Below are 48086 nucleotides of genomic sequence, written 5' to 3' on the forward strand. Positions count from 1 at the left end.
GCGGCCACACCTACCCGCGGCTGGCGCACGTCGGCGACCGCACCGGCCTCGAGATCATCCGCACCATGCAGCAGAAGATCGTCTCGCTGCAGCAGGAGGATTTCCAGGAGACCGGCGACTACGAGTCGCGCATCAAGGTTTTCGCCGAATGCACCATCACCGACCTGCTCAAGGAGGGCGACCGGATCTCCGGCGCGTTCGGCTACTGGCGGGAGTCGGGCCGGTTCGTCCTGTTCGAGACCCCCGCGGTGGTGCTGGCCACCGGCGGCATCGGCAAGTCCTACAAGGTCACCTCGAACTCCTGGGAGTACACCGGCGACGGGCACGCGCTCGCGCTGCGCGCCGGGGCGACGCTGATCAACATGGAGTTCCTGCAGTTCCACCCGACCGGCATGGTCTGGCCGCCGAGCGTGAAGGGCATCCTCGTCACCGAGGGCGTCCGCGGCGACGGCGGGGTGCTGAAGAACACCGAGGGCAAGCGCTTCATGTTCGACTACATCCCCGGGGTCTTCAAGGGCCAGTACGCCGAGACCGAGGAGGAGGCCGATCAGTGGTTGCGTGACAACGACTCCGCGCGCCGCACCCCGGATCTCCTGCCACGTGACGAAGTGGCCCGGGCCATCAACGAAGAGGTGAAGGCCGGGCGCGGCACTCCGCACGGCGGCGTCTACCTCGACATCGCCTCGCGCCTGCCCGCCGCGGAGATCATGAAGCGGCTGCCGTCCATGCACCACCAGTTCAAAGAACTCGCCGACGTGGACATCACGAAGGAGCCGATGGAGGTCGGGCCCACCTGCCACTACGTGATGGGCGGGATCGAGGTCGACCCGGACACCGGGGCCGCCACCGTGCCGGGCCTGTTCGCGGCGGGCGAGTGTTCCGGCGGCATGCACGGTTCCAACCGCCTCGGCGGCAATTCGCTGTCGGACCTGCTGGTCTTCGGACGCCGCGCCGGACTGGGCGCCGCCACCTACGTCGAACAGCTCGGCGGCGAGCGCCCGGCGATCTCCGACGACGACCTCGCCGCTGCCGCGAAAACCGCACTGGCGCCGTTCGATCCGCCGAGCAGCGGGGCGGGCGAGAACCCCTACACTTTGCACACCGACATGCAGCAGGCGATGAACGACCTGGTCGGCATCATCCGCAAGGAGCACGAACTGCGGCAGGCGATCGAGAAGCTGGGCGAACTGCGCGAGCGCTTCGACAGCGTCACCGTGGAGGGCCACCGGCAGTTCAACCCGGGCTGGCACCTGGCCCTGGATCTGCGAAACATGCTGCTGGTCAGCGAGTGCGTCGCGCAGGCGGCGCTGCTGCGGACCGAGAGCCGCGGCGGGCACACCCGCGACGACCACCCGCAGATGGATCCGGCCTGGCGGCACAGGCTGCTGGTGTGCCGGATCGACCCGGACGGGGCCGGCCGGACCGTGCCCCCGGTGACGGTGACGCCGGTGGACCAGCCGCCGATGCGCGACGACCTGCTCGCCCTGTTCGACCTCGGCGAGCTCGAAAAGTACTACACCTCGGAGGAACTCGCCGCCCATCCGGCCGCCGCCTCCGCGAAAGGGGATGCGTAGCAATGGGTTACGACGCCCGATTCCGAGTATGGCGCGGCGACACCGAGGGTGGCGAGCTGCGGGACTTCACCGTCGAGGTAAACGAGGGCGAGGTCGTGCTCGACATCGTGCACCGCTTGCAGGCCACCCAGGCGCCCGACCTGGCGGTGCGCTGGAACTGCAAGGCCGGCAAGTGCGGATCGTGCTCGGCGGAGATCAACGGCCGGCCGCGGCTGCTGTGCATGACGCGGATGTCGACGTTCGAGCCCGACGAGGTGATCACGGTGACGCCGCTGCGCGCCTTCCCCGTGATCCGCGATCTGGTGACCGACGTGTCGATGAATTACCGGAAGGCGCGCGAGATTCCCTCGTTCACGCCGCCCGCGGACCTCAAGCCCGGCGACTACCGCATGCAGCAGGTGGACGTGGAGCGCTCGCAGGAGTTCCGCAAGTGCATCGAATGCTTCCTGTGCCAGAACACCTGTCACGTGGTGCGTGATCACGAGGACAACAAGGAGGCCTTCGCCGGCCCCCGCTATCTGATGCGGATCGCCGAGCTGGAAATGCATCCGCTGGACGTGGCCGACCGCCGCGATATGGCGCAGGACGAATTCGGCCTGGGTTACTGCAATATCACCAAATGTTGCACCGAGGTGTGCCCCGAACACATCAAGATCACCGACAACGCGCTCATCCCGATGAAGGAACGCGTGGCCGACCGGAAATACGATCCGATCGTCTGGCTGGGTAACAAACTGTTCCGCCGCTAGACATTTCGCGGTAACCGACCGCCTCGTCCCGGCCCGAGCGCCGCGGCCGAGGCGGTTTCACGCTGCGCGAAATCCGAGCCCCGAAACTTCAGAGCTGGGTCACCACGCCGATGGCGACCACCGCGACCAGCAAACCGACGAGCAACGCCGACAGCATGGCCCCGGTCAACATGTAGACACCCGTCGCGGATACCACGAACAGCATCACCACGATCAGGCGTTCCACCCAATCACCGGGAAGCGGCTTGCGGTACCGGGGAGAGATGTTCCTTAGCCCACGGTCCACAAAATGTCGGATACCCATTCATTGCGCGGGCAAACATTCTTTCGTTGCACAACGGCCACCGATTCGTGATCTCCGCGGGCAAACCTCCCGGCACCGAAATTCACGAGCCGGACAGCGGTCGGGCGGGCCGCCGGGACGGCCCGCCCGAGAGATGATCAGGCGCGGCCGATTCCGCCCGCGCGTAGGCCGTCCACGAATCCGGCCCACTCGTCCGAAGCGAAGATCAACGCGGGGCCGCCGGGATTCTTGCTGTCCCGGACGCCGACGCGGCCGTCGGTGAGGAAGGCGACCTCGACGCACTCCTTACCGGCGCCGCTCCGGCTGCTCTTGAACCAACGGGCACCGACCAGCTCACTGCTCATGTTGCGTCCTTTCCGCACCCCTCATGCCGTGTACTCCTTCGCGACCTGCCGCAGCAGGTGCCTACTCGCGGGAACGTCCAGCGCGCAACGCAACAGACCCTCGTGCGCTCGCCGATATCGCCGCACGTCACCTTGTCTTTCGAGATACAGATCCCCGGTGAATCCCTCCACGTACACCACGGGCGGCTCCACCGGCTGCCCCTTGCTGTCGGTTCCGAATTCGAGGATCACGAACGGGCCGGTCGAAAGTCCCAGGGGGACACCGGCTGCGAAGGGCAGGACGCGCAGCGTGACATTTTCCATGGTGCTGAGGTCGGCCAGGTGCCGCAGCTGCGCCGACATCACCCTTGCACTTCCGACGATGCGACGCAAGACCGATTCGCCGAGCACCACGTCCACGGTCGCGGGGTGCGCCTTGCGAGTTATCAAGGCCTGCCGCTGAAGTCGCAGCTGGACGCGCCGCTCCAGTTCGGCGTCGGTGTCCTCGGGATAGCCCAGCCCGTTGAGCGCGCGGGCATAGTCGGCGGTCTGCAGCAGGCCCGGCACCAGCTCGGACTGGTAGGAGGTCAGGCGCTGGGCCGAGGCCTCCAAACCCACGTAGACGTCGAAGTTTTCGGGGATGAGGTCGCCGTAGGCGTGCCACCAGCTCTTGACGGCGGCCTGTTGGGCCAGGCCCTTGAGGCCGTCGGCGATGTCGTCCGGAATGCCGTAGATGCGGCAGAGTTCCTGAATGTCTATGGTGCGGATGCGATCTGCCTGGCCCTTCTCCAAGCGCTGCAGTGTGCTGGCGCCCCACTCCATCAGCCGGGCCGCCTCCGCGATGGTCAGGCCGGCGCGAGAACGCCAGTCCCGCAGGTATCTTCCGAGCTGGCGGCGGGGGAGGGTCGACGACGCGTTCGCAGAACTTTCAGACACAGCGCACTCCGTTCTCTCGGATGCCTGTCGGTGCGACTGCGACGGGTCGGGATGCGGTCGGCTCACGAGCCCCCACCCCGACCCGCCGAGCCCTCGGCAGGGAGCCTTTCGTCCACTATGGAGAATCTTGCTCCCCCAGGTGGATTCGCTGCTGGAGATTCGCGCGAATTCTCTGTGGATATCCAAATCGGGCTTGGCAACTGTCCAGTTGCGGGATGCTGGAAGTGTGCCAGAGACGGCACGCGCACCGAGAATCGCACGCAGGAACGAGGAGTCATGGCTGTACACGTCATCGGGTCGTCGTTGATGACCAGCGACCTAACCCCCCACCGCGCCCGCAGCGTCGGCCACGAAAGCTGGGTGGTGTCCTATCTGCCCGGCCGCACCCTGACCGGCACCCAGGCGGTGGCGGCACTGCAGGTTGCCGAAGTGGTGCCACCACTGCTGGACGCAGTCGGCGGTCTCGCCGACGAGGTGGGCCTGACCCTTCTCGAAGCCGTCGGTCTGGCTATTCACCAGCAGCCCTGGGACGATCCGGCACCACCGCCACGCCGCCGATACCGGCGCGCCGCGGCGGAGGTGCGGGCATGCAGCTGACGAATCTGCACCTGCCGGTGGCCGGATTGCTGCGCTGCGGCGTCGATCCGGGCATCCTCACCGCCGAACAGGCCCATGCCGCAATGCAATTGCACATCGACTGCACCGTGGACACCTGCAAGGTGCGCCGCCGCGCGCGGACCGTACTGGTCGAAGCCGGCCGCTGCGTACTCGACGAGCGAGCGCTCCCGTGATCCGCCGCGAGCACGGCCGCACCGTGGTCCGGCTGCCCGCGGCGCGCACCGACACGCCCGCCCGGCACGCCCTGCGACGGCCGCGCCCCGCCCGGCACACCCTGGCACCCGGACGGCAGCCGGCCCGCGTGACCGTGGTGCGCGCGGGACCCGGCCGCCATGCCGCGCCCACGCGGCGGACCGGCGTGCGAAACCGCCCCGCGCACGCCGGACTCGACAACTACGACCGCCTGCTGCTGTGGTTCGCCGGGTGCCTGCTCAGCATCCGGATCGCCCTGGTCGGCGAGCAGCCGATCGACGAAACGTAAAGCGGCGCGGGGCTACCCGGCGACCACACCCATCAGGGCGTCGACGAACGGCTGACCGCCCATGATGGCGCCGCCGGCCAGCGCGCCGACGAGCAGGCCGATCGGCCCGGTGAGCCAGCTCAGGAAGAACATCCCGAGCACGGCGCCGATCAGGCCGCCGATCAGGCCGCCGGCCACCATGCCCACCACGTTGTTGTTGAGTTCGGTGACGAGACGGCTCATCGGGTCCACGGGCTGCAACTCACCGATGTCGGCGGCCTTGGCATCCGGCGTGAGCGCCAGCGTCCGGCCGTCCGCGCTGATCTGCTGGGCCACCGGCAGCCGGTTGCCGCGCACCTCGAAAGTCAGTGGCACCTCGGCGATCACGTCGCCGGCTGCCGAGCGCAGCGCGACTTTGCTGCCGTTGTCGACGGTTTCGAAACGGCCGCCGTCGACGGTCGTGGTGAGCACGCGCTCGTCCTCGGAGAGCGTGGAGTGATAGGCGACGCCCTGATCCACGCCGGACGACGTGAGTTCGCGGGAGGGCGTGGTGGTCGACGGGTTGGCGTTCACGGTTCCCGCTGTGATGCCCACGGCGACGACAGCCATGAGGGTGGTGGCGGCGAGCCTGCCGAGCTTCATCCTCTGTTATCCTTTTTATACTCTTAAATCACACCGAGCCTTCGGGTGTGCCCGGTCGGAGACATACAGCGCCCGACTCTGGTTGCCGGAGGGTGCAATTGGCGAGATGCACCAGAGCTTCGTTGTCGAATTGTGACCTTTGCACGCCTTCGACTCGACGCCGGGCTCGACATGGTGTATGCACTACGTGTCTTCGACTTGCACTCTCACACTTCGGATCTCGCCAGTGATGGTTCGAAGCCGACACACTGGAGGATGGCACGTGTCGCGCCGACGCATCCATGCCGGATTCACTTTGGCGGGTTTCGTCATCGCGGCCGCGCTCTCGACCGCCTGTCTGGCCGCCGCCGTCTTGTCGCTGATGGGCGACGACGAGCCCGCGCCCGCACGCACGCAGGCGGCCACCAGCGCCGCGCCGGCCACCACCTCGGCGGAACAGCCCGGACTGGTACTCCCCGGTCCCCCGCCGTCCTCGACCGAGGCGCCCCCCAGCCCGGCCGGCGTGGTCAACAAGGACGCCGCGCCGCGCAAGGACCCCGCCGCGATCGAGCTGAACGTCGGCGACTGCGTCGCCTTCGGCGGCGGTGAGCCCGCGGTCAGCAAGATCGCCTGCGGCACTCCCGGATCCAGCTACAAGGTCGTCGACAAGGCCGACCCCGCCAAGCGCTGCCCCACGGACGTCGACCGGTCCTACAGCGAACCGGCGCCCGCTCCCGACGCCGCCGCGGCCGGTTCGCTGTGCCTGGACATCAACTGGGTGGTCGGCGGCTGCATGGACATGACCTCCGACACCCCGAAGCCGATCGACTGCGCCGCCCGGCCGCCCAAGGCGGTGCGCGTGGTGGAGATCAAGCAGGGCACCGCCAACGTGAACGACTGCTCGTCCGGCGATCGCGGGTTCGTGTACAACCAGCGCAAGTTCGTGGTGTGCGTGGCGTCGCTCTCCTAGCCGCCTGAGCTGCAGCGGTTGCGGCCGGCGGGCGGACCCCTATCCTTCTCGGTATCGGGGCGGGTCCGCTGTCGGAGGTTCCTGCACGAGTGACGTGAGAGGAACATCTATGGTCCGCAGGCTACCCGCGGAGCCCGAGCGCCGGCCGGTGGCGCCGGACGACGAGCGCTGGCCGGTGGCCGAGCCCGACGAGGGCTGGGATGCGGCACCGAACGGCCGGCGCGCACCGATGGCCGCGCCCGCCGCCGACGACGACTACTGGGAACAGCAGGCCCCGCGGCGCGCACCGGCGGACGACGCGCCCTGGCAGGGCGCGCCCAACGGGCGCTACGCCGCGGAACCCGATGCGGGACAGGACCGCTGGGAGGCCGCCCGCAACCGCCGCCGCCAGGTGAGCGAGCCGGACGACGAGTACTGGGAGAGCCCGCCGAGCCGACGGCGCGCGGACCCGGAGGACGAGGAGCGCTGGGACAACACCCAGAGCAGACGCCGGACCGGGCGATTACGGGTCGAGGTCCCGCCGATCGTCAATCCGTATTCGATCATCGCGCTGATCGCGGCGCTGCTCGGACTGTTCCCGGTGGCGCTCGTGTTCGGGCTCATCTCCTTCGGCCATCCGCGCGGCCGCGCGATGGCGATGTTCGCGCTCCTGATCGGGATACTCGAGGTCGTGGCGCTGGCCGGTGCGCTGGTGCTGACCGGCGTCACGCTGCCGCGCACGAGCCTGGGCAGCGAACCGACTCCCACGGCGGCCACCACGGTCGTCACCGTCACCGCGGCGCCCACCACCGCGCCCGCGCTCACCACACCCGTCGCGACCACCCCCGCGGCCGCCGCGCCGCCGTCCGTCGCCAAGGGCGAGACGTGCACCCAGGCCCAGGCCGGACTCATCGGCGCCGGATCCGACGGGAGCACGCTGCTGTGCCTGCGCGGAGGCGGCGGCTACCGCTGGGCGGGCCCGTACACCGTGACGACGGCCGTGCACGAGGGCGGCACGAAATGCCTGCCGGGCACCGACACCAGCGCCCGCACCACCGACGGCCACGCCCTGGTCTGCGAGGGCCGCGGCTCGGGAACCTGGACGCTGTGGGTGGAGTGATCGGGTCGTTCGTATGCTGCCTGGTATCCGGTAGCGCCCGAATCGACAACGGAGGATGCCCATGGCCGAACGAGTGGCCGTAGTTTCCGGCGCCGCGCGCGGCATCGGCGCGGCGATCGCCGAACGCCTTGCCGCGGACGGCATGCGGGTCGGTGTGTTGGACCTGAACGCCGCGGACTGCGCCGACACCGTGCGGGCGATCGAGGACGCCGGCGGCCGGGCGGTCGCGCTCGGCGCGGACGTCTCCGACGAGGCGGCGGTGGCGGCCGCGGTCGAGGAGTTGGCGGACCGGCTGGGCGCACCGACCGTGGTGGTCAACAACGCCGGGATCCTGCGCGACAACCTGCTGTTCAAGATGAGCGTGGACGACTGGGACGCGGTCCTGGGCGTGCACCTGCGCGGCGCCTTCCTGCTGACCCGGGCGGTGCAGAAGTACATGGTCGACGCCAAGTGGGGCCGCATCGTGAACATGTCGAGCACCTCGGCGCTGGGCAATCGCGGGCAGGCCAACTACGCCGCGGCCAAGGCCGGCATGCAGGGTTTCACCAAGACGCTGGCGTTCGAACTCGGCAAGTTCGGCATCACCGCCAACGCCATCGCGCCCGGCTTCATCGTGACGGACATGACCGCGGCCACCGCGGCGCGCGTCGGCGTCTCGTTCGAGGACTTCCAGCAGGCCAATGCCGCGCAGATCCCGGTGCAGCGGGTGGGCCGGCCGGAGGACATCGCGCACACCGCCTCGTTCCTGGTCAGCGAGGGTGCGGGATTCGTTTCCGGTCAGGTGATCTACGTCGCGGGCGGGCCCAAGGACTGAGCGTCGAGTGCTGTCGCGTCGCGTGAACCGGCGGGCGGCTCGTCGCGTCGTGACGAGTTACGCGCTGCTGCTGCCGAGCCTGGTGGGGGTCGGCTGCTTCCTGCTCCTGCCGATCGTGGTGGTGGCGTGGCTGAGCCTGCACAGCTGGAACCTGCTGGGCCCCATGGAGTTCGCGGGCCTGCGGAACTGGCGGTCGGTGCTGACCGATCCGGAATTCGGGCACGCCCTGCTGGTGACGCTGGCGCTCACCGCGCTCGTGGTGCCCGCGCAGACGGTGCTCGGCTTCGCGGTGGCGGCCCCGCTGGCCCGGCGGCGGGGCGGCGCGGCGCTGCGGGTGGTCTACGCGCTGCCGTGGATGTGCGCGCCGGTGGCGGTCGGGGTGGTGTGGCAGTGGGTGTTCGCGCCGTCCGGCGGCGCGCTGAACGCGGTGCTCGGGCGGCGCGTGGAATGGCTGGCGGAGCCCGCGCTGGCACTGCCGTCGGTCGCGGTGGTGAGCGTGTGGATGAATTTCGGTTACGTGGCGCTGTTCTTCGTCGCCGGCATCCGGGCGATACCGCGGGAACTGCTCGACGCCGGTGCGCTGGACGGCGCGACGGGCTGGCGGCGGATCCGGTGGCTGATCCTGCCGCTGCTGCGGCCCACCATGTTCTTCGTGCTCGTCACCGGCGTGCTCACCGCGTTCCAGACCTTCGACACCGTGTACGCCCTCACCCGGGGCGGCCCGGGCGACCGCACCGAGGTGGTGGCGATGCGGATGTTCACCGAGGCCTTCGACGCGGCGCGGCCGGGGCGGGCGGCGGTGATGGCGCTCGTGGTCTGCGCCGTGATGTTCGTGATCACGCTGGTGCAGCACCGGTACTTCCGGAACAGGACCACGTATGAGTACTGAGCGAACGGTACTCGGTACGGAATCGACAAGGCGGCGAACGGTTTCCGTCCGCGCCGTACCGAGAGCCGTCCGCACGGGCGCGGTCTATCTGGTACTGGTGGCGGGCGCGCTGCTGACCGTCGCGCCACTGGTGCTCAGTGCCCTGACCGCGGTGAAGACACCGCACCAGTTCGCCGCCGAATCGCCGCTCGCCGCACCGGATCCCGTGACGGCGGACAACTTCCGCACCGTCCTCGACCAGGGCGGGGTGGGCCGGGCCGTGGTGGTGACCGCGCTGATGACCGTGTTCGTGACCGGCGGCCAACTGATTACGTCGATCCTGGCCGCATATGCCTTCGCGCGCACCGAGTTTCCCGGTCGCGAGCCGCTGTTCTGGGTCTACCTGGGCACCATGATGGTGCCGCCCGTGGTCACGCTGATCCCGCTGTATCTGATGTTCGCGAAACTCGGCTGGCTCAATACGTTCTGGGCGCTGGTGCTGCCGTTCGTATTCGGCTCGCCGTACGCGATCTTCCTGCTGCGCCAGTACTTTCGCACCATCCCGGAGGAATTGCTCGGCGCGGCGCGGCTGGACGGCGCGCACACCGCCGACCTCCTGGTGCACGTCGTGGTGCCGATGAGCCGGCCGATTCTGGCCACGCTCACCCTAATCACGATCGTCACGCAGTGGAACAACTTCATGTGGCCGCTGGTCGCCGCGAGCGGGCCCACCTGGCAGGTGCTGACCGTGGCGACGGCCGACCTGCGCACCCGATACAACGCGCAGTGGACGCTGGTGCTGGCCGCGACGACGCTGGCCATCGTGCCGCTGGTGGTGCTGTTCCTGGTGTTCCAGCGGCAGGTGCTGCGGTCGATCACGGGGACGGGGCTGAAGTGAAGACCTCGACCCGGGTGCTGCTCGGCCTCGCACTGAGCGCGGTGCTGCTGGTCGCGGCGGCGCTGTGGCTGGGCCGCACCGGCGACGGCACGGGGCGCACGGTGCTGCGGCTGCGCGTGTGGGACGAGCAGTTCGTGCCCGCGTACCGGGACTCGCTGGCCGCCTTCGAGCAGGCCAACCCGGATCTCGAGGTGCGGATCACGGTGGTGCCGTGGGCTTCCTATCAGCAGAAGCTGCGGTTGGACGTGGCCGGCGGCACCGCCGACGACCTGTTCTGGACGAATCTGTACGAGGACTACGCCGATGCTGGTCGCCTGGTCGACATCGGCGAAGCGCTCGGCCCCGAGGCGGCACGGGACTGGGACCCCGCGGCCGTCGCTCAGTACACCCGCGGCGGAAAGCTCTGGGCCGTACCGCAATTCGTCGACGGCGGCACGGCGGTGTTCTACAACCGCGACCTGCTCGCGGCGGCGCGCGTGGACCCGGCCGAACTGGCGGACGCGCGCTGGGGGTCCGGCGGCGACGACACCTTCCGGCCGCTGCTGCGCCGGCTCGCGGCCGTCGCGCCGTGGGCCTACAACGCGGCCGCGGACTTCCAATCCGTCGAGCTGCCGTACCTGGGTTCGGCCGGCGGGCAGTTCCAGCGCGACGACCGCTTCGTCTTCGACAGCCCGGCGGGCGTCGAGGCGTTCGGGTATCTCACGCGCCTGATCGCCGACGGGCTCGCACCCTCGGCCGCGGAGACGAAGACCGACGGCGACTTCGCGAAAAACGCGTTCCTGCAAGGGAAGCTGGCGCTGTTCCAGTCGGGGACCTTCAATCTCGCGCAGATCGCGCGGGAGGCGAATTTCGGGTGGGGGATCGCGCTGCTGCCCGCCGGGCCGCACGGGCGGGTGAGTACGAACAACGCGATCGGGGTCGCGGGCAACGCGGGCAGCGCGCACCCCGAGGCCGTGCGCCGAGTGCTGGCCTGGCTGGGGAGCGCCGCGGGGAACCGCTATCTGGTGCGGGACGGCGCCACCATCTCCGCGGTGGTCGAGAACCAGCGGATCTACCGAGAATACTGGGCCGCCAAGGGAATCGACGTCTCCCCGTTCTTCGAGGTGCTGCGCGGGGCGCGCATCGCCTCGGGCGGCGGGGCGGGATTCACCGCGGCGCTCGAGGCCATTCAGAGCGTGTTCGGCGAGATGTTCCTCGGCCGCATCCCCGTGCCGGAAGCGCTCGCCCGGGCGCGCGCCGCCGGGGACGCCGCCGCCGCGCGCTAGGCGCTCAGATCCCGCTGATGTCGACCAGGGGAGTGCGGGGCCCGAACTTGGGTTTGCGGGCCTGGCCCGAGATCTCGAGCAGGCGGACGGCCCGATAGCGGTGCGGGCGTAGGGGTTCGAGATATTCGACCATGGCGTCGTCGTCGAGAGGCCGTCCGAGCAGGGTCCAGCCGACGATGGCGGCCAGGTGGTAGTCGCCGACCGACAGCGCGTCCGGATCGCCGAAGGCGCGCTGCGCGATCTCCGCGGCGGTCCACACACCGATCCCCGGCACCGCGCGCAGCCGGCGCGCCGCCGCCGCGTGGTCCATCGCCGCCGCCTCCTCGAGCTTGCTCGCCATCCGGGCGGCCAGCACGATCGTCTTGGCGCGCTGCGGATCGACATTGGCGCGGTGGTAGGTCCACGACGGGAGGAAGCGCCAGGTCTCGGCGTCCGGGGGCACCCGCATGGGCACCGGGGTCGGGCCGGGTGCGGGTTCGCCGTGCCGCCACACCAGCTTTCGCCAGGAGGCCCGCGCGGAGATCGTGTGCACGCGCTGCTCGAGCACCGCGGGCACCAGCGCCTCGAAGACCAGCCCCGTGCGCAGCATGCGCAGCCCGGGGAAGCGGCGGTGCGCCTCGGCGATCTTCGGGTGCTCCGGCGCGAAGCCGGTGACGTCCTCGTCGAGGCAGAGCAGGTGCGGCAGCCGGTCGAGGAATTCGGCCGCGCCCGGACCCCACGCGCGCGCCGCCACGGCGCACGGCCCCGCCTGGGCCAGCCGGTAGGTCACCACACCCGTCGGCATCCGCGAGGCGTGCCAGTGCGACCCGTCCGAGCCGACGTGGTGGCAGGGGTCGCCGGCGCCGCGCCGCAGCGGGACCACGGTAGCGGCCAGATCGATCGGACCGTCGGCGGTCACCGTGCGCGCCGCGCCGTCGATCCTCGTTGCCACCGGGACATTGTGTCCCCGGCTCGGAACGGGCGCACCGCCGCCCCTGGACAACGGTGACCAGTAGTTTGTAACGGGACTATCACGTCCGGCGATCTCGATACCGATTGTTGACGTCGGCAATCGGCCGGCATCGCCGCCACGGAGGTTTCCATGGTCACCAATGTCCTGAATTGGCTACTCAACGCCTGGGGTGGGGTATTCGCGGGCAGCTCCGGCTACCAGATCCCGCCGGGCACGCTGCCGTTCGGCAGCTGAGCCAGGCACCGCCGCACCCGCCGCCGTTGTCGCGGCGGGTGTTCGTGGTGACTGTTCCTATTCCGTTGTGCGCCGCCACGACCGATATGGCGAAATGGCGTTGTGAGCCGCCACAGTTATAGGCAAGTTCACAGCAAACGGATATTCGAGACGCCGTCCGCTGCCGAAACCGGCGGGCGCGCAAGCGCGGTCGCGAGCCCGCTTTGTCTGATTCGCCGATGCCCTACGCTGCTGTTCCGGCCCCGGGCGATCTCCCGGGTCACGGGGAGAGCGGAGGATCGATGTCGAGCGAAGACGCGCCGGGCACCCGGAAACGGGACGCGGCCGCCACCCGGGCCGCCCTCCTGACGGCCGCCCAGGAACTGTTCGCCGAACGCGGGTACGAGCGCGCCACCGTCCGCGACATCGCGGCCCGCGCGGGGGTGAACCAGGCCTTGCTGTTCCGCTATTTCGGCAGCAAGGAAGAACTGTTCCGGGCGGCGATCGCCGATCGCGGCCGCCGCGTGCTCGCGGACGGCCCGGTCGAGAGTCTGCTGGCCCGCCTGCTGGAGCGGGCGCTGGTGCCCGTCGACGCGGCGGCGGAGGGCTACTGGTTGCAGGCCGCGCTGCGGTCGAGCGGACACGACGAAGGCGCGTCGGTCATTCGCCGGGAACTCGGCGAGGAGTACCTCCGCGCGCTGTCCGAACTCACCGACGCGCCCGACGGCGCGCTGCGCGCCGACCTGCTGCTGGCGTGGCTGCTGGGCATCGGGCTGATGCGCTCGGTGCATCGCCGGGAACCACTGGCCGGCGCCGATCCCGCCGACGTGGCCCGCCATGTGCTGCGCGCCGCGCAAACCCTGCTGCCCGGAGTGGATACGAATTACCCGCCCGCGGAACGGGATTCGACCCGTTGACGGGCATTGTGACGTCCCTTACCTTGATTAAGTAAGCAATTGCTTACATCGGTGGCGCCGCCACCGGCGTCGGGGAAGGGAGACCGCATGACCACGACCGAGGTGCGCCGATACCCGTTCGGCGAGCCCGTCCGACTCGACATGCACCCGTTGATGACGAAACTCCAACGCGAGGAACCGGTCTCGCGCGTCCGGTTGCCCTACGGCGGCGAGGGCTGGCTGGTCACCCGCTACGACGACGTCCGGCTGGTGCTCGCCGACCGGCGCTTCAGCCGGGCCGCGGCGGCCGGCCGCGAGGACGTGCCGCGCACCACGCCGGTCCCCGCCCGGACCGATTCGCTGCTGAGCATGGATCCGCCGGAGCACAGCCGGCTGCGCAAGCTGGTCGCCAAGGCGTTCACCGGCCGCCGGGTCGAGCAGCTGCGCCCGCGCACGCGCGAGATCGTCGACGAGCGGCTGGCCGCGCTGGCGCGGGCGGGCGCACCGGCCGATCTGGTCCAGCACTTCGCGCTGCCACTGCCGGTCACCGTGATCTGCGAAATGCTCGGCGTGCCGCCGCGCGACCAGCACCGGTTCCGGGAATTCTCCGACATGATGCTGTCCACCACCGCCTACACCCGCGAGCAGATCACCGCGGGCCGCGCCGGTTTCGAGGCGTATCTGGCCGAGCTGGTGAGCGAGCGCCGCCGGCACCCGTCGGACGACCTGCTCGGCGCGCTGGTCGCCGCGCGCGACGAGGACGACCGGCTCAGCGAGGTCGAGCTGGTCAACCTCGGCATCACGCTGCTGATCGCGGGGCACGAGACGACCGCCAACCAGATCGCGAACTTCGTCTACCTGCTGCTGACCGAGCGCCGGTACTGGGAGCTGCTGCAGGTGCGCCCGGATCTGCTGCCCAGCGCGGTGGAGGAGCTGCTGCGGTTCGTGCAGCTGGGCGCGGGCGGCTCGTCGCCCCGGATCGCCACGGAGGACGTCGAACTGGGCGGGGTCACCGTGCGCGCCGGGGAGGCGGTGTTCGTCAACACCCCGACGGCCAATCGCGACGAGTCGGTCTTCGAACGGGCCGACGAACTGGACCTCACCCGCGCGCACAACCCGCACGTGGCCTTCGGGTACGGCGCCCACCACTGCCTCGGCGCCCAGCTGGCGCGGCTGGAGTTGCGGATCGCGATCGGCGCGCTGCTGCAACGGTTCCCGTCGCTGCGCCTGGCGGTGCCGAGCGACGAGGTGCCGTGGAAGACCGGGCTGCTGGTGCGCGGGCCGGTCTCGCTTCCGGTGGCCTGGTAGGGCGGCCGCCGACGGCCCGAGCCGGGCCCGATGTTCGCTGTCCGCGAACCGTATCCTGCCGCGGCATCGCTTGCTCTCAACCAATGTTGAGGTCTTAATGTCGGTGCCCTCGGGTTGACTGACCGGAGCGGAAGGAGTGGGCGGATGAGTATCGAGTCGGAGGCGTGGAGTCAGCTCTACCGGCAGGCGCACGCGCCACAGGAGAAGCGCGCGCTCAGCCGCGCCACGGCTCGGCGGATTCTGCGGTTCGCGCGGCCGCATCGGCCCCAGCTGATCGGGTTCCTGGTGTTCAGCGTGGTGTCGGCGCTGCTCGCGGTCGCGAACCCGGTCCTCGCGGGGCGGGTGGTGGACGAGATCGTGGGGCGGGCCGCACCGAGTTCGGTGGCCGTGCTCGCGGCGATCATCGGCGCGGTCGCGGTGCTCGACGCCGCGCTGGGCATCGTGATCCGGTGGCTGTCGGCGCGCATCGGCGAGGGCCTGATCCTCGACCTGCGCACCGCGGTGTTCGACCACGTGCAGCGGCTGCCGATCGCGTTCTTCACCCGCACCCGCACCGGCGCGCTGGTCAGCCGGCTGAACAGCGACGTGATCGGCGCGCAGCGGGCGTTCAGCACCACTCTGTCCGGCGTGGTCACGAACGCGGTGACGCTGCTGCTCACGCTGGTGGTCATGGTGCGGCTGTCCTGGCAGATCACGCTGCTGGCGCTGATCCTGCTGCCGCTGTTCATGATTCCCGCGCGCCGCATGGGTGTGCGGGTGGCGGAGATCCAGCGCGAGGCCGCGCAACTCAACGCCGCGATGAGTACCCAGATGACGGAGCGCTTCTCCGCGCCCGGCGCCACCCTGGTCAAGTTGTTCGGCCGACCGCACCAGGAGTCCAGGGAGTTCGCGCTGCGCGCGGGGCGGGTCCGCGACATCGGCGTGCGCACCGCGATGTTGCAGACCGTGTTCGTCACCGCGCTGACGCTGGTGTCGGCACTGGCCGTGGCGCTGGTCTACGGGCTGGGCGGCTGGTACGCCCTGCGGGGGCAGCTGGACGCCGGTTCCGTCGTGGCGCTGTCGCTGCTGCTGACCAGGCTGTACACCCCGCTCACCGCGCTGGCCAGCGCCCGGGTCGACATCATGTCGGCGCTGGTGAGCTTCGAACGGGTCTTCGAGGTGCTGGACCTGAAGCCCCTGATCGAGGACGCGCCCGACGCGGAACCCGTGCCCGAGGGCCCGGTTTCGGTGGAGTTCGACGACGTCCACTTCGGCTACCCGTCGGCGGACAAGGTGTCGCTGGCCTCGCTGGAGGATGTCGCGACGCTCGACGCGCGCGGCGGGATCGAAGTGCTGCACGGCATCTCGCTGCGCGCCGAGCCGGGGCAGACGGTGGCGCTGGTCGGCTCGTCCGGGGCCGGGAAATCCACGGTGGCCCAGCTGGTTTCCCGGCTGTACGACGTGGATTCGGGCAGCGTGCGGCTCAACGGGCGCGACGTGCGCGAGCTGACCGGCCGCTCCATTCACGACACGGTCGGCCTGGTCACCCAGGACGGCCACCTGTTCCACGAGACCATCCGGGCCAACCTGCTGCTGGCGCGCCCGGAGGCGACCGAGGGCGAGCTGTGGGACGCGTTGCGCCGCGCCCGCTTGGAGGATCTGGTGGCCGCCCTGCCCGACGGGCTGGACACCATGGTCGGCGAGCGCGGTTACCGGCTCTCCGGCGGTGAACGCCAACGGCTGACGATCGCCCGCCTGCTGCTCAAGCAGCCGCGCGTGGTGATCCTGGACGAGGCCACCGCCTCGCTGGATTCGACCTCCGAGGCAGCGGTCCAGGAAGCACTGGCGGAGGCGCTCGACGGCAAGACGGCCCTGGTGATCGCGCACCGGCTGTCCACCGTCCGCAATGCCGACCAGATCCTGGTCCTGGAGGAGGGCCGCGTCGTGGAACGCGGCACGCACGCCACGCTGCTGGCGGCCGGTGGGCGCTACAGCGAGCTGTACCGCACGCAGTTCGCCGACGATTCGGAACCGGTCGCGGCCTAGGGGTTTCGCCGCCGCCCGAGTGCCATCGCCTCGGGCGGCGGCGTGCGTCGGGTGCGCCTGTTTAATCGCTGGTTCGGTGCGGGGTGGGTTGTTAGGGTGGCGGCGTGAATTCTCCGGAGGCGTCCAGAAGGTAGCCGCTCGGCCTGTGGCCGGGCGGCGTGGTGAGTGTTGTCCCCGCTGGTCGCCGAGCGATCGGCGCGAGGGGTAGCTCGCGACGCCGGACGATGTCGATTCGCCGCGGTCGGGTGCGGGTTCGCCCGATGTCGCGGTTCGTCTCGGGCGCTGCGAATTCGATTGTGGCGCCCTGATTCCGGGGAGTTCTCTCATGCCCATGGTGGTTTTCGTGCTGGCTGTCGCGGTGTTCGCGCAGGGCACGTCCGAGTTCATGATGTCGGGGCTGTTGGCGCGGATCGCGGCCGACGTCGGAGTGTCGCTGGGTGTTGCGGGTTTGCTGACCTCGCTGTTCGCGGCAGGTATGGTGCTCGGCGCGCCGGTGATGGTGGTGGCGACGGGCCGGTTGCCCGTCGGATATTCGGTGACGGCGTTTCTGGGCGTCTTCTGTTGCGCGCACGTGATCGGTGCGGTGGCAACCGATTTCGGGGTGCTGTTGGTGACTCGCGTGGTGGCGGCGGTCGCGAATGCCGGATTCCTGGCGATCGCGCTCGCCGCCTTGCCGAGGCTCGTCGGTCCGGCGGTGGTCGGGCGCGCGACCTCGGTGGTGGTGTCCGGGGTGACGGTCGCGTGCATCGCCGGAGTGCCCGCGGGCACCCTGCTGGGCCAGGCGTGGGGGTGGCGCTCGGCGTTCTGGGCCGTCGCCGTCCTCAGTGCGGCTGTGCTGATTCCCGTTCGGGTGATGCTCCGTGGCGACCTGCGCGACGACACCACGCCCGAGGGACCGACGCGCTCGCTGCCGCGCGAATGGCTGGTGCTGCGGCAGCGGCCGGTGCTGCTCGCCGTCGTGGCCGCGGTGCTGGTCAATGCCGCGACCTTCGCCGGGTTCACCTACCTCGGCACCGTCACGACCGATGCCGCCGGGGGCGACGGGTGGGTTCCGTTGGTGCTGGCCCTGTTCGGCATCGGCTCGTTTCTCGGCGTGCTCGTCACCGGTCGGTACAGCGACCGTCATCAGCGGCGGATCGTCGTCGGCGGAGCGGTCGCCCTCGTCGGCGTCTGGGCGCTGGCCGCCGTGACCGCGCACGCCTTGCTCGGGCTCGCGGTCATGGCGGTGGTGGCGGGCGCGGTCGCGTTCGGCGTCGGCTCGACTCTCATCGCGGCCATCGTCCGGACCGCCACACCTGTCGCCCCGCGCATCGCGGGCGCCCTGGCCACCACCGCCTTCAACATCGGTGCCGTCGTCGGCCCCGCCGCCGCAGGACTCTTCGTCGATCGCACCGGCCACCCGACCACGGCACTGTGGTGCAGCGCCGTATTCACCACTGCCGCCGCGATTGTCGTTGCGATCGGCCGGTGCAGCGGAGCGAGTCCGGACGAGCGCCTGCGCACCGACGCGGTATGCAGGCCGGAAGGCCGGTGACGCGCGAGTTGCGTGACGGTCTCACGCCTCGGCGGGAGCCGGTTCGCGTTCTGGATCGTCCATCCGACGCGCGACGACGTTGCGCGCCAACGCATTCGACCAGACGACGACGCCCAGCGCCACCACGCCGAGCACCGCGCCGATCCATGCCACCGCCGGGTAGCCCATGCCCGCGCCCAGGGCCAGACCGCCGAGCCACGGTCCGGCGGTGATGCCGACGTTGAAGGAGGCGACGTTGCCCGCCGCGCCCAGCGTCGACGCTTCGGGGGCGAGGGTGAACACGCGGCTGTTGAGTACTGGGTTCACACCGAAACCGAAGGCGCCCAGGAGGAATACCAGCGCCGTGACCGGTGCGATGTGGTGCGCGGTGAGCGCGAGCAGCACCGAGGTGAGGGTGAGACCGGTGACGCCGACGACGAGGGTGCGTGCCGGGTGAGCGTCGGCGGTGCGGCCGCCGACGACGATGCCGATCAGCCCGCCGAGACCGTAGACGGCCAGCACCACCGGCACCCAGCCGTCGGCCAGTCCGGTCGTCTCGGTGAGCAGCGCGCCCAGGTAACTGAACGACACCAGCAACGCGGAGGTAGCCAGCATGGTGGTGCCGTACAACAACCACACCTGCCGGGAAGCCAAGGCGCGCAGCTCGTTTCGCAACTTCGGCGCCTCGGTGCGGCGAGCGTCGGGAATCTTGGCGAGCACACCCGCCATGGCGGCCGCCGTCAGCACCGCGACCGCCCAGAACGCGGCCCGCCACCCCAGGTGCTGGCCGACGAAGGTGCCGGCCGGGAGCCCGACGACGGTGGCGATGGTGAGCCCGCCGGCGACGACGCTCATCGCCCGGCCGCGCGCACTGCCCGGCACCAGACCCACGGCGGTCGCGGCGGCCACCGACCAGAACCCGGCGTAGACGAACGCCGCCACCGCCCGGGTGCCGAACAGCACCCAATAGTCGGAGGTCAGTGCCCCGACCACGTGGGCGGCCAGGAACACGGCGAGGAAGGCGAGCAGCGCGGTGCGCCGCGACCACCGCAGCGTCGCCACGGCCAGCACCGGCGCGCCGACCAGCATGCCCAGCGCGAAGGCGGAGATGAGCAATCCGGCCTGCGGCACGGAAACGCCCAGGTCGCTTGCCATTTCGGTGAGCAACCCCGCGAGCATCAGCTCCGAGGTGCCCTGCGCGAAGATGGACAGGCCCAGGATGTAGACGGCCAACGGCATGGCGGTCGGCCTCCCTTCTGTTTTGGATCATTCGGTTCAAAACAAGGGCATGCGAAATCCACACGCCCATCGCGTAATTCAGCACCCGACGAATGACGGGACCGGAAACTACACCGTCATCACAGACAACTCAGCGCGACATTCGCGATCGCCTCCAGCGTCGAACGGTCCGCGCCGCCGCGCGCGGAGACTCGCATACCGCCGATCGTCGCGATCACGAAATGCGCGAGATCCGTTGCGCTGCGGGCCTTGTCGATCTCGCCCGCGCGCTGCCCGGCCGCGAGGGCCGCAGTGAGCGCCGCGAGCCGCTTGTCCAGGTCGGCACACAGCAGGGCCGCCACCTCCGGATCACGCCGCCCCAGTTCGACGGTCGCGTTCACCACCAGGCAGCCCAGCGGATCGTCCTCGGGGGCGTCGACGATCCGCCACAGCAGGGCGCGCACCTTGTCCTTCGCCGGCTCCGGGCCCTCGAGCAGGGCGAAATTGTCGGAGTTCTTGGCTGCCATGTACCGACGCAGCGCACGCTCGTACAGCTCGTGCTTGCCGGCGAAGGTGTTGTAGATGCTGCTGCGCCCGAGGCCCGTCGCGGCACAGAGGTCCTGCGTGGAGGTGGCCTCGTAGCCGCTTTCCCAGAACGCGCGCATCGCCGCGTCCACCGCGCGCTCCTCGTCGAATTGCCTGGGTCGTGCCATGCGCCCACCGTAGCACGTTTTAGATAGATCAGTCCAAAATCATCGCGGACACCGCGAGGGTGTGGGTTCGTCAGGTGGCCGGAAGCTCAGAACTCCCCGGCGACGCCGAGCACCGTGCGCCCGGAGTGCTGCCCGGACCGGATCGAGTCCAGCACCTCCGCCGCGCGGGTGACCGGCGCGTAGTTCTCGTAATCCGAAAGACGTTGCGGTTTCAGGTCTTTGCCCAGCCGGGTCCACAGCGCGCGGCGCTGGTCGATCGGGAACTGCACCGAGTCGATGCCGAGCAGGGCGACGCCGCGCAGGATGAACGGCATGACGGTGGTGGGGAGCGCGGTGCCGCCGGTGAGTCCGCTCGCCGCGACCGCGCCGCCGTAGCGGATCGTACTCAGCACGTGCGCAAGGGATTTGCCGCCGACGCTGTCGACCGCGCCCGCCCACTGCGCCTTGGCCAGCGGGCGGGGCTTGGCGTCCGGGTCCTCCGGCAGCCGTCCGATCACCGATTTCGCGCCGAGCGCGGACAACCGCTCGCCCGCGTCGGTCTTGCCGGTGGAGGCGACCACCTCGAAGCCGAGCCCGGCGAGGATGTCCACGGCCACCGTGCCGACGCCGCCCGTCGCGCCGGTCACCAGCACCGGGCCCGACTCGGGGGTCAGGCCGCGGTCGAGCAGGGCCTGCACGCTCATCGCCGCGGTGAAGCCGGCGGTACCCAGCGCGGCGGCCTCGCGCGGCGTCAGGCCGTCGAGCTTGACGACCCATTCGGCCGGGACCCGGGCGTACTCGGCGAAGCCGCCGTGGTGGGCGGTGCCGATGTCGTAGCCGTGCGCGATCACCAGGTCGCCGGGCGCGAAGCCGGGGTCCTCGGAGGCGACGACCTCGCCGGTCAGGTCGATGCCGGGGATGATCGGGTACTCGCGCACCACGCCGCCGCCGGGCGTGACGGCCAGCCCGTCCTTGAAGTTGGCACTGGAGAAGTGCACCTTGATCGTGACCGCGCCCGGCCCGAGGAAGTCCTCGCCGACCTCCTCGCGCACCAGCCGTACGCCGCCATCGGACTCGTGTGCCACCATCGCCCAGAACTGCATGGGTCCGAGGATAGAGGCTCCGCGGCCGGTTCGGCGGGAGCGGGCCTCCGGTGAGCTCGGTGACCTGCGGATCGGCTCGGTCAGCGATCGTAGGACGCGACGCCGACCGGGCCCGCGCCGACACACAGCGTCAAATCCGGTGTGCGAGAGGCGATTCGCACGGTGGAACCGCTGCCGACGAGCCGGACGAAGACCGTGTTCAGCCCGGCCCGCACCGGCACCGACACCGCGCGGCCGTGCTCCATGCCGACGACGACGCGCCCGTCGCGGTCGGCGAAATAGTTCAGCTGCGCCGTCCAGCCGTTGTCGAGCATCGGACCGTCGAGGGGCAGGTCGACCGACGGCTCGCCCGCGACCCGGTACCCGCACCCCGGCTCCGGACCCGGGCGGATCCCCCGGTTCCACCACACCTGCGCGGGCACGAGCTCACCGCTGTCGGTGATCATTCGCAACCGCGGCGTCGAGTCCGCGAACGCGCCTTTCGCAACCGGCGACAACACGCGACTCGCCAGATTCTGCGGATACGCCAACGGCGTCAACACTCCCCAGGGCACCTCTTGATCGAGCAATGGCGGACCACCCGCGGCCAGCCCCACCTCCACATTGGTGAGATACGTGCGCGTCGGACTCACCTCCCACGATCGAGCGAAGGCAACGGTCGACCACAAACTGCTCCCCACGAGCGCAACCACAACCCCCACCACCACCCACCGCCGCACACCACTGCCGAACCCAGCCCCGGCACCGGGAGCAGCACCCGCACCAGAGCCGGTGCCGACACCAACAGCAGTGCGGATGCGAGTGCCGAGACCAGTAGCTGGACCGCTGCTGATGCCAGCGACAGGACGCGTACCGATGCCCGCAGCCGTGCGAGTGCCGCCGCCGGTCGCGGTGTCGGTGCCGGTGCCGGTGCCGGTGCCAACGGCAGTGCGAGTGCCGGTGCCGACGCCGACGGCAGTGCGAGTGTCGGTGCCGACGCCGGCGGCAGTGCGAGTGTCGGTGCCAGCGGCAGCGGCGGCAACGTGAGTGGCAGCGGCGGTATCGGTCACTGCGGGGTTCGCGGGGCGGCGCGGGGCGCGTAGTAGCAGGGCACCGGCTGCCGCCAGCACTACCGCTACGTCGGCGAGGTAGCGCAGGGATTGCATGAGTTCGGCGGCGGTGTTGGGGCCGCCGCGAATGAGCGCGACGGGGAGTTGAGCGCCGAATATGTACGCCGCCACCAGGATCCACACCGGCACGACTCGGGCGCGGAAGCGGACGGTCAGTGCCACGAGCAGGGCCAAGGCGAGCCAGGACAGGATGACCGCCCAGGTCGGGGGGACGGCCCAGGGTGTCGAGGGGAGCCAGCGGGCCCATGCCCACGGTCCGCCCAGCAGTGTCGGCACAATGCCCAGCGAGGTCGCGCTGTGGAGGAGGTTCCGCAGATTGCCGGGGTCACTGTGGACCGTGGCGGTATCGAGGACCGCGAAATAGACCACCGCCCAGCACACCAAGACCGCCGCCGAGCCGAGCCACAGCGGCGCACCTCGCCGCAGCACCTTCGCCCGCCCGTCGAGATGCCCGGACAGCGCGGCCACAGCACACGCGACGAACGGAATCACCACGCACTTCTCGAAGAACAGCAGCCCTACGGCGAAGACGAGAACCCCGGACACCGCGTAACGCCGCCGCCCGGTCCGCACCAGCAGCACGGCGTCACCGATCACCCAGGCCAGCGCCGCCTGCAAGGGCAGCGCGTTGAGACCGGCCGCCCACCAGGCGAACGACGGCAGGGTCAGCGGACAGAACAGGTAGAAGACGAACGGCAGCAGGACGATCCAGCGCACCGGCCGCGCCGCGGCGGTTCTCGCCCGGCCCGCGTCCAGCACCAGCAGCATCCGCAGCACCGCCACCGCGGCAACACACTGCAACACCAGCAGCGAGACCACCGGCCCGGCCCAGTTCAGCGGCGCGAGCGCGGTCACGACCCACGCGACGACGAAGGCCAGCGGCATGAAGTGCCCATCGTGGCTGTGCAGCAACAGCTCCGCGGACAGCAGCGGCGACGTCCCAGCCCGGCCCACCAGGATCAAGTCGTCCCAATAGAAGTAGCCACTCCCGGCCACCCACCCCCGCAGCACCAGCTGCGACGCGATCAGCGCGGCGGCCACCACGATCGGCGACACCCGCCATGCCGCTGAGACGCGCCGGACAGACCCGTGCTCCGGTGCCACGGCCGGAGCGAAGTTCATGGCCACCCACCGTAGTGCCCGCCGCCGCCGGACGGCTCGATCACGTCACAGACTTGCTGTGTCACTCTGTCACAGATACCGTGTCCGATCTAGGTCGGGGAAAACAGCGGCGGCCGCTGTGCCGCACCCGCACAACGGATCTCGCGAACCGGCGGTGCGGCGCGGACGGCCGCCTCGACCTCTGGACAGGTGAACGATGCCGAAAAGGGTGCAGTTGACACATGATCAGAGCTGGAACGACGACCGGACGGTGGTCGTCGCCGAACCGAGCCGGTGGGCGAACCCGTTCCGCGCGGGCGCGCATCCCGGCGCCACCCGCGAGGCGGTGACCGCGCAGTTCCGCGCCTGGCTCGAGCGCGGCGACGACGCCGACGCCGCGGCCGTGCGCGCGGCCCTGCCCGAACTGCGGGGCAAGGACCTGGCCTGCTGGTGCGCGCCCGGCGACCCGTGCCACGGCGATGTGCTGCTCGAGCTGGCCAACGCCGGGCACGGCGGCCGGGATCTCGGCGTCGCCGGGTAGCCTCAGCCGAACTTCGGCGCGCGCTTGCCCAGGAACGCGTCGATGCCCTCCCGGCCGTCGGTGGAATCGGCGCAGGTGGCGATGAACGCCGACTCGCGCGCCAGCTGCTCCTCCAAGGTGTGGCTGGAGCTGACCAGCAGCAGCTTCTTCACGTTCGCATTGGCGTGGCGGGGACCCGCGGCGAACTTCTCGGCCAATTCGTCGACGGCCGTGGCCAACTCGGCGTCGGGGACGACGCGGTGCACCAATCCCCACTCCAGGGCCTCCCCGGCGGAGAGCGCGCGGTTGGTCAGCATCAGATCCTGGGTGCGGCGCAGGCCGATCAGGCGGGGCAGGTAGTAGGAGGCGCCGCCGTCGGGGCTGAGGCCGGCGCGGGTGTAGGCCATCGTGAACGACGCCGACTCGCCGGTGATCACCAGGTCGCCGGTGACGGCGAGGCTGAAACCGGCGCCGGCGGCGATGCCGTTCACGGCGGTGATCAGCAGCGCGTCCATCCGCGCGAACGACGAGATCGCCGCGTGCAGATCGTCGGCCAGACCCTTGACGTAGGCGCCGGCCTCGCCGCCCTGCGCCGCCATCGCCTTCAGATCGCCTCCGGCGGAGAAGAACTTGCCCGCGCCGGTCAGCGTGACCACCTTCAGCGCCGGATCGTCGGCGCACAGGCTCGCCAGCTGTGCCAGTTCCCGGCCGAGCACGTGGTCGATGCCGTTGGCCGCCTCGGGCCGGTTCAGGGTGATCCGCGCGATGCTGCCGCTCTGTTCGAACCGCAGGGTCTGGTACTCGGTCATGCGTTGCCTTCCGTGGAGTGTCCTGCTGTCTGATCTTGCCGCATGACGGGCCGTCGAAACCGGGCCGCGCGGCACCCGCTCACTCCGGGACCAGTTCGAGGCGGACGCCGAGCAACCGGACAGGGCGCTCGAGCTCGAAGCGTTCCAGCACCTGCCCGGCGGCCCGCACGATCTCGTCCACGTCGGCGGTGGGCGCGGGCAGTTTGCGCTGCTTGGTGCGGGTGTAGAAGGTGTTGGTGCGCACGGTGACCCCGACGCGGTGGGTGCTGCGGCCGGCGGCGGCCATCTCCGCGGCGACCTCGGCGGCGAGCCGCCCGACCTGCGCGGCGATCTCGGCGCGGTCGGTGAGGTCCTGCGGGAAGGTCTCGGACCGGCTGCGGCCCACGGGGATTCGCGGTTCGGTCACCACGTCGGTGTCGCCTTCGCCGTGGCCGAGCACCCACAGGTAGGGGCCGGTGCTCGGGCCGAACTCGGCGGCCAGCGCCGCGCGGTCGGCCGCCGCCAGCTGGGCGACCGTCTCGATGCCGAGGTCGGCCAGCCGCTTCGCGATCCGCGCGCCGATGCCCCACAGCGCGCTGGTCGGGCGGTGCGCCATCAGTTCGGTCCAGTTGGCGGCGGTGAGCCGGAAGATGCCGGTGGGCGCGCCGGGGGCGGGCGCGGATTCCGGGTCGCCCTTGCCGACGGATTTGGCGAAGCCGGTCGCCAGCTTCGCGCGAAGTTTGTTGTCGCCGATGCCGATCGAGCAGGTCAGCTCGAGGTCCGCGACGGCGGCCCGGATGTCCTCGGCCAGCCGCTCCGGGTCGTCGGTGTCGGCGGCCAGGAACGCCTCGTCCCAGCCGAGCACCTCGACCCGCACCGGGAACGTGCGCAACAGCGCCATGACCTCCTCCGACGCCTCTTCGTAGGTGGCCATGTCCAGTGGCAGGAAGACGCCCTCCGGGCATTTGCGGGCCGCGCCGCGCAGCGGCATCCCCGCCCGCACCCCGAACGCCCGCGCCGGATAGGACGCGCAGGTCACCACCTTGCGCGGCTCCTCGGGGTCGCCGTTGCCGCCCACGATGACCGGCCGCCCCCGCAGTTCCGGGTGCCGGCGGAATTCCACCGCGGCCTGGAACTGGTCGAGGTCCACGTGCAGCAGCCAGCGAGGCATGAAAACAGTCTGCCCGGTCGGCAGCGGACCGGACAGCGTGGTCGGACGATTCCCCGGTCGCGCGGGGCTGTTCCACCGCGAATCTGGGCACAGGTCTTGCCTTGTCGGTCGTGACAGAACTAAATTCTGTTTGTGAAGATTCGAGATCGGTTGCTGCTGGCGGCCGAGCGGCAGTTCGCCGAGCACGGCGCGCTCGATGCCACGCTCACCCAGATCAGGGATGCCGCCGGAGCCAGCGTGGGCGCGCTCTACCACCACTTCCCGGACAAGTCGGAGCTGTACCGGCAGGTGTGGGCGCACGCGCTGGGTGACTATCAGCGGCACTTCTGGGCGGCGGTCGGCGACAGCACCGACGCCCGCGGCGGGATCACCGGCGGCGTCCTGGCGCATCTGCGCTGGGTGACCGAGAACCAGTACCGCGCAAAGGTTCTCACCTCGGCCCGGCCGCCCGGGGTGCGCGAGAGTACGGAGAACCGCGAGTTCCTGCGCGACGTGGCCCGCTGGTGGCGCACCCACGCGGGCTACGGCGCGGTGCGCGACCTCGAATTCGACCTGGTCTACGCCCTGTGGCTGGGCCCCGCGCAGGAGTACGCGCGGCACTGGCTCGGCGGCGAGATCCGCACCGCGCCCACCGAGGTGGCGCCGGAGCTGGCCCGCGCGGCCTGGCAGGCGCTGCGCGCACCCCGACCCGACGACTCCGGAGCCGACCGATGACGACCGCCCTCGATCTCGCCACCGCCCGCGCGGTGCTCGCCGCCCAGCCGTTCAGCCGCCTGATCGGCGCGGAACTCACCGCCTACGACGCGGACGGCGTCACGCTGGTGATCCCGCTGCGCGCGGACCACCGCCAGCAGTTCGGTTATGTGCACGGCGGCGTCCTCGCCTACGCCGCGGACAACACGCTGACCTACGCGGCCGCCCTGGCCCTCGGGCCCAACGTGCTCACGGGCGGCTTCACCATCACCTACCTGCGCCCCGCCCGCGGCGTCCGGCTGCGGGCCGAAGCGCGCTGTACCGGCGCCACCCGTCGGCAGGCCGTGTGCTCGTGTGAAATTCACGCCGAGGACGAGCACGGCGCTTCGGTGCTGGTCGCCGTCGCGCAGGGCACCACCCGGGCGGTGGAGCCGGAACGCACGCAAGCCAACTGACCGGTCCGTGGCGTACGCCACGATTCGGCCCACAACAGCCGGGGCATGTAGACATCCGACCGAGTAGTTAGGTTGGAGCACGCAACGGACATGCGACAGGTCGGGGAAACGAAGTGATAGCAGGTGAGTGACGGCACACTCGACAACGGTTCACGTGCACCCGGGTTGTCACACCTCCGGCCCACCGCGATCGTGCTGGCACTCACCGCCGTCGCGGCCGTGGTCTTCATCTTCACCACGGTCGACCCGTGGCTACCCAAGGCCGGAATGCTGGACGGCGGGCTGGACGCCCACATCTACCGCGACGGCGCCTGGAAGATCCTGCACGGGCACTCGCTGTACTCCGAGGAGACGTACTTCGGCCTGCTCTACACCTACACGCCGTTCTCGACCCTGGCTTTCATCCCCATCGCGCTGTTTCCCTGGGGCTGGGTCACCAACACCTGGATGGTGCTCAATCTCGGGGTCCTGTTCGGCTGCGTCCTGCTGAGCTGGCGGCTGCTGGGTTACCGGATCGACAAGCGGCTGGCCGCGATCAGCGCGTTGTTGTCGCTGACACTGGTGTTCATCGAACCCGTGCGCACCACGCTGTACTACGGGCAGATCAATCTGATGCTGATGGCTCTGGTGCTGTGGGACTTCTCCCGCGGCGACCGCAGCCGGTTGCGCGGCCTCGGCGTGGGCGTGGCGGCGGGGATCAAACTCGTCCCGCTGTATTTCGTGGTGCAGTTCGCGGCGATGCGGCAGTGGCGCTCGGCGCTCACCGCGGCCGGGGTGTTCGTGGGCACGATCGTGCTGTCGGGGCTGGTGCTGCCGGGTGATTCGAAGCAGTACTGGACCTCGACGTTCTTCCAGTCCAACCGGATCGGCGAGGACGCCCATCCGGCCAATCAGTCCCTGCGCGGGGCCATCGCGCACCTGACCGGTCAGCATTCCGCGCCGATGTGGCTGTGGATTCTGGTCGCGGGCGGGGTCGCGGCGCTGAGCCTGGTCGTCACGGCCGGGCTGTACCGGCACGGCGAGCGGCTGCTGACGGTGACGCTGGCCGGGATGACCGCGTGCGCGGTCTCGCCGTTCGCGTGGGGGCATCACTGGGTGTGGTTCGTGCCGCTGCTGGTGTACCTGGCGCACCGGGCGCAGACTCGGCCGATCTGGTGGATCCCGGCCGTGGCGGTGCTGCTCGCGATCGGTGCCTGGCCGTACCACTACAGCGATTCGTGGGTGAGTGTCGGCGTGTTCCTGCTGCCGCCGTACTGGCCGGGCGCGCAGCTGATGATGAACGCCTACGTCCTCATCTACTCGGTCGCGTTGATCGGGGCGTCGGTACTGCTGTGGCGGCGGCATCGCGAGAAGTCCCGCGCCGCAAGTCTTCCCCTCGGCGACACGGTTCCGGCGGCCGAGGTAGTGCCTGTCCCACAAGCGACGGATGTCGCATAGGTGACAAGCGAAAGGGGCCGTGCATGGTGGTGCACGGCCCCTTCGCATTCGCTACCTGGCACTTTCACTGCCCGACAGTTCACTGCCGAGCCGGGCTCAGGCCGAGGCCGCCAGGGGGCGGTCGTAGGCCGGCTCCTCGACCGGCTCGATGGCGTAGGCCAGGATCTCCGCCACGTCGGCGACGGGCCGGACATCCAGGGCCGCCAGCACTTCCGCGGGGACCTCGTCCAGGTCCGGCTCGTTGCGGGCCGGGATGAACACGGTCTTCAGCCCGGCGCGCTGGGCGGCCAGCAGCTTCTGCTTCACGCCGCCGATCGGCAGCACCCGGCCGTTCAGCGTGACCTCGCCGGTCATGCCGACGTCGCCGCGCACCTGCCGGTTCAGCGCCAGCGACACCAGGGCCGTGACCATGGTGACGCCCGCCGACGGACCGTCCTTGGGCACCGCGCCCGCGGGGAAGTGGATGTGGATGTTGCGGTCCAGCATCTTCGGCTCGATGCCGATCTCCTCCAGGTGCGAGCGCACGTAGGTCAGGGCGATCTGCGCGGACTCCTTCATGACGTCGCCCAGCTGGCCGGTCAGGGTGAGCGAGCGCTCGCCCTCGGCGGCATTGGCCTCGATGTAGAGGACGTCGCCGCCCGCGCCGGTCACCGCCAGACCCGTCGCCACGCCCGGGACCGCGGTGCGTTCCACCGAGTCCGGGGTGAACCGGGGACGGCCCAGGTAGTCCTTCAGGTCGCCCAGGCCGATGGTGAGCGGCTCGGAGACCGAACCTTCGGAGAGCCGAGTCGCGGCCTTGCGCAACGCCTTCGCGATCAAACGCTCCAGCTGCCGCACCCCGGCTTCCCGGGTGTAGTTCGCCGCGATCTCGCGCAGGGCCTCCTCGGTGATGGCCACCTCGTCGGCGGTAAGCGCGTTGCGTTCCAGCTGCCGGGGCACCAGGAAGTCGCGGGCGATGGCCACCTTGTCGTCCTCGGTGTAGCCGTCGACGGTGATCAGCTCCATGCGGTCCAGCAGCGGGCCGGGGATCGTCTCCATGACGTTCGCGGTCGCGATGAACAGCACGTCGGACAGGTCCAGGTCGAGATCCAGGTAGTGGTCGCGGAAGGTGTGGTTCTGCGCCGGGTCCAGCACCTCGAGCAGCGCGGCCGCCGGGTCGCCCCGGAAGTCCGAACCGACCTTGTCGATCTCGTCCAGCAGCACGACGGGATTCATCGAACCCGCCTCCTTGACCGCGCGCACGATGCGGCCCGGCAGCGCGCCGACGTAGGTGCGCCGGTGCCCGCGGATCTCCGCCTCGTCGCGCACGCCGCCCAGGGCGACGCGAACGAACTTGCGGCCCAAGGCCCGTGCCACGCTCTCGCCGAGCGAGGTCTTACCGACACCGGGCGGACCGGCCAGCACCAGCACCGCGCCGGAGCCGCGGCCGCCGACGACCTCCAGGCCGCGCGCGGCCCGCCGGGCCCGCACCGCCAGGTACTCGACCATGCGGTCCTTGACCTCGTCCAGGCCGTGGTGATCCGCGTCGAGCTGGGCGCGGGCGGCCGAGATGTCGGTCGAGTCCTCGGTTTTCACCGTCCACGGCAGGTCTAGGACGGTGTCCAGCCAGGTGCGGATCCAGCCCGCCTCCGGGCTCTGGTCACTGCCGCGCTCGAGCCGGTCGACCTCGCGCAGGGCGGCCTCGCGGACCTTGTCCGGCAGGTCGGCGTTCTCGACGCGGGTGCGGTAGTCGTCCGCGCCGTCGGGCTCGTTCTCGCCCAGTTCCTTGCGAATCGCGTTGAGCTGCTGGCGCAGCAGGAACTCGCGCTGGGACTTCTCCAGCCCCTCGCGGACGTCCTCGCTGATCTTCTCGGTGACCTCGGCCTCGGCGATGTGGTCCTTGGTCCATTCGATCAACCGGGTCAGGCGGGTGGTGACATCCGGGGTGTCGAGCAGTTCGCGCTTCTGCTCGTCGGTCAGGTAGGGCGCGTAGCCGGCGGTGTCGGCCAGCGCGGACGGGTCGGTCAGCCGGTTCACGGCGTCGATGACCTGCCACGCCTCGCGGCGCTGCAAGACGGACACGACCAGCTTCTTGTATTCGGCGGCAAGCTCTTTGGTGCGGCCGTCGGGCGCGGGGGTCTCGACCGGCTCGGCCTCGACCCACAGCGCGGCGCCGGGTCCGGTCACGCCGTGCCCGATCTTCGCGCGCCGCTCGGCCTTGAGCACCGCGGCGGGCGCGCCGCCGCGCATCCGGCCGACCTGCTCGATGGTGGCGACCACGCCGTAGGCGGCGTAGCCCTCGGACAGCCGCGGTGCGAGCAGCACGGACTCCAGGTTCGCGGCTCGCGCGGCGTCGATGGCGGCCTGCGCCGATTCGTCCAGCTCGATCGGCACGACCATGCCCGGCAGCACGACCGGATCGGTCAGGAACAGCACCGGTAGGCGTAGTGGGGTAGTCACTGATTCAGCCCCTTCCAGAGTTGAGCGTCACCTACTCAACCCCGGACCGTCCGCCCTTGTTCCGAGCCGCCGTTCGCCCCCGGCGAACGCCGGTCCGAAAAACTTTCCGAGTTTTTTCGCGGTGGATGTCGAGAACGCTCGGGCGACTCCGTCCCAGGGGTACGAGCAGCCGAACGGCCTCGACGACGAGCAAGGAGCGACACCATGAACCAGAACGAGATCACCGAGATCCTGAACCGGCCGATCAGCCGGGAGCTGCTGGGCCGCGACCTGCTGCGGATGGCCTACGTGGCCAAGGACGGCACGCCCCGCAATATTCCGATCGCCTTCACCTGGAACGGCTCGCAGATCGTGGTCTGCACCACCAAGAACGCCCCTAAGCTGCACTCGTTGCGGCACAATCCCGAGGTCGCGCTGACGATCGACACCGAGGTGCACCCGCCGAAGATCCTGCTGCTGCGGGGGCGGGTGGAACTGGACGTGGTGGACGGCATTCCGGAGGAGTACCTGCAGATGAACGGCAGCTACGAGATGACGCCCGAGCAGCGCGTCGAGTGGGAGGCCGAGGTGCGCTCGCTCTACGACGGCATGGTGCGCATCGTGATCACCCCGACCTGGGCCAAGCTCATCGACTTCGAGAACACGCTGCCCTCCGCGGTCGAGGAGCTGGTCCGGCAGCGGGCCGAGCGTCAGAACGCCTGAATCGACCGATCCGGCCGGAATGGGCCGCAACGCACCGAGGAGAACATCATGGCCAAATACCTGCTGCTCAAGCACTACCGCGGCGCGCCCGCGCCGGTCAACGACGTGCCGATGGACCGGTGGACGCCGGAGGAGGTGACGGCCCACATGCAGTACATGGAGAACTTCGCCGAGCAGCTCCGGTCCAGTGGCGAATTCGTGGACATGCAGGCGCTGTCGCCGCAGGGCGCCTTCGTCCGCTCCGGCGGCGAGGGTCGCCCGCCCGTAACCGACGGGCCCTTCGCGGAGACCAAGGATCTGATCGCCGGGTGGATGATCATCGACGTCGAGACCTGGGACCGGGCGGTCGAACTGGCCGGTGAGTTGTCCGCGGCGCCGGGCGCGGGCGGCGAGCCGATTCAGGAGTGGCTCGAGGTGCGGCCGTTCTTCAGCGAATTGCCTACGGTGACCGAGTGAACGAGGCGCTGCTGCGGGAACTCGTGCCCGCGGTGATCGGCGTCCTCGTCCGACGCGGCGCGGACTTCGCCGCGGCCGAGGACGCCGTGCAGGAGGCGCTGATCCGGGCGCTGGAGACGTGGGCGGACGAACCGCCGCGCGATGCGAAGGGGTGGCTGGTCACCGTCGCGTGGCGCAAGTTCCTCGACACCACCCGCGCCGAGACTTCCCGGCGCGGAAGGGAACTCGCGGTCGAGGAGGAGCCGGCGGCGGGGCCGGTGCCCGCCACGGACGACTCGCTGTGGCTGTATTTCCTCTGCGCGCACCCGTCGCTGTCGCCGGGGTCGGCCGTCGCGCTGACCTTGCGCGCCGTCGGCGGCCTGACCACTCGGCAGATCGCCGCGGCCTACCTGGTCCCCGAAGCGACCATGGCGCAACGGATCAGCCGGGCCAAGCGGAGCATCGCGGGCCTGCCGCTGGACCGGCCCGGCGACCTCGCGACGGTGCTGCGCGTGCTCTACCTGGTGTTCAACGAGGGCTACGGCGGGGACGTCGACCTGGCCGCCGAGGCCATCCGCCTCACCCGCCAGCTCGCCGCCACCACCGACGAGCCCGAGGTCGCGGGCCTGCTCGCCCTGATGCTGCTGCACCATGCCCGCCGGGCTTCGCGCACCGGCCCCGGCGGCAGCCTCGTCCCGCTCGCCGAACAGGACCGATCCCGTTGGGACACCGGCATGATCGCCGAGGGCGTCACCATCCTCCAGGCCGCCCTGGCCCGCGACCGCCTCGGCGAATACCAGGCCCAGGCCGCGATCGCCGCCCTGCACGCCGACGCCCCCACCGCCGCCGAAACCGACTGGATCCAGATCGTCGAGTGGTACGACGAACTACTCCACCTCACCGACACCCCCGTGATCCGCCTCAACCGAGCGGTCGCGATAGGCGAGGCCGACGGCCCCCGAGCCGGCCTGTCCGCCCTCGCCGACCTCGACCCCGACCTCCCCCGCCACACCGCCGCCCGCGCCTACCTCCACGAAAAAGCCGGCGACACAACCCAAGCCGCCACCCTCTACACCGAAGCCGCCCACAAAGCCACCACCCTCCCCGAACGAGAACACCTCACCCGCCAAGCCGCCCGCCTCCACCACACCCCCAACCCCTGAAACAGACCGACGCCGATCCGGCCGCCGACAGCCTGATCCAGCAGTTCCCGCCGCCTGCAACCGCTTTCCGAGACCCGGCGCCACCACCACGCCGCTGCTAATATCTGTCGGCCGAGATTCGATCCGTAGCCGAGGGGGGCGCGATGCTGAAGGCCGATATCGACCAGCTGAACAAATTGGTGACGGTACTCGGAGATGCGGGTAAGAACGTCGACGCGATCGATGTGCGCTCGGTATCCGACCATATGGCCGACGCGCTCCAGGGCTGTGCCGTCGCGCAGGCATGCGCACAGGCAGGTGAATTCATCGAGGGCGCGTTCCTTCGGGTCGCCGGCCGCATGCAATTGGTCGGGCAGAAGGTGACCGAGTGCGCGGCCAACATTCAGACCACCGACGAACAATTCGCCAAGGTGATGGACGACCTGGACGTGCACCAGCTCGGAGGCCGCTGATGCCCACCCAGTCACAGGTGCGGGGCTGGAATACCGGCCGTTTGACCGAACTGGCCACCGCCGTCACCACTGCCGCCCAGTCCTGCCGGACCGAGCTGGACCGGACCAAGAACCATTTCACCGAGGTGGGGTCCGTGTGGTCCGGCAAGGCCTATGACGCCGCCTACGACCGCGTCGGCCAAGACCACGAACAGGGCCGGAAACTCCTTGTCGAAGTCGAGGATCTGCCCGGGATCCTGCAGGCGGTCGCTTCCAGCCTCGACTCGCATCGCACGGTGTTGCTGAGCAAAGTCGACGATGCGATCGGTGCGGGTCTCGCGGTCGGCGACGGCTGGGAGGTTTCCGGTGCGGACACCGACGCGGTCTCCTCCCACCAAGGTCTGATCAATACCGCCTACCACGAACTCGAGACCGCGATCAGCGACGGCGCCACGAAAATCACCGAGCATGCCGAGTACATCCGCGCCGCGGGTGACCTGCTCGGTTCCGGTCTGGACGTGTCCGCCGACCGATCCGCCGCCGCCGGCGCGCGCCTCGGCGAACAGGACGGTCGCGCGCTCGCGGATGCCTTGCGCGACAACGACACCGCCCGCATCGACGAGATCCTCTCGCATCTGCCGCAGGACGTTCTGTCCACTGCGGACCTGCAGGCCTTGCAGGACGGCAAGGATGTCACCGTCCCGGCCGAACTGCGTGATTACTACAAAGAGTTCTATCAGGACCTCGGCAAGGACGGGCTGCTGTCACTCGGCGACTATCTCGACAGCCGGAATCAGCCCGGCAGCCCCACGGCGCCGGCGGCGGCCGCGACACAGAGTGCCATCGCGGACGGCCTGATGATGGTGTCGAACGAGAAAATCGGCGTCGCGCTGGATCCCACTGGCAAGCTCGTCGCGCCCGGCGATTACAACCAGCTGCCGCCCGACATTCGCAAGCTGGTGTCGGGACGCCTCGAGGATGCCGATTGGGGCAAGGTCGCGCCACAAGGCCCGAACGAATTCCAGAAGTCTCTCACCGATCGAGTCAAGTTCGCCGGCATCATGTCGCACGCCGATCAAGGCATGCCGCCCGGTACCACTTTCGGTACCGAACTCGGGCGCCAAGGCGCCAGTCTCGCAGCCTACCTCGATGGCAAGGACCCGCATATCAACCAATGGACCAACGGTTACTGGCGCGACCTCACCCCGTCCGGTTCCATCGACTCCGACGGGTTCTTCAACCAGCCCGGCAAGGATGCGCTGGAGGCTGCCGCGAAGCGATACACCGAGCTGGGAACCAGCAACCATGAGGCCGCGTACCAACTACTCACCGGGAAGAACTCACACAGCGGCGTAGCGTTGCCCTCGGACCTGTCGTTCGGAGCCGTCGGCAACGATTTCCGGCACGACGGCAATTACGACCCCTCGAAGTTCAGCGCCGCAGTGCTCACGCACGAATGGGACGACCAGGGCAAGACAGCAGCCGGTCTGTACGACTGGATCGGTGAACACACCCACGACCGAGGCCGGATGGGTGACCTGTCGCGCGACGCGTTCACCGAACTGCCGGACTTCTTCGCCCCGCACGACGACGCCGGCAAGCTTCTGACGCAGGACGGCAAGTCCGTCTTCCAGCTGAATACCGACGCCTTCGCGAAGAATCCCGAACTCGCGACCGGACTGGCCAAGACACTGGCTCCGAACATCGACTCGTTCGCCGGTTTCAATCCGCACGGCGGAATCGAGAACGGCAACGCACACCTGGCCACCCCGGACGCCGAACGGCTGCTCTTCCTCGCTGCCCAGTCCGATCAGGGCAAGCTCTACCTGGAAACGTCCCGCCAGACATACGACGCCGCCGTGATCGATCGGATGGTCCACGGCCAGGACCCGGATCTGGTGAATACACCTCGGATGTTGGCCGGCGTGGACGCGCGCATCGACAACGCGATCCTGAACGCCGCGACCTATCAGGACGTACACGACGCGATCGACGGCTACTCGCATCAGCAGGAAATACACGACACCAAGCAGAAGGCCGCCGAGATCGCGAAAAGTCTCGTCGAAGGCGCGACCAACGAGGCAGTAAACAAACTGCCGGGCGGCGAGATCGTGCACAGCCTGATCGGCGATATGCGGGATCAAGGTATCGACTCGGCGATCGAGAAATGGAACCCGAAACCGGACCCGGTCGTCGTCCAGTTCCCTCGCGTCCAGGACGTCGAGAGCAGCGCCAACCTCGATTTCGACGACCGGATAATCCGAGCGAACGGGGCCAGCGACGCGCCGATCCCGCAAAGCGTGCTCGATGTCTACCGGGACCGGTACGGCGGAGCGTACAACGACCTCGCCGTCACCGGTCTCGCCACGAGCCCCGAAGAAATCGACCGATACGTTTCCGGAGGCGCCAAAGTCGCCGGGGGTGAGGACAAATGACGCTTGCCGCGTGTCGGAAGCTCTTCCGTGCGGTCCTTCTGGTGGCGGCCTTGGTCACACTGGAGAGCTGTGGCGATGAGACCGAAACGCCGAAGGGTACGGAAGTTTCGGCGACCGCGCTGAGCGGCGCCGGCCCCCGGCTCGATCCTTGCGATGCGGTCCCCGCCGAAGTGCTCGCGAGAGACGGGCTGGCCGTGCGGAAGCCGAAATCGTATGCGCAGGTCATCGAGGATCCGGAGTTGAGATTCAGCGGGTGCCAGGTGGGGGATGCAGATCAGAGGGTGGCCTTCTATCTCGAAGCCACCAATATGACCCTCGACTACCTCGAGCACTCGAAGATCTCGGCCAACTATTCGTTTCAGCGGGTGCGGGTGGATGCTCGCGACGGCACGCTCGCGAGTAACAAGCAATTTCCGGGGCAGTGCTTGCTGCTCGTGCGGATGAGTGACTACGGGCTGCTGCTGGACGGTAGTTTCCCCGACAGGTCCTGCGCCGGCGCGGTGGATATCGCGTCGACGATCGTGCCGGTGCTGGAAGGGAAGTAAGCCCGGGTACACCCATGAGACCGTCCCGGGAGTAGGCGTGGTGCCGGAGTTGGGGTGGAGGGTGTTGAATCGGGGGCGGATGGTGTGGGGCTTGGGGCCCTACGAGCCTAGTGCGAGGAGCTAATGATGCTGGCAGCACGCCTTCACCTGGGGCCGGAGCGGCGGTTGAGTGTGGATGAGGTGCCGGAGCCGGAGCCGGAGCCGGGGCATGTGGTGGTGAAGGTCGAGGCGGCGGGGGTGTGTCTGTCGGATGTGCATTTGATCGATGGGACGTTGACGCCGTTGTTTCTCAACGGCGATACCGTGACGCTCGGGCACGAGGTGGCGGGGACGGTGCATGCGCTGGGGCCGGGGGTCACCGGGCCGAAGGTGGGGGATCGGGTGTTGTTGCAGGCGGGGGAGCAGCGCAACGGGGCGGTGTACACGCGCGGGGTGGACTATGACGGCGGGTGGGCCGAATACGCGCTGGCGCGGACCGACACGCTGGTGCCCATTCCCGACGACCTGCCGTTCGAGCAGGCCTGTTTCATCCCCGACGCGGTGTCCACGCCGTGGGCGGCGATCACCGCGACCGCGCAGGTGCGGGCCGCGGAACCGGTCGGCGTCTGGGGTGTCGGCGGGCTCGGCGCGCACGCGGTGCAGCTGCTGCGGCTGGTCGGCGCCGCGCCGATCATCGCGGTCGACCCGCTGCCCGCCGCCCGGCAGCGCGCGCTGGAATTCGGCGCGGACCTGGCATTCGACCCCGCCGAACCGGATCTGCGCACGAAGATCTACGCCGCCACGCACGGCGCGGGCCTGGCCGCGGCGTTCGATTTCGCCGGGGTGGCCGCGGTGCGCGAGCAGGCGGTGGTGTGCCTGGGACCGGGCGGCCGGCTGGTGCTGGTGGGGCTCACCGACAAGCCGATCACGATCAGCGGCGGCACCGCGTTCAGCTTCTTCCAGCAGCAGCTGCGCGGGCACTACGGATCGTCGCCCGAGCACGTCACCGAGCTGGTCCGGCTGCAGAGCCTGCATCGCGTCGACTTCGCTCGCTCGGTGAGCGCCGTGCTGCCGCTGGCCGACGCGGAGAAGGCCGTGCACGCCTTGGAAGCCAAGCAGGGCAACCCGATTCGCCTCGTGCTGAAGCCGTAGCGGCCCGGTCGCGGGCCCCTTCGGCGACCACGGTCCCCCGTTCCGGGATAGGCTCGTCGCGAAGCATCTCCGACCGGCTCGAGGGGGACCCAGACGATGACGACACTCGCGGGCGGAGTGTTCATCGATTGGGAACAGCTGACCGGCCAGCCGAAATTCGTGGTCGACCTGGTGACGTTCCCGGTGTTCAGCGCGATCGCCGGCTGGCTCACGAACTGGACCGGCGTGCTGATGCTGTTCTGGCCGGTCTTCTTCCGCGGCATCCGGATTCCGGGCCTGGCCCTGCTGTATCCGTACTTCCCGCGGCGGGTGCAGGTGCTGCCGACGTTCTCCGGCGACGGCAAGCGGCTCGGCTTCCAGGGCTTCATCCCGGCCCGCGCGGAGAAGATGGCGAGCATCTGCGTCGACATGGCGATCATGCGCATCGGCAGCCCGCGCGAATTCATCCACGAACTCGACTTGGAGGGCATCGCCGACTACATCGCCGAGGTGGCGCGCAAACAGGTGCAGCCGATCGTCGACGAGGTGATGTACCGGGAGAACCCCGAACTGTGGCGGGCGGTGCCGCGCTCGGCGCGCCAGATCCTCTATCAGCGCGTGGAGCGGGAGCTGCCCGCGCTGACCCGCCGCGGTTTCGAGCGGCTGGGCGACAATGTCGACCAGCTCATCGACATCAAGAGTTTCGTGATCCGCTACCTGCAGACCAATCCGTACATCCTCAAGGACCTCACCACCACCATCGCGGCGCCGGAGCTGAGGTTCATGGTGCGCATCGGTCTGCTGGGCGCGCCGTTCGGACTGCTGCTGGCGCTGTATCTGCAAGTGCACCACGACATTCCGGTGATCGGCTGGATCCCGGCGTGGGTGATGATCCTGGCGGCGGCCGCGGCGATCGGCGTGCTCGTCAACGTGTTCGCGATCAAGATGGTGTTCGAGCCCGGCGATCCGCAACCGCGCTACCGGTATCTGTGGAAGCAGGCGCTGCTGGCCAAGCGGCAGCCGCAGGCGGCGGCGGATCTCGCCCACATCCTGGCCTACCAGGTGCTCACGCTGCCCAACCTGGCCAACGAACTGCTCGACGGACCCAACGGCGACAAGACCCGCCAGTTGGTCGAGCAGCTGATCGCCGACGAGATCTATCGCCAGCTCGGCCCGACCACCTCGGTGGTGCGCGCGGCATTCGGGCGGCGGCAGTTCGACAATCTCAAGGTCGGTGCGGCGGGCGCGGCGGTCGGCCTGGCGCCGAGCCTGGTGGAGGACGAGGAGTTCGCGCTGGAGCAGGCCAAGAAGATCGACGAGTTCGCCGCACGCAAACTGCAGGAACTCACGCCCGGCGAGTTCATGGAGATGTTCTACGCGTCCGTCGAGCAGGACGCCTGGCTGCTGTACCTGCACGGCGCGTTGCTCGGATTGGCGGTCGGCGGCGTGCACCTGGTGCTGTTCGGCTGGTGAGGCAATAACAAGCACGCGCGCTTGCATTTTTCGAACCCGGTTGCCATGCTGAAGCGCATGGCGGGCAACAACGCGAACGACCGACCCGGCCGCGCCGATCCCGCGGCCCTGCTCGCCGATTTCGAGGCCGAGTGCGCGGATCTCGACGGCCTGGTCGCCCCGCTGAGTGTGGCAGATTGGTCTCGCGCCACCCCTGCGGCTGGCTGGACCATCGCCCATCAGATCGGGCATCTGGCCTGGACCGACGAGGTCGCGACGCTGTCGGCGACCGATCCCGAGGCCTTCGCCGAATTGGTGCGCGCCGCCGAGTCGAAGGTCCTCACGTTCGTCGACGAGGCCGCCGAAAAGGCCGCCGCCACCCCGCCGCCCGAGTTGCTCGACCGCTGGCGCCGCGGCCGGACCGCGCTGGTCGACGCCCTGCACACCGTGCCCGCCGGTACCAAATTGCCCTGGTTCGGGCCGCCGATGAGCACGGCCTCGATGATCAGCGCCCGGCTGATGGAGACCTGGGCGCACGGGCAGGACGTGGCCGACGCGCTCGGCGTGCGCCGCACCGCGACCGCGCGGCTGCGCAACATCGCCCACATCGGCGTGCGCACCCGCAACTTCGCCTACCTGGTGCACGGCCGGAACGCACCGGCCGAGGAATTCCGGATCGATCTGGCCGGGCCGAACGGGGAGATGTGGAGCTGGGGTCCGGCCGACGCCGCGCAGCGAATCTCCGGAACCGCGCTGGATTTATGCCTGCTGGTGACGCAGCGCCGTCATCGCGACGATCTGACCCTGACCACGGTGGGCGACGAAGCGGCGGAGTGGCTGACGATCGCCCAGGCCTTCGCGGGTCCCCCCGGAACCGGCCGTCCCGCAGGACAATTCGCTCAACGCTGATCGCCGGACGATTGCGGCGGAGTGGGAGCTGACGGGCGCCGGCTTTGGGTGCGCCGTGCCTGTGGCCGACCGGACGCCATTGGCCGGAGGTTCGAGTTGGCAGTCGAAGCAAGCGCTCCGCCAGCTAAATGACTGTTTACCCAGGCGTTCTCGACTGGAAACACCTGACGAACAAAGTAGTCGGCTTTCGCCCGATACCGGGAAATTCGCATGGCGACAACGGCGTTTGCCGGGTACGCCACCGCAATGTGCGTCCGAATAGTCGCATGTGCGCGGGTTGCCATTGTGATCTTGACCGCACCCGCCCGATGGGGTACCGCGCGGCACAGTAGTCTGGACATGCGTACGGCTTTCAACGGTGTGGGCCGGCGCCCGTAGAGGGGAACAAGGGGAGACGGAAGGACGCACCGTGATGTCGCAACATCCGGCGACGCAACGTCGCAGCACTCGCCGACCGGCCCAGATCCTGCAGCACACCGCCGTCGTCTTCGCCGGAATGGCTTCCATCGGGCTCACCGTGGCCGCCGGCACCTACATCGTCAATCAGATCGCCGAATCCGACCGCCACCCGGCCGCGGGTCCCGCACCCGAGGCGGCCGCGCCGGAGCAGGCACCCGAGCCCGGCCTGCGCGAATCGCCGGGCGGCGCAACCACTTCCAGCCTGGTGGGCTTGGTGGCCGAAAGCCGCCCGCTGCCGGTCGCGCTGTTCGCGCCGCGCGCACCGGAGGCCGTGCGACTACTCGACCGCACCGTGGTGCCGACCGCACCGGCGGCGGCCCCGGCCGAACGGCCCGGCATGGGCGGGCGGCTGCGGCTGCCCGGCGACACCTACGTCGGGGCGAATGTCGCGACGGCACAACCGGATTCGCTGTCGATGACGGTGGACACGAACGTATTCACCACGCTCGCCGACCGATTGGGCGACCGGGCACGCGGCGGCACCACCGGCGTGACCCAGCTGCGCACCGATTTCGACACCAAGAGCGGCGAGGTCAGCTTCGCCGTCTCCGATCCGCGGCTCGGCCGGCACGGCATGCAGTGGCAGCGGCACGCCGAACCCGCACCGGCCATCGCGCCCGAGGGCCACGCGAGCACGGCGCACCCGGAGGCGGCTTCCGACGGACACGCGGGCACCGCGCACCCGGAGGCGGCTCCCGACGGACACGCGGGTACGGTGCGCCCGGAGGCCGCTCCGGCAGCGCCCGAGTTCACGGAAATCCCGGTGGCACAGTCGGACTCGCCCGATACGGCCTAGGAGTCGGCGCGGCGCTCACGGAGTGTGTGAGACTGCTGTCGTGTACGACTACTGCGTCATCGGGGGCGGCATCGTCGGGGTGGCGACCGCGTACCGGATCCTGCGGCGGCGGCCGGGCGCGAGCCTGGTGCTGGTGGAGAAGGCGGACGCGCTCGCCGCCCACCAGACCGGGCACAACAGCGGTGTCATCCACTCCGGGATCTATTACGCGCCGGGCAGTCTCAAGGCGCGCTACTGCCGCAGCGGTGCGGCGTGGACCAAGGAATTCGCCGCGGCGCACGGCATTCCGTTCCGCGTGTGCGGAAAGTTGCTGGTGGCCACCGACGCCGCGGAACACGAGCGGATGCTGGCGCTGTACGAGCGGTCGGTGACCAACGGGGTCGACGTGGAGCGGCTCGACGCGGCCGAGCTCGCGCGGCGGGAGCCGCAGGTCACCGGCGTCGGCGCGCTGTTCGTGCCCGACACCGGCATCATCGACTACACCCGCGTCACCGAGGCGCTGGCCGAGCAGGTGCGGGTCGCCGGTGGCGAGATCGTGCTCGGCGCGCCGGTGGCGGCGATCGACGAGAACTCCGACGCGGTAACGGTTTCCGGGCCCACCGGCACCTGGCGGGCCCGGCGGCTGGTGGTCTGCGCGGGTTTGCAGGCCGACCGGCTGGCCCGGCTGGCCGGACTGCGGATCGCCCTGCGCATCATCCCCTTTCGCGGCGAGTACTACCAGTTGCCGCCCGCGCGTGCGGATCTCGTGCACACGCTCATCTACCCGATTCCGGATCCGGAGCTGCCGTTCCTCGGGGTCCACCTGAGCCCGACCATCGACGGCGCGCTGACCGTCGGGCCGAATGCCGTGCTGGGCCTGGCCCGCGAGGGCTACCGCAAGGGCAGCATCGATCTGCGCGATGCCCGGGACATCCTGGGCTACCGCGGATTTCACCGTGTCGCCGCCGCGAACGTCCGCACCGGTTTGCGGGAATTGCGCAACTCGGTGTTCCGGCGCGGCTATCTGGCGCAGTGCCGGAAATACTGTCCCGCGCTGACCGCCGCCGATCTGCTGCCGCGCCCGGCCGGTATTCGCGCGCAGGCCGTGCTGCCGGACGGGACTTTGGCGCACGACTTCCTGATCGAGCGCACCCCGCGCTCGGTGCACGTGCTCAACGCGCCCTCGCCCGCCGCCACCTCGGCGCTTCCCATCGCGGACCATATCGCCGATCAATTGGACAATTGACCCAAACGCGGCCCGCGCCACCGAATTTCCGCTCGTTGCTGCCGATTCCCGCCGGTTTGCCGATAACCGTTCATTAAAGAGGATTCTTGTAGTACTTTTGGCGGCAGCCGTGGAACAGGGGAGCAGCCTATGGGCCACATCAGGTACGCGAGCGACGTCGGTGCGCCGGTGGAGGTCGCGTTCACGTACACGGACAACCACGTGTGCGTGCCGGACTGGATGTTCGGTGTCGCGGCCTTCGAGCCCGTCGGCGAAACCGGCCCCGGGCCGGGGGCGCTGTTCACCGTCACCGTCCGCCTGGGTTTATGGCGTTCCACGGTCGAGTGTGTGATCACCGAGTACCGCCGCAACGCGGTCATCGGATACACACTGCGCAGGCGCCGGCCGGGGAAGGTGGCGCCTGCGCGTTCGGACTCCGAGCCGCCCGGGGCGGCGCTGGGCACCCTGACGCTGCGCTTCGACCCGCTCGGCTACGGGCGCTCCGTGCTGACCTCCGAGGCCGACTACCGTCCGGCCCGCGGTGTGCCGGGGCGCCTGCTCGCCCGGCCGCTCGACGCGGCCGTCCGCTCGGCGGTCCGGCGCAGCGAATCGCAATTGCGCAGGGCGATAGAGCAATTCCACGATACCGATCTTGTCGGTCGGATTGCGTAGGGTACCGGGCATGATCATCGTGAGCACGGACGGATCCTGCCTGCGCAACCCGGGCGGCGCCATCGGCTGGGCCTGGGTCGATCATCAGGGCACCACGGCCAGCGGCGGCGCGGCCAGTGGTACCAATCAGGTGGCGGAGCTACGGGCGGTCCTGGAGGCGATAGTCGCGCATCCCGGGCCGGAGCCGCTGCTCATCGAGAGCGATTCGCTCTACGCGATCAAGTGCGCCTCCGAGTGGATCTCCGGCTGGCGGCTCAACGGCTGGAAGACCTCCACCGGCAGCGCCGTGAAGAACGTCGAACTCGTCCAGCACATCGACCACCACATCGCCTCCCGTCCCGGCCCGGTGCGCTTCCGCTGGGTGCGCGGCCACGTCGGCAACTACTTCAACGAACAGGCCGACAAGCTCGCCGGCGAGGCGGCCCGCGCGGCCGCCGCCACCCCCGACGCCGCCGCCTCCGGCATCGCCGACCTGCCCCCGCTGGTAGCCGGCGGAAAGCCGGAGGCCGTGCAAGTGCCAGCGAGTGCGAACATCACCGCGGCAACCACCGAGGCCATGGCGGCGAGCCCGAACGCCTCCTCGGTAGCGCCGGACAGCATCGGAGTGGCCACGGATTCCGCGGTGCCGCCGTCCGAGGCGACTGCGGTGCACGCGGCGGTCACGGCAACGAGTGAACAACCCGCCTCGATAGTGCCGGGCGTCGCCGAAACAGCCACGGCGTCCGCACCCGAGGCGACTGCGGTGAGCGCGGGAGCCGGGGCGGACGAGGCGGCGGAAGTGCCGGGTACCTCGGTGTCGGCGGGCGCGGAGGTCGACGGGGCGATCGCCGAGGCGGCCGCGCAGGCGTATGCCGCCGGGGCGGTCACCGAGCCCGTGCCGGTGATCGTCGGGATTCCGGGTGCAGCGAAAACGCCTCGGACGCGGGAGATTCCCGCGGCGTCCGAGGCGCTCACGTTGTTCTGATCGTGCCGCCCCGGCTGCGGGGCGGTTGCGAAAACCTCCGGCGGTGGTGGATCGGCCCCACCGCCGGAGGCATGTCCGGGGTTATCCGCCGGGCTGCGGCGCGGGGGCCTGGCCGCTCGGGGCCTGCTCGCCCGGAGCGGGGATCGGGCCCATGTCGTTCATCATCGGCGACTGGAAGCTCGAGGCCAGCCACTTGTCGCCCTTCTTCTCCATAGTCGCGACCACGCCGATGGTGATGTGCTGCGGCTGCGGAGCGGCGGCCTTGGACTGGTTCTGCGTGATGAGCATGATCACGGTGGCCTTGTCGTCGTCACCGGACTCCCACGCGCAGTGGATCTCGTCGATGCCCGAGCGGGCCTGCGCCTGGGTGGTGATGTCCTTCAGCGCGGACGAGGCGGCCTCGAACTGCGTGGCCCAGTCACCGGTGGACCGGTCCTTGACCCGCTTGACGTAGTCGTCGAAGTTCTTGGCGTCGTAGGTGCCGACCTGGCGGCCGAAATCGCAGGCCGCCTTGGTCGATTCGTCGCGCGCGTCCAGCTGCCCGCCCCGATCGCTGGCCTGCCAGAAGGACACGGCCGCGACCGCGATCGCCGCGACCAGGACCACACCTGCGGCGAAAGCGCCGATTATCGGCAACATGGTGGACCGTCCACCACCGCCGGTCGGCGCGGCGACGGCCGCCGGGGCCGTCGGCCGGTCCAGTTTCACCGTCGGCTCGTCCCCCGAGGCAGCGGACTTCATCTTCACGGTCTCGGCCGCCGCGTTCTTGTCGGCGTCGCTCTTGCCCGCCTCGGTCTTACTCGCCTCGGCCTTGCTCGCGGCGGACTCGGCCGCGGCCCCCTTACCCGTGTCCCCCGAATCGAACTTGGCCGTCACGTCCGCGTCGGAGCCCGCTTGCGGCCGAGCAGCCTCGGCTTTCGCCGCGGCGTCGGTATTCGTGTCGTCCTTGGCAGCGTCTTCATCGGACATGAACTGATGCGTCACTTTCCCGGCGTGCTCGGCACACCGCGTAGCCGGATCGGCCCGAACACGTCCGGGCCGACGGATTCTGTCAGCGAGTATGCCCGCACCGGCGGTGTCGCCGCCGGGCCGGGGGCACACTCACCGCACCGGGGGCAGGGTCCGTTCGTTCGGATCGGCTCCGGCCGGCATCTGGGCGCCGTTGTTGGGTACAGCGGGCCGCGGCGCGTTCGCCGAACCACGGATCTGCTGGTCCGGCGGCGGGTTGGTGCAGTAGTTCCACTTCGGCAGCGTGCCGTCCTGGATGACGTACGGCGCGGTCGGCGTGTTGTTGTACTCGCAGAACGGCCGCGGCCAGATGTCCAGGATGGTGTAGAACTCGTTGTCGTGCGCCGGAACGCCGATCGCCGAGGCGCCGGTGACCAGCGAGGGGAACAGCGCCCGCAGCGCCGGGACCCGCAGCTGCGCCGCCTTGGTGATGGCCGCGAAGTTGGTCGCCAGGCTGCTGATCGGGTCCGCGGTCTTGTCCAGTACGGCGCCGAGCTGCTGCATCTGGGCGGGCGCGGTGTCGAGCACCTTGCGCAATTCGTCGTTGGCGCCGTTGAACTGGTCGAACAGCGTCTGCGAATTGGCGGTCAGGGTGCTCAGGTCCGGCTGCGCGTTGGACGTCGTGGACGCGATCGTGCGCAGGTTGGCCAGCAGGTTCGTGGTTTGCGGCAGCAGGTTGTCCAGACCGGCGGTGACCAGGCTGAGCGCGTCGATCATGCTGCGCATCTGGTCGGGGCCGCCGGATACCGCGACGTCCAGCTCGTTCAGGATCGTGGTGAAGCGGTCCGGGTCGATCTGGTCGAAGAACGCGCTGGCGTTGTCGAGCACCGACCACACGGGGGTGGGGGTGGTGACCTTCGCCGGGTCGTACTTGATCGTCGCGCCGTTGGCCAGGAACGGTCCCTGGTCGGTCTCCGGGCGGAAGTCGATGTACTGCTCACCGGCACCGGACAGGGCCTGCACCGCGACGCGGGTGTCGACCGGAATCCGGTAGCGGCTGTCGATCTCGGCCTCGGCGGAGATCGCCGCGCCGTGATCGGACAGCTTGATGTCGTTCACCTTGCCGACGCGGTAGCCGCGCAGCGTCACGTCGTTGCCCGGCTGCAGTCCGCCCGAGCGGTCCAGCGCCACGGTGACCGTGTAGGTCTGCCGCACCGGATTGACCCGCATCACGCTGATCAGCAGGTACGTCGCGCCGACCAGGAACACGACGACCAGGCCCACGCTCGACAGCAGCAGTTTGTGCCGCTTCAGCCAGCTCACCGGTGGCCTCCCACTCGTCCCTGGACGATCTGCAATACCTGAATGAGGCTGCCCACCATGTCCTGTGCGTCGCGCAGGTCGTAGAACTTGCTGTGCGCCGGATCGGTGATCAGGCCGATGTCGAGCTGCGTCAGGGTCGCGGCGACAGCGAGGACGTTGCCCTTGAACGAGGCGTCCACCGCGGGGCGGATGTCGTGCATGGCGTCGAGCAGCGGGCCGAAGTCGGTGCGGGTCTGCGACAACGCGCTCATCAGGTTGTGCACATTGTCGAGCAGACTCGACAACTGCTCGGTGGAGGTGTTCGCGTAGTCGCCCAGCGCCGCGCTGGTGGTCGAGACCTTGGTCAGCAGCTCGCCGATCTGCTTGTTGTTCTCGGCGATGGTGCCGATCATCGACGGCAGCGTGTCGGCGACCTGGCCCAGCTCGTTGTGCCGCGCCTCGATGGTGTCGGCGAGCGCGCCGAAACCGTTGAGGGTGGCGTCGATTCGCTCGCTGTTGCTGTGCAGCGTGGTCGTCACGCTGGTCATCTGGCGCAGCAGGTTGGCCAGCTGGTCGGGGCGGCCGCCGACCACCGAGTCCAGTTCCGCGGTCAGCTTGGTCAGCGCCGCGATGCCACCGCCGTTGAACAGCATCGAGACCGACAGCAGCAGTTCCTCGACGGTGGCGCCGGCGGAGGTCTGCTCCAGGGTCAGCGTGTCGCCGTCCCGCAGCATCGCCGTGCCCGGCTCGGCCTTGGGCTTGGACACCGCGACGAAGACGTCACCGAGCGGGGTGGCCTGCCGCAGTTCGGCGGTCGACCCCTTCGGGAGTTCGATGTCCTTGCGCAGGGTCAGGTCGACGACGGCCTGGAAGTTCTTGGTCTCGATGTGCGAGACCACGCCGACGTCCGAACCACCGATCTTGACCTTGGCCTGGTCGGGCAGGTTGAGCGCGTTGGTGAACACCGCGTGCAGGGTGTAGCTGTCGCCCTGCAGGCCCGGCTTGGGCAGCGGCACCTTCTCCACCGTGAGGCCGCAGCCCGACGCGGCCAGCACACCGATCGACGCGGCCAGCGCCACCACCGTGTGCCGGGCCCGTCGTGACAGGTGAGGGATCATTTCGTCATTCCCATCAGTGCCGCGGTCAATCCGAGGTCGGGACCGAGGTCTTCGACCTTGCCGGTCCGGCAGCCGTCCGCGCGCATCTGGATGCGCTCGCAGAACACGCTGATGATCTCGCCCGAGAGGGCCGTGCCGAGCACACCGCGCAGCCGGATGAATCCGCGCTGCCGGTCCATCGTCCGGTCGATGTTCTGCAGCAGCAGCGGCGCGACGTCGACGACCTCGGTGACGCCGGCGGCGTTGGCGCGCAACTGATCCGTGACCGCCGTCAGCCCGGACAGGCTGGACGCCAGCTGATCCTGGTAC

The 48086-nt window shown here is 69.7% G+C and carries 46 protein-coding genes and 2 pseudogenes (1 of these 48 running past the window's edge); 32 read left to right on the forward strand and 16 right to left on the reverse strand.

Annotation, left to right across the window (positions count from 1 at the left end):
• Window positions 1-1574: the 3' portion of a fumarate reductase/succinate dehydrogenase flavoprotein subunit gene (locus tag IU476_RS33610; protein ID WP_195106362.1), read on the forward strand. The gene continues 364 nt to the left of window position 1, outside the view; 1574 of the gene's 1938 nt are visible here — the last part of the coding sequence; its start codon lies beyond the left edge, outside the window; it ends in the stop codon at window positions 1572-1574.
• Between the two features lie 2 nt (window positions 1575-1576).
• Window positions 1577-2323, forward strand: a complete 747-nt coding sequence (locus IU476_RS33615; protein WP_195106363.1) for a succinate dehydrogenase/fumarate reductase iron-sulfur subunit — start codon at window positions 1577-1579, stop codon at window positions 2321-2323.
• Between the two features lie 88 nt (window positions 2324-2411).
• Here the strand turns inward: IU476_RS33615 and IU476_RS33620 are convergent, their stop codons facing one another.
• The 3 genes from IU476_RS33620 to IU476_RS33630 form a co-directional block, all read right to left on the reverse strand.
• Window positions 2412-2549, reverse strand: a complete 138-nt coding sequence (locus IU476_RS33620; RefSeq protein ID WP_228824758.1) for a hypothetical protein — start codon at window positions 2547-2549, stop codon at window positions 2412-2414.
• 215 nt (window positions 2550-2764) lie between these two features.
• Window positions 2765-2971, reverse strand: a complete 207-nt coding sequence (locus IU476_RS33625) for a DUF397 domain-containing protein (RefSeq protein WP_195106365.1) — start codon at window positions 2969-2971, stop codon at window positions 2765-2767.
• Between the two features lie 21 nt (window positions 2972-2992).
• Window positions 2993-3886 (reverse strand): helix-turn-helix domain-containing protein, encoded by an 894-nt coding sequence (locus IU476_RS33630; RefSeq protein WP_195106366.1) that lies wholly within the window; start codon window positions 3884-3886, stop codon window positions 2993-2995.
• A 276-nt stretch (window positions 3887-4162) separates the two neighbouring features.
• On the opposite strand from IU476_RS33630, the gene IU476_RS33635 reads away from it, so the two are divergent.
• From IU476_RS33635 to IU476_RS33645, 3 genes are read left to right on the forward strand one after another with little or no spacing between them, the layout of a single operon-like run.
• A complete protein-coding gene (locus tag IU476_RS33635; protein WP_195106367.1) occupies window positions 4163-4483 on the forward strand; it encodes a hypothetical protein in 321 nt (106 codons plus the stop codon).
• Window positions 4474-4677, forward strand: coding sequence for a hypothetical protein (locus tag IU476_RS33640; protein ID WP_195106368.1), 204 nt, complete (start codon window positions 4474-4476; stop codon window positions 4675-4677). The genes IU476_RS33635 and IU476_RS33640 overlap by 10 nt, the downstream gene beginning before the upstream one ends.
• Entirely contained in the window at window positions 4674-4985 is a 312-nt protein-coding gene (locus IU476_RS33645) for a hypothetical protein (protein ID WP_195106369.1), read from the forward strand. Before IU476_RS33640 ends, IU476_RS33645 begins: the two co-directional genes overlap by 4 nt.
• 12 nt (window positions 4986-4997) lie before the next feature.
• Here IU476_RS33645 and IU476_RS33650 read toward each other — a convergent pair whose 3' ends face one another.
• Window positions 4998-5606, reverse strand: a complete 609-nt coding sequence (locus IU476_RS33650; protein ID WP_195106370.1) for a DUF8020 domain-containing protein — start codon at window positions 5604-5606, stop codon at window positions 4998-5000.
• Between the two features lie 262 nt (window positions 5607-5868).
• On the opposite strand from IU476_RS33650, the gene lppU reads away from it, so the two are divergent.
• The 6 genes from lppU (at window position 5869) to IU476_RS33680 (ending at window position 11499) form a co-directional block, all read left to right on the forward strand.
• A complete protein-coding gene (lppU, locus tag IU476_RS33655) occupies window positions 5869-6555 on the forward strand; it encodes an LppU family putative lipoprotein (RefSeq protein ID WP_195106371.1) in 687 nt (228 codons plus the stop codon).
• A gap of 109 nt (window positions 6556-6664) precedes the next feature.
• Entirely contained in the window at window positions 6665-7654 is a 990-nt protein-coding gene (locus tag IU476_RS33660; protein WP_195106372.1) for a DUF4190 domain-containing protein, read from the forward strand.
• A 61-nt stretch (window positions 7655-7715) separates the two neighbouring features.
• A complete protein-coding gene (gene fabG / locus IU476_RS33665; protein WP_195106373.1) occupies window positions 7716-8468 on the forward strand; it encodes a 3-oxoacyl-ACP reductase FabG in 753 nt (250 codons plus the stop codon).
• A gap of 22 nt (window positions 8469-8490) precedes the next feature.
• The gene (locus IU476_RS33670) at window positions 8491-9357 is read left to right on the forward strand and encodes a carbohydrate ABC transporter permease (protein ID WP_195106413.1); all 867 of its coding nucleotides are present in this window, start codon (window positions 8491-8493) and stop codon (window positions 9355-9357) included.
• A complete protein-coding gene (locus IU476_RS33675; RefSeq protein WP_195106374.1) occupies window positions 9347-10234 on the forward strand; it encodes a carbohydrate ABC transporter permease in 888 nt (295 codons plus the stop codon). Before IU476_RS33670 ends, IU476_RS33675 begins: the two co-directional genes overlap by 11 nt.
• Entirely contained in the window at window positions 10231-11499 is a 1269-nt protein-coding gene (locus IU476_RS33680) for an ABC transporter substrate-binding protein (RefSeq protein WP_195106375.1), read from the forward strand. Before IU476_RS33675 ends, IU476_RS33680 begins: the two co-directional genes overlap by 4 nt.
• A gap of 4 nt (window positions 11500-11503) precedes the next feature.
• Here the strand turns inward: IU476_RS33680 and IU476_RS33685 are convergent, their stop codons facing one another.
• Complete coding sequence (locus IU476_RS33685; RefSeq protein ID WP_195106376.1) at window positions 11504-12430, reverse strand: DNA-3-methyladenine glycosylase family protein; 927 nt, start codon at window positions 12428-12430, stop codon at window positions 11504-11506.
• A gap of 536 nt (window positions 12431-12966) precedes the next feature.
• Here IU476_RS33685 and IU476_RS33690 point away from each other — a divergent pair.
• The 4 genes from IU476_RS33690 to IU476_RS33705 all read left to right on the forward strand — a co-directional run bounded on the left by IU476_RS33690 (window position 12967) and on the right by IU476_RS33705 (window position 18427).
• A complete protein-coding gene (locus IU476_RS33690) occupies window positions 12967-13581 on the forward strand; it encodes a TetR/AcrR family transcriptional regulator (protein ID WP_195106377.1) in 615 nt (204 codons plus the stop codon).
• Window positions 13582-13668: 87 nt separating this feature from the next.
• Window positions 13669-14868: a cytochrome P450 gene (locus IU476_RS33695; protein ID WP_195106378.1), complete on the forward strand. Its 1200-nt coding sequence runs from the start codon at window positions 13669-13671 to the stop codon at window positions 14866-14868.
• Between the two features lie 144 nt (window positions 14869-15012).
• A complete protein-coding gene (locus IU476_RS33700) occupies window positions 15013-16893 on the forward strand; it encodes an ABC transporter ATP-binding protein (RefSeq protein ID WP_195106379.1) in 1881 nt (626 codons plus the stop codon).
• A 325-nt stretch (window positions 16894-17218) separates the two neighbouring features.
• The gene (locus IU476_RS33705) at window positions 17219-18427 is read left to right on the forward strand and encodes a Cmx/CmrA family chloramphenicol efflux MFS transporter (RefSeq protein WP_195106380.1); all 1209 of its coding nucleotides are present in this window, start codon (window positions 17219-17221) and stop codon (window positions 18425-18427) included.
• Window positions 18428-18448: 21 nt separating this feature from the next.
• On the opposite strand, the gene IU476_RS33710 is transcribed toward IU476_RS33705, so the two are convergent.
• From IU476_RS33710 to IU476_RS33725, 4 genes are all read right to left on the reverse strand, one after another.
• Window positions 18449-19645: a Cmx/CmrA family chloramphenicol efflux MFS transporter gene (locus tag IU476_RS33710; protein WP_195106381.1), complete on the reverse strand. Its 1197-nt coding sequence runs from the start codon at window positions 19643-19645 to the stop codon at window positions 18449-18451.
• A gap of 119 nt (window positions 19646-19764) precedes the next feature.
• Window positions 19765-20337, reverse strand: a complete 573-nt coding sequence (locus tag IU476_RS33715) for a TetR/AcrR family transcriptional regulator (RefSeq protein WP_195106382.1) — start codon at window positions 20335-20337, stop codon at window positions 19765-19767.
• Window positions 20338-20423: 86 nt separating this feature from the next.
• Entirely contained in the window at window positions 20424-21419 is a 996-nt protein-coding gene (locus IU476_RS33720; protein ID WP_195106383.1) for an oxidoreductase, read from the reverse strand.
• An 80-nt stretch (window positions 21420-21499) separates the two neighbouring features.
• Window positions 21500-23650, reverse strand: coding sequence for a hypothetical protein (locus tag IU476_RS33725; protein WP_195106384.1), 2151 nt, complete (start codon window positions 23648-23650; stop codon window positions 21500-21502).
• Window positions 23651-23858: 208 nt separating this feature from the next.
• Here IU476_RS33725 and IU476_RS33730 point away from each other — a divergent pair, with 208 nt between their 5' ends.
• Entirely contained in the window at window positions 23859-24170 is a 312-nt protein-coding gene (locus IU476_RS33730; RefSeq protein WP_369123141.1) for a DUF4326 domain-containing protein, read from the forward strand.
• A gap of 2 nt (window positions 24171-24172) precedes the next feature.
• On the opposite strand, the gene IU476_RS33735 is transcribed toward IU476_RS33730, so the two are convergent.
• Entirely contained in the window at window positions 24173-24958 is a 786-nt protein-coding gene (locus tag IU476_RS33735) for an enoyl-CoA hydratase/isomerase family protein (protein ID WP_195106386.1), read from the reverse strand.
• 79 nt (window positions 24959-25037) lie between these two features.
• Complete coding sequence (locus IU476_RS33740) at window positions 25038-26108, reverse strand: DNA polymerase IV (RefSeq protein ID WP_195106387.1); 1071 nt, start codon at window positions 26106-26108, stop codon at window positions 25038-25040.
• 132 nt (window positions 26109-26240) lie between these two features.
• Between IU476_RS33740 and IU476_RS33745 the strand changes: the two genes are divergently transcribed.
• From IU476_RS33745 to IU476_RS33755, 3 genes are all read left to right on the forward strand, one after another.
• Window positions 26241-26822 (forward strand): TetR/AcrR family transcriptional regulator, encoded by a 582-nt coding sequence (locus tag IU476_RS33745; protein ID WP_195106388.1) that lies wholly within the window; start codon window positions 26241-26243, stop codon window positions 26820-26822.
• A complete protein-coding gene (locus IU476_RS33750; protein ID WP_195106389.1) occupies window positions 26819-27256 on the forward strand; it encodes a PaaI family thioesterase in 438 nt (145 codons plus the stop codon). Before IU476_RS33745 ends, IU476_RS33750 begins: the two co-directional genes overlap by 4 nt.
• Before the next feature lie 123 nt (window positions 27257-27379).
• On the forward strand, window positions 27380-28693 hold the full coding sequence (locus IU476_RS33755) for a glycosyltransferase 87 family protein (protein ID WP_324194541.1): 1314 nt from the start codon (window positions 27380-27382) through the stop codon (window positions 28691-28693).
• A gap of 96 nt (window positions 28694-28789) precedes the next feature.
• Here the strand turns inward: IU476_RS33755 and lon are convergent, their stop codons facing one another.
• Window positions 28790-31072 (reverse strand): endopeptidase La, encoded by a 2283-nt coding sequence (gene lon, locus IU476_RS33760; RefSeq protein WP_228824755.1) that lies wholly within the window; start codon window positions 31070-31072, stop codon window positions 28790-28792.
• Window positions 31073-31336: 264 nt separating this feature from the next.
• On the opposite strand from lon, the gene IU476_RS33765 reads away from it, so the two are divergent.
• From IU476_RS33765 to IU476_RS33825, 13 genes and pseudogenes are all read left to right on the forward strand, one after another.
• Entirely contained in the window at window positions 31337-31834 is a 498-nt protein-coding gene (locus tag IU476_RS33765; protein ID WP_195106390.1) for a pyridoxamine 5'-phosphate oxidase family protein, read from the forward strand.
• Between the two features lie 48 nt (window positions 31835-31882).
• Window positions 31883-32290, forward strand: a complete 408-nt coding sequence (locus IU476_RS33770; RefSeq protein ID WP_195106391.1) for a YciI family protein — start codon at window positions 31883-31885, stop codon at window positions 32288-32290.
• Window positions 32287-33432 carry an RNA polymerase sigma factor gene (locus tag IU476_RS33775; RefSeq protein ID WP_195106392.1) on the forward strand — a complete coding sequence of 382 codons (1146 nt, stop codon included), beginning with the start codon at window positions 32287-32289 and terminating at the stop codon, window positions 33430-33432. The genes IU476_RS33770 and IU476_RS33775 overlap by 4 nt, the downstream gene beginning before the upstream one ends.
• 143 nt (window positions 33433-33575) lie before the next feature.
• The gene (locus IU476_RS33780) at window positions 33576-33884 is read left to right on the forward strand and encodes a hypothetical protein (protein WP_195106393.1); all 309 of its coding nucleotides are present in this window, start codon (window positions 33576-33578) and stop codon (window positions 33882-33884) included.
• 41 nt (window positions 33885-33925) lie between these two features.
• Entirely contained in the window at window positions 33926-36298 is a 2373-nt protein-coding gene (locus tag IU476_RS33785; RefSeq protein WP_195106394.1) for a TPR repeat domain-containing protein, read from the forward strand.
• A complete protein-coding gene (locus IU476_RS33790; protein ID WP_195106395.1) occupies window positions 36295-36843 on the forward strand; it encodes a DUF3558 family protein in 549 nt (182 codons plus the stop codon). The genes IU476_RS33785 and IU476_RS33790 overlap by 4 nt, the downstream gene beginning before the upstream one ends.
• A gap of 171 nt (window positions 36844-37014) precedes the next feature.
• The gene (locus IU476_RS33795; protein WP_324194544.1) at window positions 37015-37974 is read left to right on the forward strand and encodes a zinc-binding dehydrogenase; all 960 of its coding nucleotides are present in this window, start codon (window positions 37015-37017) and stop codon (window positions 37972-37974) included.
• 96 nt (window positions 37975-38070) lie between these two features.
• A complete protein-coding gene (locus IU476_RS33800; protein WP_195106397.1) occupies window positions 38071-39426 on the forward strand; it encodes a DUF445 domain-containing protein in 1356 nt (451 codons plus the stop codon).
• A 57-nt stretch (window positions 39427-39483) separates the two neighbouring features.
• A complete protein-coding gene (locus tag IU476_RS33805) occupies window positions 39484-40314 on the forward strand; it encodes a TIGR03084 family metal-binding protein (RefSeq protein ID WP_195106398.1) in 831 nt (276 codons plus the stop codon).
• Between the two features lie 412 nt (window positions 40315-40726).
• Entirely contained in the window at window positions 40727-41569 is an 843-nt protein-coding gene (locus tag IU476_RS33810) for a hypothetical protein (protein WP_195106399.1), read from the forward strand.
• 40 nt (window positions 41570-41609) lie between these two features.
• On the forward strand, window positions 41610-42794 hold the full coding sequence (gene lhgD, locus IU476_RS33815; RefSeq protein WP_195106400.1) for an L-2-hydroxyglutarate dehydrogenase: 1185 nt from the start codon (window positions 41610-41612) through the stop codon (window positions 42792-42794).
• A gap of 129 nt (window positions 42795-42923) precedes the next feature.
• Window positions 42924-43445 (forward strand): SRPBCC family protein, encoded by a 522-nt coding sequence (locus IU476_RS33820; protein ID WP_195106401.1) that lies wholly within the window; start codon window positions 42924-42926, stop codon window positions 43443-43445.
• Window positions 43446-43455: 10 nt separating this feature from the next.
• Window positions 43456-43998 (forward strand): annotated as a pseudogene (locus IU476_RS33825) (ribonuclease H family protein); the annotation flags it as partial.
• A gap of 492 nt (window positions 43999-44490) precedes the next feature.
• Here the strand turns inward: IU476_RS33825 and IU476_RS33830 are convergent.
• From IU476_RS33830 to IU476_RS33845, 4 genes and pseudogenes are all read right to left on the reverse strand, one after another.
• A complete protein-coding gene (locus tag IU476_RS33830) occupies window positions 44491-45378 on the reverse strand; it encodes a hypothetical protein (protein ID WP_195106402.1) in 888 nt (295 codons plus the stop codon).
• Window positions 45379-45510: 132 nt separating this feature from the next.
• Entirely contained in the window at window positions 45511-46680 is a 1170-nt protein-coding gene (locus IU476_RS33835; protein ID WP_324194542.1) for an MlaD family protein, read from the reverse strand.
• Entirely contained in the window at window positions 46677-47777 is a 1101-nt protein-coding gene (locus tag IU476_RS33840) for an MCE family protein (RefSeq protein ID WP_195106403.1), read from the reverse strand. Before IU476_RS33840 ends, IU476_RS33835 begins: the two co-directional genes overlap by 4 nt.
• Window positions 47774-48086: pseudogene (locus IU476_RS33845) on the reverse strand (mammalian cell entry protein); the annotation flags it as partial. The pseudogene IU476_RS33845 and the gene IU476_RS33840, both read right to left, overlap by 4 nt.

Source organism: Nocardia blacklockiae (genome assembly GCF_015477355.1).
GTDB classification, from domain to species: Bacteria; Actinomycetota; Actinomycetes; order Mycobacteriales; family Mycobacteriaceae; genus Nocardia; species Nocardia blacklockiae.

What these genes read in the sequence shown, in the direction of transcription:
- IU476_RS33810 (WP_195106399.1), top strand. Translation starts at nt 40,727, where the DNA reads ATGTCGCAACATCCGGCGACGCAACGTCGCAGCACTCGCCGACCGGCC.
- IU476_RS33705 (WP_195106380.1), top strand. Translation starts at nt 17,219, where the DNA reads ATGCCCATGGTGGTTTTCGTGCTGGCTGTCGCGGTGTTCGCGCAGGGC.
- IU476_RS33735 (WP_195106386.1), bottom strand. Translation starts at nt 24,958, where the DNA reads ATGACCGAGTACCAGACCCTGCGGTTCGAACAGAGCGGCAGCATCGCG.
- IU476_RS33715 (WP_195106382.1), bottom strand. Translation starts at nt 20,337, where the DNA reads ATGGCACGACCCAGGCAATTCGACGAGGAGCGCGCGGTGGACGCGGCG.
- IU476_RS33640 (WP_195106368.1), top strand. Translation starts at nt 4,474, where the DNA reads ATGCAGCTGACGAATCTGCACCTGCCGGTGGCCGGATTGCTGCGCTGC.
- IU476_RS33725 (WP_195106384.1), bottom strand. Translation starts at nt 23,650, where the DNA reads ATGAACTTCGCTCCGGCCGTGGCACCGGAGCACGGGTCTGTCCGGCGC.
- IU476_RS33720 (WP_195106383.1), bottom strand. Translation starts at nt 21,419, where the DNA reads ATGCAGTTCTGGGCGATGGTGGCACACGAGTCCGATGGCGGCGTACGG.
- IU476_RS33690 (WP_195106377.1), top strand. Translation starts at nt 12,967, where the DNA reads ATGTCGAGCGAAGACGCGCCGGGCACCCGGAAACGGGACGCGGCCGCC.
- IU476_RS33820 (WP_195106401.1), top strand. Translation starts at nt 42,924, where the DNA reads ATGGGCCACATCAGGTACGCGAGCGACGTCGGTGCGCCGGTGGAGGTC.
- IU476_RS33770 (WP_195106391.1), top strand. Translation starts at nt 31,883, where the DNA reads ATGGCCAAATACCTGCTGCTCAAGCACTACCGCGGCGCGCCCGCGCCG.
- IU476_RS33750 (WP_195106389.1), top strand. Translation starts at nt 26,819, where the DNA reads ATGACGACCGCCCTCGATCTCGCCACCGCCCGCGCGGTGCTCGCCGCC.
- IU476_RS33660 (WP_195106372.1), top strand. Translation starts at nt 6,665, where the DNA reads ATGGTCCGCAGGCTACCCGCGGAGCCCGAGCGCCGGCCGGTGGCGCCG.
- IU476_RS33675 (WP_195106374.1), top strand. Translation starts at nt 9,347, where the DNA reads ATGAGTACTGAGCGAACGGTACTCGGTACGGAATCGACAAGGCGGCGA.
- IU476_RS33805 (WP_195106398.1), top strand. Translation starts at nt 39,484, where the DNA reads ATGGCGGGCAACAACGCGAACGACCGACCCGGCCGCGCCGATCCCGCG.
- IU476_RS33695 (WP_195106378.1), top strand. Translation starts at nt 13,669, where the DNA reads ATGACCACGACCGAGGTGCGCCGATACCCGTTCGGCGAGCCCGTCCGA.
- IU476_RS33790 (WP_195106395.1), top strand. Translation starts at nt 36,295, where the DNA reads ATGACGCTTGCCGCGTGTCGGAAGCTCTTCCGTGCGGTCCTTCTGGTG.
- IU476_RS33780 (WP_195106393.1), top strand. Translation starts at nt 33,576, where the DNA reads ATGCTGAAGGCCGATATCGACCAGCTGAACAAATTGGTGACGGTACTC.
- IU476_RS33800 (WP_195106397.1), top strand. Translation starts at nt 38,071, where the DNA reads ATGACGACACTCGCGGGCGGAGTGTTCATCGATTGGGAACAGCTGACC.
- IU476_RS33635 (WP_195106367.1), top strand. Translation starts at nt 4,163, where the DNA reads ATGGCTGTACACGTCATCGGGTCGTCGTTGATGACCAGCGACCTAACC.
- IU476_RS33830 (WP_195106402.1), bottom strand. Translation starts at nt 45,378, where the DNA reads ATGTCCGATGAAGACGCTGCCAAGGACGACACGAATACCGACGCCGCG.
- IU476_RS33650 (WP_195106370.1), bottom strand. Translation starts at nt 5,606, where the DNA reads ATGAAGCTCGGCAGGCTCGCCGCCACCACCCTCATGGCTGTCGTCGCC.
- IU476_RS33710 (WP_195106381.1), bottom strand. Translation starts at nt 19,645, where the DNA reads ATGCCGTTGGCCGTCTACATCCTGGGCCTGTCCATCTTCGCGCAGGGC.
- IU476_RS33765 (WP_195106390.1), top strand. Translation starts at nt 31,337, where the DNA reads ATGAACCAGAACGAGATCACCGAGATCCTGAACCGGCCGATCAGCCGG.
- IU476_RS33840 (WP_195106403.1), bottom strand. Translation starts at nt 47,777, where the DNA reads ATGATCCCTCACCTGTCACGACGGGCCCGGCACACGGTGGTGGCGCTG.
- fabG (WP_195106373.1), top strand. Translation starts at nt 7,716, where the DNA reads ATGGCCGAACGAGTGGCCGTAGTTTCCGGCGCCGCGCGCGGCATCGGC.
- IU476_RS33700 (WP_195106379.1), top strand. Translation starts at nt 15,013, where the DNA reads ATGAGTATCGAGTCGGAGGCGTGGAGTCAGCTCTACCGGCAGGCGCAC.
- lon (WP_228824755.1), bottom strand. Translation starts at nt 31,072, where the DNA reads ATGGTCGTGCCGATCGAGCTGGACGAATCGGCGCAGGCCGCCATCGAC.
- IU476_RS33740 (WP_195106387.1), bottom strand. Translation starts at nt 26,108, where the DNA reads ATGCCTCGCTGGCTGCTGCACGTGGACCTCGACCAGTTCCAGGCCGCG.
- IU476_RS33615 (WP_195106363.1), top strand. Translation starts at nt 1,577, where the DNA reads ATGGGTTACGACGCCCGATTCCGAGTATGGCGCGGCGACACCGAGGGT.
- IU476_RS33625 (WP_195106365.1), bottom strand. Translation starts at nt 2,971, where the DNA reads ATGAGCAGTGAGCTGGTCGGTGCCCGTTGGTTCAAGAGCAGCCGGAGC.